The sequence below is a fragment of the Aurantiacibacter sp. MUD61 genome (assembly GCF_027912455.1).
Lineage (GTDB): Bacteria > Pseudomonadota > Alphaproteobacteria > Sphingomonadales > Sphingomonadaceae > Alteraurantiacibacter.
The window spans coordinates 2608210-2665246 of the sequence record NZ_CP115446.1; the positions used below are offsets into that span (position 1 = coordinate 2608210).

Consider the following 57037-nt stretch of genomic DNA (forward strand, 5'->3'; position numbering starts at 1 on the left):
CGCAGCTCCTCGTTAAGCGCGCCCTGCTGGATGCCGAACAGGGCGGAGCGAGCTGCGTGCTCCTGTCCGCTGTCGAACCCGTCGCGGCTGCGCTTTGCCCAGCGCATGGAAAGCTCCATGCTCTCGGCAATTTCTTTCATCGGTCGGTCAGCGCGCGGGCATTCGTCGAACGCCATCACGATATCCGACCCCAGCAGTCGCTGGATTTCCATGCTGCGCTCAGGCGTCAGCATATGTTTCGAGCCATCTATGTGGCTGCGGAATTCGACGCCCTTTTCGGTCAGCTTGCGCAGGTCGGAAAGGCTCATCACCTGATAGCCTCCGCTGTCAGTCAGGATCGGGCGGTGCCAGCGCATGAACTCGTGGAGGCCGCCAAGCCGCGCGATGCGCTCCGCACCGGGGCGCAGCATCAGGTGATAGGTATTGCCAAGGATGATATCCGCGCCGCTCGCGCGCACATCCTCGACTTTCATCGCCTTCACCGTGGCAGCGGTGCCCACAGGCATGAAAGCAGGCGTGCGGATCGTGCCGCGCCGCATTTCGATCTGCCCCGTGCGCGCCTTGCCGTCGGTCGCAGAAACAGTGAAGCGGAAGCGAGGCTTGTCAGAAGCCATAGATCAGCGTGAATCTGGTCAGAGTATCCGTGCTCACCGCGCCTGCGGGCGGATTGCTGTCATATTCGATAGTCCAGGAAAGCCGTGCCGTCAGGCTGTCGCTAATGCCTGCCTCAATGCCCGTGACTGCCGACAGGCTGGTGTTCGAGCTATCGACAATCAGCAGCGCTTCGCCGCCCGTTTCGACAGTCGAATTTGCATCCTGCGTGAATTTAATCGTGTCACTCACCTGCCAGTCGAAATCGAGGCCGAGGAGGCCAGCAAGGCGGCTTGTCGACGTGCCATCGACAAATTCCGTCACGCGGTATGCGGGGCCGGCTTTGACCGAGAATTCGACCGCATCATTATCGATCACCCGGTAGCCGAGACCGCCGGAGGCCGAATAGCGCGCGGAGAAGCCTTGCCGGCTGTCGCGTTCGAACTGCGCCAGACCGAAGGCAAATAGCCGCTCGTTGATCTGGTAACGCGGTTCATACTGGACCTGAAATTGCTCGCGCGACGTCACACCTTCAGAGCGGCGATAATCGGCGGAAGCGCGCAGGCGATGCTCCCAGTCGATCCCCTCGCGCTCCAGCTGGAGAGCGGCGGTCACGCCGAACTCATCGCTATTGCCGGTCGATTGAAAACCGCCGATCTGCCCTTGGCCGCTCCAATTTTCGAACAGCCCTGCCTGCCGGATTTCAGCCTCTTCAGCCGCTGCGGTCTCAGCGGCGAGAGCGGCCTGTTGCGCCTGATAATCTGTCCAGATCGCGTCGATCTGCGCCCTGTCGTCGGGAAAGGCAGCGCGCGCGGCATTGATGACCGCTTCCACATCATCGGCATCGCCATTCGCGATCGCAGCGTCAATCATCGCGCGCGCTGCGTCTGGCAAAGGATCGTCCTGCGCCGCAGCGGGAGTCGCCAGCGCAAGCCAAGCAAGAGCAATAATGGGCTGTTTTATCATGTGCGGCTCGCTAGCGGCTCGTCTCGCGCTTCGCCAGCCCCAAAAGCGAAAGGCCGGCCCCGTCCAAGACGAGACCGGCCTTCCGAATGCCGGGATCGAGCGATTAGAAGCGGAAGCCGAAACCGGCAGTCGCGCGCGCTGAATCGAAACCGATGGTGTCGACGTTCACGCGGAGGAACGTGGTTTCACCCAGCGGGAATTCGGCGCCTGCACCGACGAGGTAATCGCCAGCGGTGTCGTCGATGCCGACAAAATCGTCATCGGTCAGTTCGACACCGGGGATCTCGATGATGTTTGCGAAATCCAGGTTCACTTCCTGATAGCCGCCGCGAATATAATACTTCGCGCCGCCTGCATCACGGATACCGATGCGGGCCGAAGCGCCATATTCGGAATCCACGGCTTCGGTGCCGAAATGGAAGTTGGCTTCCGCACCGATGAAGAAATTGTCGCCGGCAGGGAAATCGACACCGGCGAAACCGCCGATGATCGGGCTACCGTCGTTGATTTCGACGCCGGGGAATTCGTCTTCAACTTCGCCATCAACGCTCAGGTCGTGATAACCACCGGAAACACCGGCGAAAACTTCCGCTTCCTGTGCCTGCGCAGCGGCGGGAATGGCGAGCGCCGCAGCTGAGGCGGCGAGAGCAAAAACGATCTTTTTCATGTTATATATTCCTGCAATTTTTGCAGTCCGGAAATGTCGGACTGATCGCGCTCTGCTCCCGTGATGCTTGCTTGATTCTGAACGAATTTTGCAGGTCGATGAAACGGTGTTTCGGCTCGACAAACGTCATTCGCGAAGGCGCCAACCGGTTCTGAATATCCATGCGATGATACCGACGCAGATCAGCAGGAACGCCACGGTCGCGCCGAGCGATACGGCGATGGGGAAGTCCGACTGGCCGAGGAAAGTCCAGCGCAGGCCGTTCACCAGATAGACCACCGGATTGATCAGCGACACGGAGCGCCACGGCTCCGGCAGGATGTCGATCGAATAGAATGTCCCACCAAGGAATGTGAGCGGCATCAGGATCAGCAGCGGCACGATCTGCAGCTTCTCAAAGCTGTTTGCCCACAGACCGATAATGAAGCCGAGCAGCGAGAAGGTCGCCGCAACCAGCAGGATGTAGAAGAAGGCCAGCACCGGATGGGCGATCTGGTAATCGATGATCAGCGCTGCCGTGCCGAGGATAACCGCAGCGAGGATAAGCGATTTGGCTGCTGCGGCTCCGACAAAGCCGATCAGCGTTTCGACCACGCCGACGGGCGCGGATAGCAGCTCGTAAATCGCGCCGGTGAATTTGGGCATGTATATGCCGAAGCTCGCATTGCTGGTGCTTTCGGTCAGCAGCGTCAGCATCAGAAGGCCAGGAACGATGAAGCTGCCGTACTCAACCCCGCCCGGCAGTTCCATGCGGCTACCTATCGCTGCACCGAAGACGACAAGATAGAGCGAAGTGGTGATGACAGGCGAGAGGATCGAACCGAAGGCCGTGCGGAACATCCGCATCACCTCGTTCTTCCAAATGGCGTAGGCTCCGCGCAGATTGAGTGTCATTGCACGGTCTCCTTCGCCTGCTTGTCTTCGACGAGGTCGACGAAAATGTCCTCCAGCGTGCTGTCGCGGGTTTCGAGGCCCGTATAGGTCAGCCCTTCGCGCACGAGTTGTTGTGCCAGATCGGCGATCTCGCGCTTGCCCTTCCCCGTTCCGTCACCGCCGCGATAGACCAGGCAGGTGCCCTCACCTTCCAGATGCAGCGGGTATTGCGCGAGTGTTGCGGGCACTTCGCCAAGTGGCTCTTCAAGAGTGAAATGCGCCTCGGTCCGGCCAAGCCGCGCCATGATCGAATCCTTGTCGTCGACCAGCAGGATCTGGCCTTTGTTGATCACACCGACGCGGTCGGCCATTTCCTCGGCCTCTTCGATGTAATGCGTGGTGAGGATGATGGTGACGCCGCGTTCGCGCAGCGCGTCGATCTGCCGCCACATATCGCGGCGAAGCTCCACATCCACACCGGCGGTCGGTTCATCGAGGAACAGCAGCTCAGGCTCATGCGCCAGCGCCTTGGCGATCATCACGCGGCGCTTCATCCCTCCTGAAAGCTCGCGGATCGACACATCACGTTTGTCCCACAAGCTGAGGCTCTTCAGCACTTCCTCGACGCGTGACTCATCGGGCGGGAAGCCGAACATGCCGCGCGAGTAGCGGACTTGACGGATCACCTTGTCGAACATGTCGAAGCTGAGTTCCTGCGGCACAAGCCCCACGCGCTGGCGAATGGCTTTCCAGCTCTTGGAGAGATCCTGTCCGAAGACCTCGATCGAGCCACCCGTCGGCCGCACCATGCCGCAGACAGAGCCGATCAGCGTCGTCTTGCCCGCACCATTGGGGCCGAGCAGCGCGAAAATCTCGCCTTTGCGAATTTGGAGATTGACGTTGGAGAGCGCCTTGACGCCGCCAGTATAGGTCTTGTCGAGACCGCGAATATCGAGAATGACATCGGACATCGCCAAGAGGTGGCGTTCTGCAACTCAAATGGCAAGTGCCCACCCCCAACCCCTCCCGCAAGCGGGAGGGGAGTGAGACTTGCCGAGCCGCAGGCGAGGCTTAGTCGCAGCGGGGTGGGCAATCTAAGGGATGAGAAGGCTCGAATCGCCGTAGCTGTAGAAGCGGTATTTCTCGGCGATGGCATGGGCATAGGCGGCCATCATCCGGTCACGCCCCATCAGCGCGCTCACCAGCATCATCAGGGTCGATTTGGGCAGGTGGAAATTGGTCATCAGGCCGTCGACCGCGCGAAATTCGTAACCCGGAGTGATGAAAATATCGGTGTCCGCCGCAAAGGGCTGGATCGTGGCGTCTTCCGAGGCGGCGCTTTCTAGCGTCCGCAGGCTGGTCGTGCCGACCGCGATGATCCGCCCGCCCGCCTCGCGCGCTGCATTAAGCCGCTCAGCGACATCGGCCGTGATACGTCCCCATTCGCTGTGCATCTGATGATCTTCCGTATCGTCCGCTTTCACAGGCAGGAAAGTGCCCGCTCCAACATGCAGCGTAATCGTCTCGCGCTGGACGCCCCGCTCATCGAGCGCAGCAATCAATTCCGGTGTGAAGTGCAGAGCGGCCGTTGGCGCGGCGACGGCCCCGTCCTCTGCGGCGAACATGGTCTGGTAATCGGAATAATCGCGCTCATCCGTCGGGCGTTTTCCGGCGATATATGGCGGAAGCGGCATAGTGCCCGCCCGGTCGAGCAAAACTTCGACCGGCTCCTCGCCCTCGAATGCGAGCATTACGGAGCCATCGGAGTGACGCTCTTCGGCAATGGCCGTGACACCGCCACCGAAAACAAGCTGATCTCCTTCGCGCACACGTTTCGCGTTGCGGATGAAGGCCTGCCACCGCCGCAGATCGATCCGCTTGTGCAGCGTCGCGCCGATCTTCGCTTCACCCCTGCGCCCCTCGAGCTGAGCTGGGATAACGCGCGTATCGTTGAAAACCAGCACATCGCCGGGTTCGAGCAGCTGCGGCAGATCCCGCACGGTGCGATCGTCAAAAGGCGCGTCACCCTTGGCCACCAGCATCCGCGCAGAATCGCGCGGCTGCACGGGGCGCAGAGCGATCAGCTCCTGCGGCAGCTCAAAATCGAAGAGATCAACGCGCATTTGCGCTGTAGCTCAGCCGGTCAGAATTCGCCGTTGAGCATGTCGAGCGTGATTTCGCCCTCATCCTCTTCCGCAGCATCCTCACCCGGCATCATCTGGGGGATGTCGTCCGCCGCGATGGAGGCTTGGAGAATTCGCGTCGGGTTCGCAGGCGGCTCGCCGCGCTGGATGGCGTCGACTGCGGGCATGTTGTGAATGACGCGGCCGAAATTGGTGTACTGCCGATCCCACGCGAAATGCGGGTAGAACACGATAAAGAACTGGCTGTTCGCACTGTCATTATCGTTCGGCAGGCGCGCCATGGAAACGGTGCCGCGAATGTGAGGGAGGAAATTGAATTCCTCCTCCAGATTGGGAAGCGAAGTCTCGCCGCGACCGGTTTGCGCCATCAGCCCATCAATCACGCGGTGGAACGGCACGCCATTGTAAAAGCCCTGCCGCGCCAGCGTCTTGATCCGCTCGACATGGTTGGGCGCCCATTGGGGGACGAGGCGAATGCCGACGCGCTCTCCGGTCGACAGGTCGAGAAACAGGATGTTCTCGCGATCTTCATTCAGGTCGAAATTGACACGCAGCGGGAACTCGCTTGCTCGCTCATTCGCAGCTTCTGCGGCCTGGACTGCGGGTTGCAGCTCTTCCTGCGCCATTGCCGGCGACGATGTGAAAACAAGTGCGGCAGCAGCCGTCAGCGCGAGTGTGCGAAACATAAATCCCGTCCGGATAGCAAAATTGGATATGGCAGCGGTTTAGAGGTGCCAGACTGACAGTTCAATGAACATGTTCGGCGCGGCGGTGGAGAGAGGCCCGGCTAGAGATCGCCCTTGCGACCGATTTTCGCGACCCGCGCGTCCACCTGTTCTTTCACCTGCGGCGCAACGAACGGCGCGATATCACCGCCGTAGAGCGCAATTTCCTTCACCAACCGGCTAGCGATCGGCTGCAGTGAGATGTCGGCCATGAGGAAAACCGTCTCGATAGAATCATCGAGCTGCTGGTTCATCCCTGCCATTTGATATTCGTATTCGAAATCCGCCACAGCGCGCAGCCCGCGCACGATCACGCTCGCGCCAACATGCTCGGCGAATTTCATCAGCAGAGCGTCAAAACCCTGGATCTCGACATTGTCGAGCCCGAGCCGGTCTATCTCTGCGCGCATCATGTCGAGCCGCTCGTCAGTCGTGAACATGGCGGTCTTGCTGGGATTGGTGGTGACCCCGACGACAAGCTTGTCGACCAGTTTAGCGCCACGCCGAATGATGTCGGCATGTCCAAGGGTTACTGGGTCGAAGGTGCCAGGGTAGATGCCGATGCGTTCGCTCACCGATCCCGCTCCACGATGAAGGTTGCAAGCGCCCGCAACAGGTCCGCCTCACTGCCGTGCTGGCCCAGATGACCGATCGCCTGCTCGGCCAAGGCATGCGCCTGTGCGCGGGCATCGTCGACGCCCATCAGGCTAACGAAAGTCGCCTTGCCCATGTCGGCATCCTTGCGCAGTGCCTTGCCTGCCAGTTCCTCGTCGCCTTCCTCGTCGAGCAGATCGTCGGCGATCTGGAAAGCGAGACCGATATCGCGGGCATAGGCGCGCAAATGACCGCGGCCTTCTTCTGGCACCTTGCCGATAATCGCGCCCATTTCGACAGCTGCACCCAGCAGGGCGCCGGTCTTGAGCTGTTGCAGGCGGGTAATGGTGTGGAGGTCGAAATCCTTGCCTTCGGTCTCGGCAACGATGTCCATCATCTGGCCGCCCGCCATCCCTTTGTGGCCGCTGGCCGATGCGAGGGCATGGACGAGCTCAGCGCGCACGAACGGATCTTCGCTTACCTTGCGCCCGCCAAGAATCTCGAAAGCGAGATCATGTAGCGAATCGCCCGCCAAAACGGCGGTCGCTTCATCAAATTCCTTATGCAGCGTAGGTTTGCCGTGCCGCATGTCGTCATCGTCCATGCATGGCAGGTCGTCATGGATCAGCGAATAGACATGGATCGCTTCCAGCGCGCACCCGGCATAGATCGCTGCCGCCCGGCTTGCGCCGTACATTTCCGCGACTGTCGCCACGAGCATGGGGCGTACACGCTTTCCACCGCCTATTGCCGCATATCGCATCGCCTCGACCAGCCGCGCCGAATTGTCGTCCGGCACCGGCAGCATGCCATCAAAGGCATCGTCAATTTCGCGCTGGATCCGCTGGAGGCCCTGCGCAAGGATTGAGTCGCTGGCGAGTTTCAGGCTCATGCCGCCTCAGCCCGCATCGAAGGGCTGTGTGCCCTTGGCGGCACCGTCTGGCCCGGCGACAATCTTCTCTATCCGCGCCTGCGCTGCATCCAGCCGCGCCTGGCAATGCTGGCGCAATTTCTCGCCGCGTTCATAGAGGTCTATGCTTTCGTCCAGCTTGGCCTCTCCGCTTTCCAGCTTACGGACAACATCTTCCAGCGCGCGCAACGCGTCTTCGAAGCTCATATTTGCGATATCGGGGGCGTTTTCTGCCATGCGCGCGACCATTGACGCTGACAGGCCCAAGGGTCAAGCTGGCGCATAAGGAGAGTGCCCATGTTGAAGTGGATTATTGCCTATGTTGCCGCTGCCGTGGCTTTCGGAATCCTCGATTCCTTCTGGCTGCGCTGGGCGGGACCGAATCTCTACCGCCCCGTTATCGGAGAAATCCTGGCGGACAGTTTCCGTATGGGGCCCGCGCTCGCCTTCTACGGCATCTATATCGCAGGCATGGTCTACTTCGGCGTGCGCCCCGGACTTGAAAGCGGCAATGTCTGGCTCGCTCTTTTGAATGGCGCGCTGGTGGGCGGGCTTTGCTATGCGACTTTTGATCTTACCAGCCAGGCGGTGATGAAAGTCTGGGCGACGCATATCTCCATCGCCGATATCGCCTGGGGCACTTTCGCCACCGGCGTCGCGAGCGCTGTGGCCTGTTGGGTGACGCTCAAAATCGCATCTTAAGGGGAAATAGCGCGGCTTGGGGCTAGCGGTTCGCGAAGCGCGCCGCTAAACGCGCGAGCCATGTCAGAAATCACTCCCGAAGTCGTCGCCCAGCACGGGCTTTCCGAAGAAGAATACGACCGAGTGCTCAATGCGCTTGGCCGCGAGCCCAACCTAGTCGAGTTGGGCATCTTTTCGGTGATGTGGTCGGAGCATTGCTCCTACAAGTCTAGCCGCCTGCACCTGAAGAAGCTTCCTACCGAAGCGCCGTGGGTCATCTGCGGCCCGGGCGAGAATGCTGGCGTGATCGATATCGGTGACGGACAGGCTGCCATTTTCAAAATGGAGAGCCACAACCACCCCTCCTACATCGAGCCCTACCAAGGTGCAGCGACCGGCGTTGGTGGCATCCTGCGCGATGTCTTCACTATGGGTGCGCGCCCGGTGGCAAATGCTAATGCTCTGCGTTTCGGGCGGCCCGACCACCCGAAAATGCAGCACCTTGTCAAAGGCGTGGTCGCAGGCATCGGTGGCTACGGCAATTGCGTGGGCGTACCGACCGTGTGCGGGGAGACCAACTTCCATCCGGCCTACGATGGCAACATCCTCGTCAATGCGATGACCGTTGGCGTCGCGGACGCTGACAAGATCTTTTACAGCGCGGCAACGGGTGTGGGTAACCCCATCGTCTATGTCGGCTCTAAGACCGGGCGTGACGGTATCCACGGCGCGACCATGGCCTCCGCCGATTTCGAGGAAGATGCCGATGCGAAACGTCCCACGGTGCAGGTGGGCGACCCCTTCACCGAAAAACTGCTGATCGAAGCTTGCCTAGAACTGATGGCGACCGATGCCATCGTTGCGATCCAGGATATGGGCGCAGCAGGCCTCACCTCCTCCAGCGTTGAAATGGCCACCAATGGCAAGGCGGGCATCCGTCTCGACATGGACAAGGTCCCGTGCCGCGAGGAAGGCATGACGCCGTACGAAATGATGCTGAGCGAAAGCCAGGAGCGCATGCTCATGGTGCTGAAGCCCGGCAAGGAAGCCATGGCGCAGGCCATTTTCGAGAAATGGGAACTGGATTTCGCAGTTATCGGCGAAGTCACCGATACGCGGCACATGGTGCTCGAGTTTGGCGGCGAAGTCGTGTGCGACATTCCCCTTGGCCCTCTCGCGGCAGATGCGCCCGAGTACGACCGTCCGTACCTTTCGATGGACGATTACATCGCATGGGCAGGCATCACCCCGATGACCGAGCGTCCCAATACCGACGATATAGGCGGCGACCTGCTGAAATTGCTCGCCAGCCCCAACCTCGCCTCGCGCAATTGGATCAGCCAGCAATATGACAGCCAAGTCGGCGCGGACACGCTCCAAACCGGCGGCGACGCTGGCGTTGTGCGCGTGCACGGTACGAAGAAGGCGCTCGCGATCAGCACCGATTGCACGCCGCGCTATGTCCATGCGAACCCCTACGAAGGCGGCAAGCAGGCGATTGCCGAGGCCTATCGCAATCTCTGCGCCGTGGGTGCTCGCCCGCTCGCAGTCACTAACTGCCTCAATTTCGCGAACCCGCAGCGGCCCGAGATCATGGCGCAATTCGTCCATGCGCTGGAAGGCATGGGCAAGGCCTGCAAATATCTCGATTTCCCGATCGTGTCGGGCAATGTCTCGCTTTACAACGAGAGCAAGGCGACCGGCGGCGGGAGTGCGATCCTTCCAACCCCCGCCATCGGTGGTGTCGGTTTGATCGATGACTATGACACGATGATGACCATGCCGTTCAAGGCAGCGGGCGAAGCGATCTACCTGATCCATCCCGAAGCCTGGGCAACCGCCGATCCCGAACGCTCGCATCTTGGCAAGTCGCTGTGGCTGGACGTAGTCCATGGCCGCGACGAAGGCCGCGCTCCTCCCGTGGATCTGACATACGAAAAGGCCGCTGGCCGCATCGTTCTCGAGCTCATTGCGGACGGGCTTGTCAGCGCCGTGCATGACATTTCCGATGGCGGCCTCGCCGTGGCTCTTGCCGAAATGGCGATGTCCGGTGGAATCGGCGCGGAGATGCAGGAAGGTCATTCCGAGTACACCGACGCACAGTGGTGGTTCGGCGAAGACCAGGGCCGCTACGTCATTACCGTCCCTGACACGCAGGCGCTCAACGAAGCACTCGCGAAAGGCACGGAGAATGACGAGACGGCAGCGGTCGGCTTTACCCGTATAGGCACGACCGGCGGCGACACGCTGTTCGGCCAGTCAGTCGAAGATATGCGCACCGCCCACCGCAGCTTCTTCAAGGACTGGATGGAGAGCTGATCCCGGCGGCGCGGTAGAGTGCGACGCCGAGCCACGTCAGCCAGCTGAGCTGTGTGACGTAAGTCCACAGCGCGCCGTAGAAGTGCATGTCGATCACGCCGGCGATGAGCAGCGCAGCAGGTATGGCGCCTGCCAGCAGGCCAAGCACAGCTGTGATCCGCCAACCTGACTGCCATAGGGCAGCGCCGAACAGCGCAATGCCGAGCCCCGCGGCTATGGCTCCCAGCGTTGCGAAGGCCTGGTTGAGTTCCCACGCAAGCTGCGTAACGCCGGGACCAATCTGGCCTTCGGGATAGCCCCACACGGCGGGCACCACAAAGCCGTTGATCGCTCCCGCAAGCACCGCACCCATTGTGCCGAACAGGAAGAATGCGAAAGCCAGAGCTGTGAAAAGGCTCCAGCCCAATCCTCTCGCGACAAGAAAGAGCACCGCTGGCTGCACCACGATCAGCGCAAGCAACCCGCCATGCACGCCGCGGATCATTCCTGACGTGTCATCCCCATGCGGATGGTAGTGCATCAGCACTGCGGCCAGCACCGCCGATCCCGCGAGCAATGCGCCAGCACAACGAAGCGATTGCAGTTTATCCTGATCCACGTCATTCCTCCCTGATTGGTCCGCCGAATTTCGCGGATCTGGGAGCGAACACAATGGACGATTGCGGCGAAAAGTCCGGTAGCCGTGCGGAAACCCGCGCGCAGATCGTTGCGACGTTCAACCGCCTGGTGCTCGAAAGCGGCAGCGGACGTCCCAAAGTCGCGCAGATCGTGACAGAGGCGGGCGTCGCGCGCTCGACATTCTACGATCACTTTGCAGGGGTAGAGGCTCTTTTCGACGAAAGCCTGTCCATGTTGTTCGGCCAGCTTGCGACCTGCCTGATCTCCGGCGCGCTTGTCGAAGAACGGAATTGGCTGATGGCGCATATTTATGAAAATCGGGAGCTTGGTCGCCCACTCCTTACGGGTCCGAAAGCCGAGCGGACCGAGGCGCTGTTTGCCCGGCTGCTGGCGGAAAGGCTGGAAGGGCGCGACAATGCTCGGCTCCATGCGATCCTGATTTCCGGCACCGTGGTCGCTGCACTGGGAGCGTGGGTGTCTGGAAAGCTCTCTTCCTCGCCGGAGAAACTTGGCCAGCAATTGACGGCTACCACGCGCGCGATCCTCGATGCCTAGCCTTGGATGACGCGAGGCGTTAGGGCTTGCCTATGACGGAAAAACATCACGCCTTCCCACCTCTGCCAGAGCTGTCCGATGCAGAGCGCATCGCGCGGGCCGAGCAGACTTACGAGCATCTCAAAACACGCCATTCCTGCCGTGATTTCGCCGATACGCCGGTGCCGCGCGCAGTGATCGAGAACGCCATTCTGGCCGCCGGGACGGCTCCCAATGGCGCCAATCACCAGCCCTGGCATTTCGCGGTCATTTCCTCGCCTGAGAAAAAGCGCGCCATTCGCGAGGCGGCAGAGGCTGAGGAGCGCAAATTCTACGGCGAGGATGGTGACAAGCCGAAGGCATCGGATGAATGGCTGGATGCCCTCGCGCCAATCGGCACCGATGCTAGCAAGCCCTATCTAGAAACAGCGCCCTGGCTGATCGCCTGCTTCGCCCAACGCACTGGTGGGATCGAAGAAGATGGTGAGACGCAGAATTACTATGTGAATGAAAGCGTCGGCATCGCCTGCGGGATGCTCATCACGGCGTTACATTCAGCGGGTCTCGCGACACTCACGCACACGCCTTCACCCATGGGTTTCCTGCGCGATCTGTGTGGCCGACCGAAGAATGAAAAGCCGCTGATGATTATCGTTGCCGGCCTTCCGGGTGAGAATGCGACTGTGCCCGATCATGCGATCCGCAAGAAGCCGCTCAGCCAGATCGCGAGCTGGCTCTAGGCCACCCAATCCTCCTCACGAATTTCCAGCAGCTTCAGCAGGCTCGTCAGATCGCCGCGATCGACCCAGCCGTTGGCTGCCGAGCGTGCTTTCGGCTTCGCACGATAGGCGATGCCGTAAGTGGAGGCTTCCAGCATCGGAATATCGTTCGCACCGTCGCCCGCTGCCATGCTCACCGCATTGTCGCCGAGGATGCCGAGTTCTTCTTCCAGCACCGATTTCTTGGTCGAGCTGTCAGTGATGCCTCCAACCAGGCCGCCGGTCAGCTTGCGATCAGCAACTTCAAGGCGATTGCCAACGACGCGCTCGAAACCGAGCTGCTCGGCAACCACATCGGCGAAATGGTGGAAGCCGCCGGTCACCAGAACCGTGCGGCATCCGCGTGTCTTGAGGGTTTCGACAAGTACCCGTGCGCCTTCATTGGGTGAAATGCGCTCCTGAAGGCAGCGGGTAATCGCGCTTTCATCAAGCCCTTCGAGCAGACCAACCCGCTCACGCAGCGCGCTTTCAAAGTCGAGCTCGCCCTGCATCGCACGCTCGGTAATCTCGGCGATCTTCCCTTTGAGCCCGGCGTAGTCCGCCAGATCGTCGATGCATTCCTGCCCGATCATGGTCGAATCCATGTCGGACACGAAGAGATGTGGCACGCGGATCGCTTCGCGGGCGATGATCGCATCGCTTTGCGGGAAATGCGCATCTACCGCCTCGCGCAAGGCCGCGATGTCATCGCCCGGGGATTCGATCTGCAACACGTCACCGCAGAAATCGAGCATCGCTGCATGGGCGACCGGCACCGAAGTGGTCGCCAGTTGCGCGGTCATAGCGTCGAGCCGGGTTTCCAGTGTGGCGGGGTCTGCTATCAGCCGGGTGATGAGCAAGTGGAATTCTCCTGATGCACGGTAAGCTGGCGCTCATTGCAGGGCCGACCGCCAGCGGCAAGAGCGATCTTGCGGTCGAACTGGCTCTGACGGTGGAAGAGCGCGGCCAAAGCGCCGTCATCATCAATGCCGATAGCGCGCAGGTTTATGCCGATTTGCGTGTCCTCTCCGCCCGCCCGAGCGATGAGGAGATGCGCGGCGTCCCACATCGCCTGTTCGGCACCTGGGACGGATCGCAGGCCTGTTCGGCAGCCGATTGGGCGAATGCTGCCAAGCACGAGATAGCGGAGGCGCATGAGCGGTCCGCGGTTCCGATCCTCGTCGGTGGCACGGGCCTTTATATCCGGACATTGCTGGACGGGATTGCTCCGATCCCGCCGATCCGGGAGGAGGTGCGCGACGAGGTGCGGCAGATGGAAACCGCCAGCGCCTATGCCGCCTTGAAGTCCGAAGACCCCGAACGGGCCGAGAGGCTGGCGCCAGCCGACAGCCAGCGGATCACACGTGCGCTGGAAGTGGTGCGTTCGACAGGCAAGCCTCTGGCATACTGGCAGCAGAACAAGACCGGCGGGATTGCGGGCACAGTCACCCTCGCGCCGCTGATCCTGCTCCCCGATCGCGAGGAACTCTACGCCCGCTGTGATGCGCGGTTTGAGCGCATGATGGATGATGGCGCGGTCGAAGAGGTGGAGGCGCTGCTTGAGCGAGACCTGTCACCAGACCTTCCCGTCATGCGCGCCATCGGCGTTCCCGAGATCGCGGGCTGGCTGCGCGGCGAATATCCGCGCGATGAAGCCATTTCTCTCGGAGCGCAATCCACCCGCAATTACGCCAAGCGGCAATTCACCTGGTTGCGCCACCAGCCTCCGGAAAGCTGGGCACGAGTGAAACCTAAAAATGTCTCTCTTGAGAGCAATTTTGAAATATTATTCTAGAAACGACGGTTGACAGGATAATTTTGCATCCATATTGCGGTGCACACAACGGAGAAACGAATAGTGGCCCGGCAAGAGCGATCTTGTCGGGCCACTGTCTCTCAACCGATGGGACCAAGGTCCGCGAAACGACAGGAGCGTAACGTGTCACAGGAACGCAGCGGCGCTGCGATATTGGTGGAATGCCTGGTGCGGCAGGGGGTCGAATTCGTGTTCGGCTATCCCGGCGGTGCCGTGCTGCCGATCTATGACGAACTTTTCTCCGACACGCGCATCCGCCACATCCTTGTCCGGCATGAAGCGGGCGCTGCGCATGCGGCAGAAGGTTATGCGCGTTCTACCGGCAAACCGGGTGTAGTCCTTGTCACATCCGGCCCCGGCGCGACCAATGCGATTACGGGCATTGCCGATGCCTTTCTCGATTCTATCCCCATGGTGGTCATCACCGGGCAGGTGCCGACCAATCTGATTGGCACGGACGCTTTTCAGGAAGCCGACACAGTTGGCCTGACGCGCCACTGCTCAAAGCACAATTACCTTGTGAAAGACCCTGAAGACCTCGCCGCAACTATCGAAGAAGCCTTCGAAATTGCGACGACCGGCAGGCCCGGTCCGGTGGTTGTGGACATTCCGAAGAACGTGCAGATCGCCACAGCCATGCAGGCTGAAGGACCGGCAGAGCGCAAGAAGCGCTACCAGCCGCGCACGGTGGCTGCAGCGGACGAGATCGCCGAAGCGGTCGAGATGATCGCCAATGCCGAACGTCCGGTGCTTTACACTGGCGGCGGGGTGATCAACTCCGGCCCCAAGGCGAGCGATTTCCTGCGCCAGCTCCAGCAATTGACGGGCGCTCCCCTCACCTCGACGCTTATGGGGCTTGGCGCCTTCCCTGCCGACCATCCCGACTGGCTCGGCATGCTCGGCATGCACGGCACGTTCGAGGCAAACATGGCCATGAACCAGTGCGACGTTATGGTCTGTGTCGGCGCGCGCTTCGATGATCGGGTGACCGGCCGGCTCGATGCGTTTTCGCCCGGCAGCAAGAAGATCCACATCGATATCGATCGCTCCAGCATCAACAAGATCGTGCCGGTGGAGCTGGGCATCGTTGGTGACTGCGCGACCGTGCTCGAACAGATGATTTCTTGCTGGGGAGACCGCAAGCCGCGCGACCTCGGCGAATGGAAAGCGCGGATTACCGGCTGGAAAGCGCGCGATAGCCTCGCCTATCCGGAGCGCAAGGATGCCATCATGCCGCAGCTGGCGGTGGAACGCCTGTTTGCGCTGACGAAAGACCGCGACCCGTTCATCACCACCGAAGTCGGCCAGCACCAGATGTGGGCGGCGCAGTATTTCGGTTTCATGGGCCCGAACAAATGGCTCACCAGCGGCGGTCTCGGCACCATGGGTTATGGCCTGCCTGCAGCGATCGGTGCGCAGCTCGGCAATCCCGACAGCCTGGTGATCGATATTGCCGGTGAAGCCAGCATCCAGATGAACATCCAGGAGCTGGGCACCGCCAGCCAATTCCGCCTGCCGGTAAAAGTCTTCATCCTCAACAATGAATATATGGGCATGGTCCGCCAGTGGCAGGAACTGACCTATGAAAGCCGCTATTCGAACAGCTATTCGGACAGCCTGCCCGATTTCGTGAAGCTCGCCGAAAGCTATGGCTGGAAAGGTATTCGCATAACCGAGGAAGCGGGGCTGGATGACGGCATTCAGGCGATGCTCGATCATGACGGGCCGGTGATGGTCGATTGCCACGTGGCGAAGGAAGCGAATTGCTATCCGATGATCCCCTCAGGCGCGGCGCATACCGAAATGCTGATGTATGGCGACGAGGTCTACGGCATCATGGCGGATGAAGCCAAGGCACTGGTTTAGGGGCGCAGCACATGAAAATCGAACATCGCGCTTCAGAGCGGCACGTGCTGACCGTAGTCGTAGACAATGAGCCGGGCATTCTCGCCAAGATCACCGGCCTCTTCACCGCGCGCGGATACAATATCGACAGCCTGACCGTGGCGGATATTTCCGAAGATCACGCCATCAGCCGCATCACCATCGTGACCGGCGGCCCGCCTTCCGTGATCGACCAGATCCAGGCTCAGCTCGAACGGCTGGTCCCCGTCCACCGCGTGACCGACCTCACCGAGGAAGGCCCGCATGTCGAACGCGAGCTGGCGCTGATCAAGGTGCGCGGCAAAGGCGATGACCGGGTCGAGGCCCTGCGCCTTGCCGATGTGTTCCGCGCCCGCCCCGTCGACACCACGACCGAAAGTTTCATCTTCGAGCTCACGGGGCCTCCGGACAAGATCGACAGCTTCATTGCATTGATGCGCGAAATCGGGCTTGTCGAAGTCGGACGCACGGGCATCGTCGGTATGATGCGCGGCGCCGAAGGAGCCTGAACCCGATGGAAAACGCGCTTGCATTCGTAAATCCCACTTTCGTGCTGCTGATGGCAGCTGCCCTGTGCGCGATCACCGCGCTCATCCACTCCGTGCTGGGCGAACAGCGCCTGATCGGGCCGATCCTGTCAAGCAATGCGCCGATCATGGAGAGCCCGCTCGCACGCAATGTCACGCGCTTCGCATGGCACTGGACCACGCTGCTGTGGCTCTGCATCGGCGCGGTCCTCGCGCTGGCTGCCTATGGCGATATCGACGCGCCGTGGCTTATCTTTGCCATAGGCACCGTGCATTTCGTCGCTGGGGTGGCCGATGCCGTCATGACCCGCGGACAGCATATCGGCTGGCCGCTCATCACTCTTATCGGGGCGCTCGCCCTGCTCGCCTTTTACACGCTTCAGACTCAATAGGATTACCCATGAAAGCCTTTTACGACGCCGATTGCGATCTCAACCTGATCACCGACAAGACGATCGTCGTGCTCGGCTATGGTTCGCAGGGCCATGCCCACGCCCAGAACCTGCGCGATAGCGGCGTGAAGGATGTCCGCATCGCATTGCGCGAAGGCTCTGCGACGGCGAAGAAGGCAGAGGCTGCGGGCTTTGAAGTGCTCTCCAACAAACAGGCCGCCGAAGTCGCCGACATCCTGATGATCCTCGCGCCCGATGAAACGCAGGCAAAAATCTGGGCGGAAGACCTGAAGGGCAATATGAAGCCCGGCGCAGCGCTCGCCTTCGCTCACGGCCTTAACGTCCATTTCGGCCTCATCGAGCCGACAGACGATATCGACGTCATCATGATTGCGCCCAAGGGCCCCGGCCACACCGTGCGCAGCGAATACGAGCGCGGCGGCGGTGTGCCCTGCCTGATCGCCATCCATCAGGACAACAGCGGCAATGCGCACGACATCGCCCTCGCCTATGCTTCGGGCGTCGGCGGCGGGCGCAGCGGCATCATCGAAACCAATTTCAAGGAAGAATGCGAAACCGATTTGTTCGGCGAACAGGCCGTCCTGTGCGGCGGGATCAGCCACCTGATCATGGCCGGTTTCGAAACGCTGGTGGAAGCCGGCTACGCGCCCGAAATGGCCTATTTCGAATGCCTCCATGAAACCAAGCTGATCGTCGACCTGCTGTATGAAGGCGGCATCGCCAACATGCGCTATTCGATCAGCAACACTGCCGAATATGGCGATTACCACACCGGTCCGCGCATCATTACCGATGAGACCAAAGCCGAAATGAAGCGCGTGCTGGACGATATCCAGCGCGGCAAATTCGTGCAGCGCTTCATGCTCGATAACGCCATCGGCAATCCGGAAATGAAAGCCGCGCGCAACCGGCAGGCCGAACATCCGATCGAAAAGACCGGCGAGCAGCTGCGCGCCATGATGCCTTGGATCACCGCCAACAAGCTGGTGGACAAGGAGAAAAATTGAGGCGAAGTTCCTCGCTGTGATCCAGCGATTGGAATTTCGATGCAAGTGCGGGGCCGTTGGAGGGACGATCGATATCCCTCCCCCCGTCGATGGCGAGGTTATCGTCTGTCACTGCACCGATTGCCGCGATTTTGTCAGGCTTTGCGGAAAGTCTGAAATCATGCTCGATGATCTGGGCGGCGTTTCGCTTTTCAACTTTCGCGGGTCTCGCCTGCACTTTTCGTCGGGACTCGAGCAGATGCGTTGCCTGCATATGACGGAAAAGCCTGTCTTGCGCTGGGTTTGCTCTTGTTGCGACACGCCCATGTTCAACAGCTTTGCCACCACGCGGATTCCGTTCCTCGATATCTTTACCGCTACGATAAAAGATATCTCACCTCTGCGTGGCCTTACTTCCAAAGCGCGTCATCTCTTTCCCGATAGCGCGACAGGGGATGCCAGCGACTTGCCAGCATCAACGCCGGCCGGGCTCATTCTGCGCACGACGCCGCGCATCGTGAGAGAGTATGTGAGTGGTGGACGGAAAGCGAACCCGCTGTTCGATGCCAAAACAGGGGAACCAATTGCGGTGCCTCGACGCGTCTCGCAAGCGGAACGGGCGGCCATAGAGTGAGCGAAGGCCGCACCACCATCGTCATTCTTGCCGTCTGCGCCGCGCTGTGGGCGGGCGTGGTGCTCAATCGCTCGGGCGAGAACCTCGCGAATGAGGTGTATGAGGCTACCGTCCCGACCGCGGAGGTCACCGAATTCGCCCGGCAGCAACTCGGCGAATTGCAGCAGAGATCATTCAACGATCGCATCGAATTATGCGGGCTGATTGCGGAGAACGCGGCAGGGGAATTGGTGTCCCGCACCGTTCGCGTCGGTGATACGGACAGCTGCTCTGCGGCCTATTTCGATGCCCGCTCCCTTTTTCCGCGCGCCATCTACCATACGCATGGCTCCTTCAATCCGCGCTATGACAGCGAAGTGCCGTCCGAAGTCGATGTGGCCGGCGCGGTGGAATTCGGTCTCGACGGCTACGTCGCGACGCCGGGCGGTCGCTTCTGGCGGGTCAACGCAGGCAATGGGATAGCAGAGATGGTTTGCGGCGAGAGCTGTCTGCCGCAGGATCCCGCCTACGATCCGTGCAGTGCGCCCGCTCCGGAGCAGCGATACACGGTGTCCAGCCTGCAAGCGCGAGACTTGATCGTAAATTACGATTGCTGAGACCGGTTTAAAGCCACGTATGACACGGAACAAGATTTGCTCCTTGGACATTTCCTGAGGTGAACCCATGTGAACATGGCAACAACACCAAGGATACCAATCATGCGTAAATCCCTGCTCGCCCTCACCGCCGCCGGTACGGTCGCCGCCTTTTCGGCGACTGCCGCGCTGGCCGATGCCCATAACCACCAAGAAGAAGCGATGGACACCAGTGCCATCACTTCGGGAAGCTATTCCACCGATCCGGCGCATACGCTGGTTGAATGGCGCGTCAGCCATTTCGGCTTCAACGATTATTTCGGCCTTTTCGGCGATGCCGAAGGCACGCTTGAGCTGGACACGGAGAACCTCGCAAATTCATCCGTAGATGTGCGCATTCCGATCAACTCGCTCGCTGTGGTGAGCGAAGGCCTGCGCGATCACATGCTGCGCCCTGGTGAAGATGGCGCGGAGCCGGATTTCTTCGGCCCCGATGCCGATGACGCGCGCTTCGTATCCACTGCCGTGCACCAGACCGGCGCCACCACCGCGCATATCGTCGGCAATCTGACGCTGAACGGCCAGACCAACCAGGTCATGATCAATGCCGAGCTTTCCGGCATGGGATCGAACCCGATGAGCGGAGCGGAAACCGTCGGCTTTCACGGCACGACCACCATCAATCGCTCCGACTTCGGCATCGACTATGCGCTGCCCGCCGTGGGCGATGAAGTCGAACTCGATATCACAGTCGCTTTCGAGAAGGACTGACCGCTTTCTGATCGGGGCTGCCGCCATCAGGTTGCAGCCCCGATCATCGTTCCAAATGCAACTACATTCGTGGTTTACGGACCCCGCGATTGGCGATAGCAATGCGCCCATGCGGAAGAACCTGCTTCTATCCCTGCTTCGACTTACACGCCCTTAGGCGTGTCCCCTGCCCCGCGCGCTGCCGCCGGGCCCTCGCCTAAGGGCTTCCACACCCCTCCCCAAGTCGAAGAAAGCCAGTTCCATGTCCATGCTGCGTGATCCCAGCACGAAATACCGCCCTTTCCCGCAGGTCGAATTGCCCGACCGGCAATGGCCAAGCCGCACCATCACTGCACCGCCGCGCTGGCTGAGCACCGATCTGCGCGATGGCAACCAGTCGATCATCGATCCGATGGACCGGGCGAAGAAGACCCGTTTCTTCGACCTGCTGGTGGAAGTGGGCGTGAAGGAAATCGAAGTCGGCTTTCCCGCTGCCGGGCAGACCGAATTCGACTTCATCAGCTGGCTCGTCCAGTCGGGCAAGGTGCCGGACGATGTCGTGGTGCAGGTCCTCACCCAGTCGCGCGAGGACCTGATAAAGCGCAGCTTTGAAAGCCTCGAAGGCGCGCATTCGGCCATCGTCCATCTCTACAATGCCGTCAGCCCTGCGTGGCGCGATATCGTGTTCAGGATGAGCAAGGACGAGGTGAAAGCCATCGCCGTCAAAGGCGCGCAATTGCTGGTGGAGGAAGCCGCCAAGCGCCCCGGCACCAAATGGCAATTCGAATATTCGCCGGAAACCTTCTCCACTGCCGAATTGGATTTCAGCCTCGAGGTTTGCGAGGCGGTGATGGATGTCGTCGGGCCAAGCAAGGACTGGCCGATCATCCTCAACTTGCCAGCTACCGTCGAGGCGGCCACCCCCAATATCTACGCCGACCAGATCGAATATTTCTGCCGCAATTTGCCAAATCGAGACGCTGCGGTGATCAGCCTGCACACCCACAACGATCGGGGGACCGGCGTTGCCGCGGCAGAACTGGGCATGATGGCGGGCGCGGACCGCGTGGAAGGCTGCCTGTTCGGTAATGGAGAGCGGACGGGCAATTGCTGCCTCGTTACCGTGGCACTCAATATGTACACGCAAGGGATCGATCCCGGCCTCGATTTTTCCGATATCGACACGGTCATCGAGACGGTTGAGTATTGCAACGAGCTGCCAGTGCATCAGCGCCATCCCTATGGCGGAGACCTGGTTTTCACGGCATTCTCCGGCAGCCATCAGGATGCGATCAAGAAAGGCTTCGAAGCCCACGAAACGCAAAACGACACGCAATGGCGCGTTCCCTATCTGCCGATCGATCCTGCCGATCTCGGCCGTAATTACGAAGCAGTGATCCGCGTCAATTCGCAAAGTGGCAAAGGTGGCTTCGCATGGGTGCTGCAACAGGATCAGGGCCTAAAACTGCCCAAACGCTTGCAGGCCGATTTCAGCCGCCATGTGCAATTCATGGCCGATGATCAGGGGCGCGAGCTGAATGCCTCGGACATCTGGGAATGCTTCCGCCAGACCTATTACCTGCAAGTCGACAAGCGCCGCTTCGCCCTTGTCGATTATGAGGAAAGCCGCGCCAGCGATGGCACGCGCATCTTTACCGGTACGGTGGAGGTGGATGGTGTCGCCGAACGGGTATCAGGCCGGGGCAAGGGCCTGATCTCGTCCGTCCTCGCCACATTACGCGACGGGTTCGGAATCGACATTGAGGTCACCGATTATTCCGAGCACGCGCTTGGATCGGGCGTCGATGCGAACGCGGCTGCCTATATCGAGTGGGCAGCGCCCGATGGTCGGAGCGGCTGGGGCGTCGGCGTGGATGAGGATGTCGCCACCGCCAGCGTGCGAGCGCTTCTCAGCGCAGCCAATGCCGCATCGCATGGACCCGGAACGCAGCGTCTTTAACGCGCGTCACCCTGCGACTACGCAATTTATCCCGGTATGAGGCTTCGGGCAATTTAGGCGTTCGGCGTTAGCGATGCTGCCATGTTGGAAGACATGGACGGTATTATGTCGCAAATCGCTATTCCACTTGCACTTGGGCTAATCGCGCTGGTCTTCGCAGGCCTTTATGTCCGCTTGCGCCTCCGTCTCACTGGGCGAGCGATCGAGGGCGCCGACAGCGATTTCGCCGGCCTGATTGAAAACGCGCCCGCCGGTATCTGGCGCGCCAACGCGACCGGCGAATGCGTTTATGTAAACGACGCCTGGAAACGCATGGCCGGAGTGGAAAACGATTCCTGGAAAGGCCACGGTTGGGGCGATTTCATCCATCCCGACGACCGCGATCGCATTCTCTCGATCTGGATCACAGCCGTCGCCAATCACGAGGAAGTACGTGAGGAACTGCGCTGGCAGCGCGACGATGGCTCCGACGCCTGGACGCTCTGCCACGGTTCGCCGGAATTCGGCGCGGATGGCGAATTGATCGGCTATACCGGGATCAATTTCGACATTCAGCGCTCGAAGGACCTTGAGCAGGACCTTCAGGCCGCACGCCGCCGCGCCGAAAACGAGGCGCGATCGAAATCGACTTTCCTCGCAAATATGAGCCATGAAATCCGCACGCCGATGAATGGCGTGATCGGCTTCACCGAGCTGCTTCTCGATAGCGAGCTCACCGAAAGCCAGTTCACACAGGTCAATATGATTGCCGAATCCGGCCATGCGATGATGCAATTGCTCAATGACATCCTCGATCATTCGCGCATCGAGGCGGGCCAGTTGGAGATCTCGACCGAACCCGTCGATCTGCGCCACAAATTGCAGCATTGCGCCAAGCTGATCGAGCCGATGGCCCGCGCGAAAGGCCTTTCGGTCGGCATCTGGATTGATGATGCAGTGCCCCAGCTGCTCGAGCTTGATCCGCTCCGCGTGCGCCAGGTGGTGCTGAATCTCGTCGGCAATGCGGTCAAATTCACCCATACCGGCGGCATTGACATCGAAGCGCGAGTGGAAAATTCCAGCGAAGGACAGTCGCTCCTGATTGCAGTGATCGATACGGGGATAGGGATCGAGGACGACCGGCTGGAGGACATCTTCACGCCTTTCACACAGGAAGATGGTTCTGTTGCGCGTCGGTATGGAGGAACGGGCCTTGGCCTTGCGATCTGCAGCCAGCTCGTCGAAATGATGGGCGGTCACATCACCGTGCATTCCAAGCGCAATGTCGGCACCCAGTTCACCGTTCGCCTGCCGATGAAGGCGGCGGCTGAGCGACGCGCGCGGACCCGCAGTGAAAGCGATGAATTGCCAGACGGCAGCTCGCGCCTCGCCGGAACGCGGATCCTCATTGCCGAGGATCATGCGATCAACCAGCAATTGGTCATAGCCATGGCCAATTCGCTCGAACTGGATGTGCAATTGGTCGAAAATGGCGAGGAAGCCATCGATGCCGTGATTGCGGCGGATGAAAAGGGTCGCCCCTTCGCTGCTATCCTGATGGACATGCAAATGCCCGATGTGGATGGGCTGGAAGCGACACGTCGCCTGCGCGCTTTGGGCTTCAACGCGGAGAAGCTGCCGATCATTGCGCTCACCGCCAACTGCTACCCCGATGATGTCGCCGCGTGCCAGAAGGCAGGTATGCAGTCCCATCTGGGCAAGCCGGTCACGACCGTTGCCCTCGCGCGCGAATTGTCGCGCTGGCTTGCTCCCAATGGAGGGATCGCGGATCGCAATGCGCCGCCGGCCATGCTGGAACGCAACTCCGCCACTCTGGTATCGTCGCCTCCGCCCAGTCTTGCCGGGCTGGAAGACCGCTATCGCGACAGGCGCGACACGATCCTCCATAAATTGCGCGAGTCCATGGCGCAGGCGCCCAGCGACACCGATTGGAAGCGGCTCGCCGATGAGCTCCACAAACTTGCTGGCGTCGCTGCCAATTTCGGTGAGCCGGAGCTTGGTGAAGCATCGCGTAGGCTGGAGCGCTGGCTCAAAACGTCAGACCAGCCAGACCAGATGATCGAAGCTTTGAAACGCGAATGGCCCAATTTCGAGAAAGCGGCCTAGAGGTCATTTTTGAGCTTTGGGCGCGCTCGCAGACCATAATTGCTCAACCATCGCATCCAGCTCGCCAAAATCGACGCCGGCGCGGAATGGATCTTTGCGGTTGAGCCGCATCGCCGGGTGCTCGCGCTGCATCAGTCCGCGCCGCAGCGCGCGTTGCAGCAAGCGCAGCCGCATCAGGGCTTCGCTGTGTGCCCTCGCTTCGCATTGCTTGGCAAAGCGCGACCAACCAGCTTCTATCTGCCCGACCCGGGTCGCGACCATTTCATTATACCGCCGGTGCGGCCCGCGATGCAGCGGCAGGCCAGTGCGCAAAGCGACGCCTGCAGTGGATGGCAGGAGCAATCCGTTGATGCGGAAATCGCCATAACCCACTTCAGCGCGGCCAAGCGTATCGAGCATTCTGTCGAAACTTCGCGCCGTGATCACCTGGCGCGGCAGCAAATGATGACGCTGCATATCCGGCTGGTAGCCGGGAGTGCCCGGGCTATTCACCTTGCGGAAGGATAGAGCTCCTCGATCCGGATGGTCGAGGCGCGCACTTATGCGTACTGCCTTCGCATTTACCGAGTTCCCCGCCACACCCGCAACATGCCGGAGTTTTCCACAGGTTCAACCCCCATCGGCTCCCCTGAGGGGCCGGTAAAGGTCACATTCTGTTCGATTTTCCCATGCTCGACGAGCCAATTGAGGATTCGCAGCGCAAGCTTGGCGCCTTCGGCACCGTCACCTGTAACATCAGCCGGAAGATGCAATTCCTGCCCGGTGAAAAGCGCAAGGCCGTCGCTCTGCATGCTGCCATCGGAATTGGTAATCAGCGCGGTCAAGCCAAGTCCCGGGAACGGCCCGCCTTCGATCCAACTTGTTACGCCCCTCTGGAAATAGGCGGGCTCGCTCACGGCGTGGGCGGGATGCCATACGACGCCCTGCACCCTTGGCAAATCGGTGAGGTCGGCAGCCAGGGCCGCAAGCCCGCGCACGACGGGGAACATGATGCCTCCGGCCGTCAGATGCGGCCCCGGAACAAGGGTTATCGCCTCAAGGGAAAGCTGGGGGAAACCCTCCGACAGGCCATAATAATGATTGGCGCACGGCATTTCTGCCGCCGGAAATGGTGCGAGGCCTGTCAGGTCGAACGTCAGCCCGTTGACGAGCAGTTCCACCCATCCCTCATCGGCTGTGCCATCCACCGATGGATCGATGCTTATGGAGAAAGGGACATCGCCTTTCGCCAGCGCCCGGATATCGGCCGCGCACGGGCGAGCGCCCGCCTCAAACAGGAGAGACACTGTTGCAACGAACCTGTTGGTATCAAGGCGTTGCGCGCTCGCGATCAATCTACCCTTTCTTCACAACGCCACGAATACTGTCGGCAATAGAGTTCCACGTCGAGTCCTTGCCGCGCCCATATCGCAGAAACTTTACCAAAATGGACCCAATTCTGGGGCAAACCGAACTGGTGACGGAAGTAAAACGCAACTTTCTTCGCCCGCCGCTCGGCGGTATGGTTTCGCCATGGATACAAGAGCTTTCGTATTGGGGGTCGAGCAATCGCTGTCGGGCAAAGCCTGGCGCTGGCGTGGCGGCAATATGGAATTGGCCTCCGGCATCCATGGGCTGGAGCAGGATATCGCCACCCAGCTTCTGCTGTCTCGCGGAGTGGAGCGAGAGGAGCTGGAGAAGCATCGCCAGCCCAATTTGCGCTCCTTCCTGCCGGACCCTTCCATCTTTGCCGATATGGATCGCGCCGCAGAACGCATCGCCGAAGCGGTGATTGCGCGCGAAAGCGTGACCGTTTACGGCGATTACGACGTGGATGGAGCGACCAGCTCCGCCCTACTTATTCGCCTCATCCGCATGCTGGGCCACGATGCGCAGCATTATATCCCCGATCGCCTGCTTGAAGGCTACGGACCAAGCGGCGAGGCGCTGCTCAAAATCGGTGAAGACGGCTCCAGCCTTATCGTTACCGTCGATTGCGGAGCCATGGCGCATGAGGCGCTGGGCATGGCGCATGACGCCGGTATCGATGTCATCGTGGTCGATCACCATAAGTGCTCGGCGGAGCTTCCGCGCACCTATGCGCTGGTCAACCCGAACCGGCTCGATGAAAAGGACGATGCAGCCCAGCACGGCCATCTCGCCGCAGTTGGCGTTGCCTTTCTATTGGCGGTGGCAGTGGTGCGCACCTTGCGCGAGCGGAACTATTTCAAGAACCGTACAGAACCCAATCTGATGTCGCTGCTCGATCTGGTGGCGCTCGGTACAGTGGCCGATGTCGCGGCGATCAGGGGCCTCAACCGGGCGTTTGTCGCACAGGGCCTCAAAGTCATGGCACGGCGAGAGAACACCGGCATGGCGGCGCTCATCGATGCCAGCCGGTTGAAAGCCGCGCCTGCCGCGAGCGATTGCGGTTTCGCGCTCGGGCCGCGCATCAACGCCGGTGGACGTGTGGGTGAAGCGACACTGGGCGTGAGGCTCCTCACCACACCCGATCCGGACGAAGCGCGCGCAATCGCCGAACAGCTTTCGCGCCTGAATGAAGAGCGCCGCGCGATCGAGGCGGCGGTGCAGGAAGCCGCTGAAGAACAGCTCGCCGCGCAGCACAATCGCGCGGTCGTTATCTGTGCGGGCAAAGGCTGGCATCCCGGCGTGATCGGCATCGTCGCCGGACGCATCAAGGAAAAGGCCGGTCGCCCCGCCATCGTCATCGCGCTGGATGACGAGGCGGGCGAAGGCAAAGGTTCGGGCCGCTCGATCCCCGGCGTTGATCTGGGCGCTGCCATCATCGGTGCGACCGATTCGGGCTTGCTGATAAAAGGCGGCGGCCACGCCATGGCAGCGGGCCTCACTATCGCGTCAGACAGGCTGGATGCTTTCATCGAATGGATGGACGATCGCCTTGCTGCCCCGGTCGCAGCAGCTTCGGCAGAGCAGCACATCACGCTCGATCTCGCTCTCGCACCGCGCGGCCTGACGCCCGAACTGGTCGAAACGCTCGATAGCGCGGGACCTTACGGCGTGGGTTGGCCCGGTCCGCGTGTCGCTGTGGGGCCGGTGCAATTGGTGAAAGCCGATATCGTCGGCACAGACCATTTGCGCGTCATCGCGGCAGGTCAGGATGGCGGTCGGTTCAAGGCGATCGCTTTCCGCGCCGCCGAAACCGACATGGGTCAGGCGATTCTCAGCGGTGCCCGCGGTCGCCGTCTGTGGCTCGCGGGTCGGGTAAAGATCGATGATTGGGGCAGCAAACCGGCCGCGGAATTGCATCTGGAAGACGCTGCCTGGGCCGATTAGGCACTTTCTTTTGAACTTGGTGCAGAACAAGGCTTGACGCGCGCGGCGGACCCACCTAATTGCGCCGCTCCATCGCACGTGGCCCCTTCGTCTAGCGGTTAGGACGCGGCCCTTTCACGGCTGAAACACGGGTTCGATTCCCGTAGGGGTCACCAGCGATGGCGCGGTTTTCTACCGCTTCTCCCTACATTACAATGTATAACGGCAGCGCGCCCGCCCCGGCGCCCTGGGCGCTTACGCATAGGCAGGGAAAAATCTCTGCGCCCGTGCTGGAAAATGTCACAAATCTGTGTCTATGCCGTGCCGCAATGGATGTGCAGTACACCCCCGTGGCAGGTATCGTTCTTGCAGCGATATGCGGACTGGTCCTGCTGGTGGCGGGCGTCGATCTGCTGCTGGTGGCAGGCACAATGGTCGTCTGGGTCGCATCCTTCTGGATTGCCGCCCCGCCCCCGCCCTCTGTGCGCCCGCCAGAAACAGACGGTCTAACCATTTCCCAATCCGGCATGCGTGAGCTGATCGAGAATTCGGGCCTGCCCATGCTGCTGCTCGATTCCAACCGCATCATCGTTGCCAATGCGCAGGCGCGCGAGGAAATCGGCGCGCACGTTCTTGGACAGGACGCCCGCATCGCTCTGCGCCATCCTGCCGCAATCGACTTGCTCGCGCGCGAGGAAGGCGGCAGCGCCACGGTGCAGGGCCTTACCGGACCGCGCAGCAATTGGCAGCTGACGCTCCAGCGCATCGATTCGCGCTATAGCCTGGTCGAGCTCATCAACCGGACGGCAGAGGCGGATGTCAGCCGCGCGCATACCGATTTTGTCGCCAATGCCAGTCACGAATTGCGCACGCCGCTATCTTCGATCATCGGCTATATGGAGACCCTCCAGGACGCAGGTGACGATCTGCCACCCGAGAAAGCGGACAAGTTCCGCGGCACCGTCCTGCGCGAAGCCCGTCGCCTACAGGATCTCATCAACGATCTGATGAGCCTCAGCCGGGTCGAGGCGGAAAAGCACGATCAGCCGCGCGAGAGCGTCGATTTCGGACTGCTCGTCCGTCAAGCGGCGCGCGATGGTGCCGGCACCGATCGTATCGATCGTGTGTCGATCAAGGTGCCAGACGAAAAGCTGCAGGTTCGCGGCGACCCCAAGCAGCTTGAGCAGCTGGTGCGCAATTTGGTCGACAATGCGCTGAAGTACGGCGCCGAAGACAAGCCGGTGAAGGTCAAGCTTGCGACGGGCCAATATGACATGTGCGTGCTGACGATTGCCGATAAGGGCGAAGGCATCGCTTCTGAGCACCTACCTTACCTCACCCGCCGCTTTTATCGCACCGACCCCGGTCGCAGCCGCGCCGCTGGTGGCACTGGCCTGGGCCTCGCCATCGTCAAGCACATCGTAGAGCGCCATCGCGGCCGCCTCGATATCAAGAGCAAGCTTGGCGAAGGGACGACAGTGACTGTGCGGCTTCCTTATGTCTCACAACGTTGAGGGCAAAACACGCGGGCCTCTCAGCTCAGCTATCCACAGCTGAAATGAAACTGTCACATAACTGTCATCTGCCACGCCTAGGGGCGCGGTCACATTTTGGACATGTGACAGGAATGAGACAAACAGCCATGCGCATCTTCCCGACTCTCCCGCTGCTGGCGATCGCCATGGTGGCAACGCCCGCATATGCGCAGGATGCGCATGCCAATCATGAAGAGCACCAGGCCGAAGTCGAACAGCTTCGCGCCCAGGTTGCCGCTCTTACTGCGCAGCTTGTGGCTGTGACTGAGCGCCTCGACGAGATCGAAAGCGAGCAGGCGGAAACTGCCGTGGAGATTGCTGGTCTCGAGACCGAAACGGCAGCCCTCGCCGAATCGACCGCACCTGTCGTTACCGCCAGCACCGGCACGGAAATCAGCATGGGCGCGGCCCCCGAAGTGGAGAGCGACGACGGCTTTTCCTTCAAGCCATTCGGCCGCCTGATGCTGGATGCCGGTTTCACCGCTATTCCCGATGGTCTCGGCCTTGAAGACGGGTTTGATGTCCGCGCCCGTCGCGTGCGCCTTGGCGTGCAGGGCGATATCCCCGGCGGCTTTGGCTACAAAATGGAATTCGAGTTTGGCGGAAATGATCTCGAGATCACAGATGCGCTGCTCGAATACGAAACCGGCGACGTCACTCTGACCGTCGGCCAGTTCAACAATTTCCAATCGATGGAAGAGCTGACCAGCAGCCGCTTCACGTCCTTCATCGAACGTGCCGCGTTCACCGATGCCTTCGGTTTCAGTCGCCGCACCGGCATTTCCGTCGAATATGGCGCGGGCAATGTCCTCCTGCAGGGCGGCCTGTTCTCTGACAATATCGATGATCTGCCGGGCAGCGACCGGATGAGCGTCGATGCGCGCGCCGCATTCTTCCCCGAGATTGGCGATACCCAGCTGCACTTCGGCGGTTCGGTTCACTATGCCGACCTCGGTGATGACGGCGAGGTGCGTTATCGCCAGCGGCCGCTTGTCTCCTTCACGTCGGAACGGCTGATCAACACCGATCGCTTCGCTGCCGGAAGCGAATTTGACATCGGAGCGGAATTCGCCGCCGTTCACGGCCCGCTGCATTTCCACGCCGAAGCCTACCGCCGCGAAGTTGGCGGCCTGGTGAGCATGGACAACGCTGTTTTCCATGGTGCGTTTGCAGAGGCTGGCCTGTTCCTGACACAGGGTGACAGCCGCACCTATCGCGGTGGCCGTTTCAACCGCACTCGTCCTGCCCGCACTATCGATGAAGGTGGTATCGGCGCGATCCAGCTCAATCTGCGTTACGATTTCCTCGAATTGAATGATCGCGACGCGGGTATCATCGGCGGCACCCAGAACGGTATTTACAGTTCGCTGATCTGGACGATGACCGACTACACCCGCCTGCAGGTCAATTACGGCCGCCTCGAATATGACGATGCTCCCAATGCGCTGCCCTCTGGCGAGCAGGACTACAGCGTCGATGTCGTCGGCGTGCGTGCGGAATTCGATTTTTAAGCAAGCGAAACCATCCCGCCTCCGATTGCGAATAAGTCCGCAATGCGACACAAATCTGTCGCATGACCGCAATAAGGGGCCTCTAGATCAACACCAGAAGATGAGGTCACAGACCATGAAAAAGCTTTCCATTGCCATCGCAGCGCTCGCTGCAACCGGCCTTACAGCCTGCGGTTCGCAGGATGGCGCCAGCGGTGACAGCCGCAACGCAATCCACGCTGTCGGCTCTTCCACCGTATATCCGTTCGCCACGCGCATCTCGGAAATTTTCAGCCGTGAGCACCCCGATTTCCCTGCCGCGAACATCGAATCGATCGGCACCGGTGGCGGCATGGCTGCATTCTGCTCGGGCGTCGGTTACGACACGCCCGATTTCGCGCAGGCGTCGCGTCGCATGAAGCTGAGCGAGTTTGAAACCTGCCAGGAAAATGGCGTGACCGAGATCGTCGAAATCCAGGTCGGCATGGACGGTATCGCTTTTGCCTCGGCCCAGGGCGGCATCACCATGAACCTGACGCCAGAAATCGTGTACCGCGCGATCGCTGCAAACCCCTATGGCGAAGAGCAGACCAATGAGACCTGGTCGGATGTCGATCCCTCGCTGCCCGATCTGCCGATCCTCGTCTACGGCCCGCCGAGCACCTCCGGCACGCGCGATGCGCTGGCTGAGCTGATCCTTGAAGTTGGCTGCGAAGACGGCCCGCTTCCCGAAGGTCTGGAAGAAGAAGAGCAGGATCGCATCTGCACTGAAGTGCGTTCGGACGGCAAATATGTCGATCAGGGCGAGCAGGACAATCTGATCGTCTCCAAAATCGAGACCAACCCGAATGCCGTTGGCGTTTTCGGCTATTCCTACCTTGAAGCAAACTCCGATCGTGTGCAGGGCCTGCCCATGAATGGTGTCGATCCGACCTATGACAATATCTCCAGCTTCGCCTACCCCGGCGCACGCCCGCTGTTCATCTACCTGAAGAAAGAACACGTCGGAGTGATCCCCGGTATTGAGGAATTCCTCGCAACCTGGGTTGCAAACTGGGGTGAAGACGGTCCACTGGCAGAAATCGGCCTGGTCACGAATCGTGGAGAAGTCCGCGACGCCATGACCGCTGCGACGACCGAATTCCCGGTCCTGACCGCAGAAGACCTTCAGTAAGGGTATAATCGCACACTATGTCACCAGCCATACCGCTTCTCCTCGCCATCGGGCTTGGGCTTGCCGGATGGCTGGTGGCCCGTGCCCGCGCGTGGACGTTCAAACGCAGCGCGCCTGAGGGGCGGATCGCCGCCCTACCCAGCTATCACGCGTGGTACGCCGCGCTGTGGATCGTTGTTCCGCTGATCCTGTGGTTCCTGATCTGGAACGGGATTTCGGGCCAACTTGTCCTAAGTTCCGTCCTCGCCAGCCCGGAAGCGCAATCGCTGCCGGAGTTTGGCCTGCGCCGCGATTCCATCCTGATCGAAGCCCGCAACATTGCCGAGGGCAATGCCGGGCTCAGCATGAATGACGAAGCTGTCGCGCTTGCCGAACCATTCCGGCAGGCGATGCAGCGTTACGATCTCATCGGCCTCATAGTCGGCCTGCTGATCGGCGGTGCTGGAGCCGCATGGGCTTTCCTCCGGCTGAAGCCCGATTTCGCTGCGCGCACGAAGGTGGAACGCCTAGTTCTCGCTGCGCTGCTCATCGCCTCACTCGTCGCCATCCTGACGACTTTCGGCATTCTGGTGACGCTGGTTTACGAGACCATTTTGTTCTTCGGCAAAGTCTCACCGATAGATTTCCTGTTCGGCACCCAATGGAACCCCGATCCGATGAGCACCGGGTCGGTCGATGGTGATCGTTATGGTGCCATTCCGCTGTTCTGGGGAACGCTCTTCATCGGTGCGATTATCGCCATGATCGTCGCCATTCCGCTGGGTATGATGAGCGCGATTTACCTCACCCAATATGCGCCTGCAAAGATGCGTGCCTGGGTGAAACCCGCGCTCGAAATTCTCGCCGGTGTGCCGACAGTGGTTTACGGCTATTTCGCCGCGCTCACGATTGCTCCCGCCATCCGCGATATCGCCGTCACTCTTGGCGCGTCCAATCCCTCCAGCGAAAGCGCGCTGGCTGCTGGCCTGGTGATGGGCGTGATGATCATCCCGTTCGTCTCCTCCATGGCTGACGATTCCATTGCTGCCGTGCCGCAGGCCATGCGCGACGGCTCGCTCGCCATGGGCGCAACGACCAATGAAACCATTCGCCGCGTGCTCGTGCCAGCCGCGCTGCCCGGTATTGTCGGCGGGGTGATGCTCGCCATCAGCCGCGCCATCGGTGAAACCATGATCGTGGTGATGGCCGCCTCTACTGCGGCCAATCTCTCCGCCAACCCGCTCGAATCCATGACGACCGTAACGGTGCAGATCGTCGCGCTGCTGACGGGTGAAGGCAGTTTCGACCATCCAGCAACCCTCGCCGCGTTCGCGCTGGGCTTTGTGCTGTTCATGGTCACGCTGGCGCTCAACTTTATCGCCCTGCGCGTCGTGAAGAGGTTCCGTGAAGCCTATGAGTAACGCACAAGCCCCCACGCGCACGGCCGCTTTCGAAGCCCGGCTGAAGAAGCGCTATGCAGCAGAACGCCGATTCAAGGCGATCGGCCTGTCGGCCATCATCTTTTCCATGATCGTGCTGCTCTTCCTGCTCGCCACCATGACGATCAACGGCATCGGCGGCTTCCAGCGGGCAGAACTGCGCGTGGACATTGATTTCCCCGACATGGGCCTCTCGCTCCCGCCGGGTGAATTGGATCATAATGATGCGATCCAGCGGCTCGGCAATCAGGGCCTGCGCGATGTCGTGCAATTCAGCGCCGAACAGACGCTGGGTGCCGAGGGCGCAGAGCATGTGAATGGTGAGGCCTGGCGCCTCGTCGCCGAAGAAATCTACGCCGATCCCCGCATCCTGCAGAGCGAAGCAAGCTTCTGGCTGCCCACCAGCGAGGATCTCGCGAGCGCCTACGCCGGGGACGGACAGTTGCCGCTGCAGCCACTTGCAGAGGATCTGGCTGAGCGCGATCTGCTGGCAGACAATTTCGACGTCGGCTTCCTCGCCCGCGCCGATGCCACCGATCCGCAGCTGGTCGGCATCTGGGGCGCGCTGAAGGGCTCGATCCTGACGATGATCGTTACCTTGCTGCTCGCCTTCCCGGTGGGCGTGCTGGCCGCTCTCTACCTTGAAGAATATGCGCCGAAGAACCGCTGGACGGACATTATCGAGGTCTCGATCAACAACCTTGCCGCCGTGCCTTCCATCATTTTTGGCCTGCTTGGCATGGCCGTATTCCTAGCGATCTTCCCCAGCATGCGCTCGGCTCCGCTGATCGGCGGTATGACGCTGGCGCTGATGACGATGCCCGTCATCGTGATTTCGGGACGCAACGCGATCAAGGCGGTTCCGCCGTCGATCCGCGATGGTGCGCTGGCCGTGGGCGCGAGCCCTGTGCAGGTGGTGTTCCACCATGTCCTGCCGCTCGCCCTGCCCGGTATCCTTACCGGCACCATTATCGGCATGGCTCGTGCGCTGGGAGAGACCGCGCCGCTGCTGCTGATCGGCATGCGCGCTTTCGTCGCCACGCCGCCTTCGGGCTTTACCGATAATGCCACCGTGCTGCCTATGCAGATCTTCCTGTGGTCCGATGAAATCGACCGCGGTTTCGTCGAACGCACCAGCGCGGCGATTATTGTGCTATTGATATTCCTCCTGCTGATGAATGGCCTCGCCATCTATCTGCGCAACCGCTTCGAGAAGAAATGGTGATGCAAGACACAGCCGATTCCCCGATTGCCGAAATGGCGCAGTCCAACGCCGCCGCGGAGGCCGTTGAGCCGACCGAGGTGAAGATGAGCGCGCGCGGCGTCTCCGTCTATTACGGTGACAAGCAGGCGATCAACGAAGTAGATATCGATGTTTACCAGGAATTCGTGACCGCCTTCATCGGCCCGTCGGGCTGCGGCAAATCGACTTTCCTGCGCGCACTCAACCGCATGAATGACACCATCCCGTCTGCCCGTGTCACCGGCACGATCGAACTGGATGGCGAGGATATCTACGCCAGCGGCATGGATGTCGTGCAGCTGCGCGCCCGCGTGGGCATGGTGTTCCAGAAGCCCAATCCCTTCCCCAAGTCGATCTATGACAACATCGCCTATGGCCCGAAGATCCACGGTCTGGCCGAAGGCAAGGCAGAGCTCGACGCGATTGTCGAGAAGAGCCTTCGCCGCGCCGGCCTGTGGGAAGAAGTGAAAGATCGCCTGCAAGATTCGGGCACCGCGCTTTCGGGCGGCCAGCAGCAGCGCCTGTGCATCGCGCGCGCCATCGCTGTCGACCCCGAAGTCATCCTAATGGACGAGCCGTGTTCGGCGCTCGATCCCATCGCGACCGCCAAAATCGAGGAACTGATCGACGATTTGCGCGGTAATTATGCGATAGTGATCGTTACTCACTCCATGCAGCAGGCCGCCCGCGTTTCGCAACGAACGGCCTTTTTCCATCTGGGCAATCTGGTAGAATACGGTCACACATCGGACATATTCACCAATCCGACGCAGCAGCGCACCCAGGATTACATCACCGGTAGGTACGGCTAACTTATGGACCATACAGTCAAAGCCTTTGACGAAGACATCACCCATATCCGCGGATTGATCGCGGAAATGGGCGGGCTTGCCGAACTCGCCATCAGCGAGGCGCTGAGCGCGCTTGTGTCCGGGGACGAAGAGCTCGCCAAACAGGTGATCGAACGCGATGAGAAGCTCGACGCGCTTGAAGCAGAGGTCGATGCCATGGCCGTGCGCGTGCTCGCTTTGCGTGCGCCGATGGCCGATGACCTTCGCGAAATCGTCGCCGCGCTGAAAATCAGCGGCGTTGTCGAACGCATCGGTGATTACGCCAAGAACATTGCCAAGCGGATCGGCCGGATCGAGGGTCGCGCGACGTTTGAACCGCTCACCCTGCTGCCCGCCATGGGCGAGCTCGCCGCCGAAATGGTGCATGACGTGCTGACGGCTTTTGCCGCGCGTGACCCGATCCTGGCCCGCGAAGTGATCGAGCGCGATGACAAGGTCGATGCGTTTTACGACAGCATTTTCCGCAATGTTGTCAGCCACATGGTAGAAAATCCGAAAACCATCAGCAGCGCAGCGCAGCTGCTGTTCGTCGCCCGCAATATTGAGCGGATCGGTGACCACGCGACCAATGTGGCCGAAATGGTCCACTATTCCGCCACCGGTAGCTATCCTGACGATATCGAGCGCTGATCGGTTATCCGGCGATATGGCGGGCCCGGTTGCAACAAAACTGCCATGAAAGTGTCATATGCCCTCACCGAAGGCGCCCGGATGGCGGGCGGCTGAACGGAGACAAGCATGTCCAGTCCCAAGCTTCTGCTGGTGGAAGACGATAGCGCGCTGTCCGAATTGCTCGAATATCGGTTCGAGAATGAAGGCTACAGCGTGCGCGCTACGCCGGATGGCGATGAGGCGCTCGTTCTTGCCTCGGAAGATCCGCCCGATCTGGTCATCCTCGACTGGATGATCGAAGGGGTCAGCGGCATCGAAGTCTGCCGCCGCCTGCGCCGCGAGAAAGCCACTGCGCATGTCCCTATCATCATGCTGACCGCGCGCGAGGCGGAAGACGACCGGGTGCGCGGCCTTGAAACCGGTGCCGATGATTATCTCACCAAGCCCTTCAGTCCGCGCGAGTTGTTGGCGCGAGTCGCGGCCGTCCTGCGCCGCGTGCGTCCTGCTCTGGCAGGCGAAACGATCGAAGTTGGGGACCTGCGGCTCGATCCGGTGGCGCATCGGCTTGAACGGCGCGGCAAGGAATTGCAGCTTGGCCCTACCGAGTATCGCTTGATCAAATTCTTCATGGAGCACCCGCGCCGGGTCTTTTCGCGCGGGCAATTGCTCGACGCTGTCTGGGGCACCGGCAGCGAGATCGAAGAACGTACAGTCGACGTACATATTCGCCGCCTAAGGAAGGCGATCTCGCACGAAAAAGCGCCTGATCCCATCCGTACGGTGCGATCTGCCGGATACGCGCTGGAACCAGTTTAGCAGTTGAGCATTTGATAACGCAGGTGCAGCATAAACCGAGTGAGGAATTTTTTACCCGTTTTTCAAAGTCATTGTTGTTGTAGGAATGTCACTTCAACGCACATATGGCTCGCTTCGAGACAAAATTTGCCGCTGCGGGTTCACATCATACCGCAATTGCGATATACGACCGTCAACTATAGAGAAACCTCCCCAGAAACGAGGACACGTAATGAAGAAGATTATTTCCAGTGCAGTCGCCGCCGGGCTTATGCTCGGCTCCACCGCCGCCGTTGCGGCGCCAGCTATTGACCGTGAAGGTGCTCCGGTACTGAACGCTGAAGAAGCTGGCATGGATGCTGGCGTCATTGCCGCTATCCTCGCAGCTCTGGCTGCTATCGGTCTCGTCATTCTTCTTGAAGACAATGAAGACGACGATCCGTTGCCGATGAGCCCGTAGTCCACGGCGCTAAATCGAATTTTGAAAACCCCCGCTTCGGCGGGGGTTTTTGTTTGTCTGGTATCATTTTGCTGCCTTCTGACGCACCCGACTAACGACACAGGCCAGCAGGTGGGCCACGGCTCTGGTCGAGGTGGAAATGGTCCGCGTGGGCGGCATTGTATTCGGGCGAGAGGACAATCCCGAAATTGAGACAAGCGCTGTCACGCACCGCGCGCAGAAAGCGGCCACGATCCTCGCCATCGCCCCAATCATTCAGCACCGAAACGCGCGTTCCATCCCCGAGCACAAAGGCAGAAATGTCGATCGCATTGCTCGTCGCATGCTGGCTCCAGCGGCCGTCATCGCCTCCGCCAACGCGCCGACAATTATACGTCCCGAGCTGCTCGACGCGTGACACAGCCGATCCAAGCATTTCTTCTGCAAGCGGTCCGACATCCTTCGCCAGCCATTGGCTAAGGCTGACCGCAACTGTGCAGGTCATCTCTGGATTGGCCGGCGTGAGCGGCGATTCAGGCAGCACCAGCCTGTTTTCCCGGCGACACGCGCCATCTCCTGCAGGTTCCAGCATCGTATAAGTGATATCGCTGCGCTCGAGCACTGCATTACAGGCGGCAGGATCCGAACGCAGGGCGCCAATTTTCATAGCTGTCGCCCATCCGCGCGGATTGTCGAGATCGAGCGGTGCCCATGGATTGTGCTGCGGATGGTCTTCCAGCCAGGCGCGTCCGTAGACGAATGCTGCAGCGCCCGCGGCCAGCAGGACAAGCAATTTCACGATTCGCCGCATCCCGCTCGGTTTTGCTTTGCCCCCGGCCATCAGTGAAAGTCCCGCGATTTGGGAATGATCCGCACGTTGCGCGGATGTCCGCCCTTGCTGCCGCTCAGCTGGTCAATCAGGTCGCGCGGTTTGATTGCGCCCTCGGCTGCTTCCACCGCCCTGCCCTTACCCGGAGGCAGCGGGCTGGTGACATGATCTGCCCGCGCGAGCGGCGCGTTGAGCATGTCATCGGAAAGGCGGTGAAGTTCGGGTGTCGCGTCGGTCATATGCTGGGCGATGACATGGATCACTTCGTCATCATATTCCACCCGTCCGCGCACTTCCATCAATCGCGACCCCATAACGACGCGGCGCTGCTTCTCCTTGAGATCGGGCCACACGACGAGGTTGATGACGCCCGTTTCATCCTCCAGCGTGATGAAGCACACACCCTTCGCGCTGCCCGGCCGCTGGCGAATCAGCACCACGCCCGCGACATGCACCATGCTGCGGAACTTGCGGTCCCTCAGGTCGCAGGCGCGCACGAAGCCACGCTGGGCAAGGCTGGCACGCAGGAAGGCCATCGGATGCGCCTTCAGGCTGAGCCGCGTGGTCTGGTAATCGGCCACGACTTCCTCCGACAAGGGCATTTTCGGCAGGATCGCGCGGCCCCGCTCCGCGCCCTCATCCCGCTCGTCTGCATGCAGGAAGAGCGGCAGATCCTCCCCGCCAACCAGGCTGCGCGCATCCCACAGGGCCTGACGCCGCGACAAATCCATCGAAGTGAAGCAATCCGCACTCGCAAGGCGCTCGATATGCGCAGGGGAAAGCCGCGCCCGGTCGCGCAGTTCCGCCACATCGGCAAAGGCCCCTTCCTGCGCCCGCGCCGCCAGCAGGTTTGCCGCGACATGTTCGGGCAAACCATCCACCTGCCGCAGGCCGAGGCGCAGGGCGATGTGTTTGTCGGCACGGCCTTGCACTTCGCCATCACCCTCTGAGGCCCACCCCGCTTCGCTAAGGCTCACCTGCGGTTCGCCAAGCTCCACTGCCCCTCCCGCATGCGGGAGGGGATTACGAGACTTGGCAGCTTGCTGCCTAGTCGCAGTGGGGTGGGCATCCGCCAGCCGCAATTCCTCCAAAGTACAATCCCACTCGCTGTGGTTCACATCCGCCGGCAGCACCGTCACTCCATGCTCGCGCGCATCGCGCACGATCTGCGCCGGGGCATAAAATCCCATCGGCTGCGAATTGAGCAACCCGCAGGCAAACGCAGCCGGGAAATGGCATTTGAGCCAGCTCGACACATAGACCAGATGCGCGAAGCTGGCGGCGTGGCTTTCGGGAAAGCCGTATTCGCCAAAGCCGCGGATCTGGTTGAAGCAGCGCTCGGCAAATTCGCGGTCGTAGCCGCGCGTCACCATCCGCTCGACCATCATGTCCTGCAATTCGTCTACCATGCCGCGGCTGCGGAACGTCGCCATCGCCTTGCGCAGGCGGTTCGCCTCCTTGGACGAGAATTTCGCCGCATCGAGCGCGATTTTCATCGCCTGTTCCTGGAAAATCGGTACCCCCAGCGTCCGTTCGAGGATGCTGGACAACTCGTCTGGCGGGCCGTGCTGCGGACTGGGCGCAGGGATCACCACTTTCTCCGCGCCGCGCCGTCGCTTGAGGTAGGGATGCACCATATCGCCCTGGATCGGACCGGGGCGCACGATGGCGACTTGGATCACCAGATCGTAGAATTCGCGCGGGCGCAGGCGCGGCAGCATGTTCATCTGCGCGCGGCTTTCCACCTGGAACACGCCCAGCGAATCGCCCTTGCGCAGCATGGCATAGGTTTCAGGGTCCTCACGCGGCACGCTGGCGAGCGTCAGCGGGCGATCATGGTGATCTTCCAGCAGGTCGAGGCATTTCTTGATGCAGGTGAGCATGCCCAGCGCCAGCACATCGACTTTCAGGATGCCGAGCGCCTCGATATCGTCCTTGTCCCACTCGATGAAGCTGCGATTAGGCATGGCGCCATTGCCGATGGGCACGGTCTCCGTCAGCGCGCCTTCGGTGAGGATAAAGCCGCCGACATGCTGCGAGAGATGTCGCGGCATTCCAACCATTTGCTTCGTCAAAGTGAGAACGCGCCTGAGGTGCGGATCGCTCAAATCCATGCCCGTTTCAGCGGCGTGATCCTCACCGATTTCCTTACCCCATCCGCCCCATACGGTGCGCGCGAGAGCGCTGGTGACATCTTCCGACAATCCCATCGCCTTGCCGACTTCGCGGATGGCCATGCGCGGGCGGTAATGGATCACCGTCGCAGTCAGCCCGGCACGGTGGCGGCCATATTTGCGATAAAGATACTGGATCACCTCCTCGCGCCGCTCATGCTCGAAATCGACATCGATATCGGGCGGCTCCTTGCGGTCTTCCGAGATAAATCGATCGAACAAAAGCTGGTGATGCGCCGGATCAACATTGGTAATGCCGAGGCAGAAACACACTGCCGAATTGGCCGCGCTTCCCCGCCCCTGGCAAAGGATCGGCGGATCGACCTGCGTGCGGGCGAAATCGACGATATCCTGAATAGTGAGGAAATATCGCGCGAGATCCATCTTCGCGATCAGCGCCAGTTCTTTCTCCAGCGTGGCGAAGACGCTGTCCGGGATACCGTGCGGATAGCGCTCCTGCGCGCCCCAGAAGGTGGAGCATTCGAGATATTCCTGCGGTCCCATGTCGCCCGGATATATCTCGTCCGGATATTCGTAGCGCAGCTCATCCAGGCTGAAATTGCAGGCATCGGCCACATCCCGCGTCGCCTGGATCGCCTGCGGCCACGCGGCGAACAGGCTCAGCATTTCCTCGGGGCTTTTCAGGTGCCGTTCGGCATTGGCATGGAGAAGGTGCCCGGCGGCAGCCACAGTGGTCTTGTGCCGGATCGCCGTCATCACGTCCTGCAACGGGCGCCGTTCGGCAGCGTGATAATGCACATCATTGGTCGCCAGCAGCCGCAATCCGTTGGCGCGCGCGAGCATGTCGAGCCTGTCGAGCCGGGCGATGTCATTGCCGCGATAGAGGAAGCTCGCCGCGATATGGCGCATGGTGGGGAGCGTGCGCACAAGGTGGGGGAGAATGTCGGGGAATGGGGCTGTTATGTTCTGCGGTGCGAATAGACGGCCATCATTACTCCCCTCCCGTTCGGGGACAGCCTCTTTCTCACGCTCACTTCGTTCGCGCCCACCCCTAACCCCTCCCGCAAGCGGGAGGGGGATGACGTTGCTCTTCACTTCTATTGTAAACTCCGCACCCAAATCATCGGGCGGGATAAGGATCAGCTGCACATCCTCGCTATGCTCGGCCAGCATCATGAGGCTGATTTCGCACGCGCCTTTCTCCTGCCACTCGCCATCCAGCGTGGACATCCGCCCTGCACTGATCAGGCGGCAAAGGCGGCCATAGGCGGTGCGGTCTTTGGGATAGGCGAGGAACGCTAGGCCCTCTGTCGTTTCGATCCGCGTGCCGATCACCGGGCGCAGTTTGAGCGTTTTCGCTTCCGTATGCACGCGCACCACGCCGGCCATGCTGTTGGCATCGGCAATCCCGATGGCGTCATAGCCAAGCTGCCGCGCGGCCAGTACGAGGTCCACCGCATCGGAGGCTCCGCGCAGGAAGCTGAAGCAGGACACGATCCCCAGCTCGACGAAAGGCGCGCGCGGCGGTGCGTCGATCGTGTCGGGATCGAGATCGATTGTGCGCTTGGGCTGGACGAGGTCGTTTTCAGGCATGTGAAACACCTCGCTCGTCCTGAGCCTGTCGAAGGACCGCTTTTCTTCAGGCGTCACGCGAGAAGTGAAGAACGCCCCTTCGACAGGCTCAGGGTGAGCGGATCAGGGGGCCTCCGCCATCTGGTCCAGCCGTTCCCGCACCGCCGTAAGGTCTGCCGCAAACAGGCGTTCCTGTTCGTCCGCCGCATCGCCATCGAGGCGCAGGAGGTAAGAGGGATGCACCGTCACCCACAGCTCGCTGCCATCCTCAAGAGCGATCGGCGTGCCGCGCACCTTGTTCACACTCACCGTCTTGCCGAGCAGGCTGCGCGCGGCAGAGGCACCCAGCGCCAGCACCAGTTTAGGCTTCACGATGGCGCGCTCGGCCTCCTGCCACCAGCGGCAGGTGTCGATTTCCTTCGCGGCGGGGGACTGGTGGATGCGGCGTTTGCCGCGCTGGACGAATTTGAAATGCTTCACCGCATTGGTGAGATAGGCTTTCTCGCGCACAATCCCGGCGGCGGAGAGATGCTCGCTCAGCACCTGCCCTGCAGGGCCGACGAAGGGACGCCCGGCCATATCCTCCTTGTCGCCCGGCTGCTCGCCAACGATCATCAGAGGCGCATCGCGTGGCCCCTCGCCCATAACCGCATGGTTTTCGAGACTGCCGATGGGGCAATTGCGGCATCCGGCAATCGCTTTGCCAATCGCCTCCAGCGTATCGGGCCGCGCGGCAAATTCCGATTTGCCTTCCGCCACCATGGATCCCTCGCGCCCCTGCGCCCCGGCAATCAGCTCAGGGATGAGCTCCGCCTCGGGCATGTTCTTCCAATATTTCTTCGGCATTTCTTTCAGCATCGCGCCGATCTTGAGCCGCGCGGGGTTGAAGATGGAAGCATAATATTTGCGCCAGAGATCCTCCGCCGGATCGCCGCTGGGCGCGTCCGATTTCTGCGCTGGAGGGCCTTCGCACAAAGTCTCCGTGTCCCAGTACAGGCTGCCGCGCGGGGTGAGGATCGACCAGCGCATATTGGCGAAGCGGCGCACGAAAAAGCCCGCCTCGCGCCGCAATATGTGGTGCTCGGGCTCGAACCAGGCGACGTAATGCTCGCCCGCCTCAGGCTCATCGCCCTCCTCCACCAGCCTGAAGCGGACGAAAGCGTGCATCTTGTGCGCATCGCGCCGCACTGCCTTATCGAGTTCCTCCACCCGGCGGATATCGGGATCGGCCTTGTCCTCCATCATCCGCGGGTTGGACTGGAGCCGCCACAGCAGGCGATAGAGCAGCGCGAAACGCTCCGGGTCCGAGTGGTGGATCGCGGTTTTGGCGAGGCTCACGAAGCGCTTGCTCGCGCGCACCATGCGGTTCGGGTCTTCGGGCACAGGCATCCGCCGGTCACCGTGAGAAAACAACGATCCGGTACCGCCCGGCTCCACCCATGCCACCCGGTCGGGCGGCACATCGCACTGGACAAGCGACCGCGCCCGCTCCCGCCAGAAAGCAAAATCGTCATGGCTTGGCATGTTGACCACGTAATAGGTGCCGAGTTTCACGTGCTGGAGCGCGGTCATCCGAACAGCTCCAGCTGCTCCTGCTTCGGAGCCAGCAGCGCGCGCAAATCGGCGCGGTCGGTCAGGGTGAGCGGCCGCCAGTCCACCGTGCAGATGAAGGGCCGTACCTTGGTGATCGAGACGGTGAGCTTCGCCACATCGTCCAGCCGCAGCGTGCGGTGACGTCGTGACGCCAGAATTTGCCCGACGGCGCGTGTTCCCAGGCCCGGCACGCGCAGCAGCTGCTCTTTCGAGGCGCGGTTGACGTCGACCGGGAAGCTGTCGCGGAATTTGAGCGCCCAGGCGAGTTTCGGATCGATATCGAGCGGCAAATTCCCATCCGCCTCGGTCGCCTGCATCACTTCCTTGGGCGCGAAACCGTAGAATCGCATCAGCCAGTCCGACTGGTACAGCCGGTGCTCGCGCATCAGCGGCGGGCGCTTCAGCGGCAGCACGGCGCTGGCATCGGGAATGGGCGAGAAGGCACTGTAATAGACGCGTCGCAGCTTGAAACTGTCATACAGGCGGCTCGCCTTGCCCACGATATCGCTGTCGGTCGCGGCATCGGCACCGACGATCATCTGCGTCGACTGGCCACCCGGCGCAAAGCGCGGTGCGTGTTTGAAGCGCTTTTTCTCATCCTTCGCCTGCCGAATCGCCATCTTGACCCCGCCCATCGCGCCTTCGATCTGGCGGCTGTCCTTGTCGGGCGCGAGGCGAGTGAGCCCGGCATCGGTCGGCAGCTCGACATTGATCGAGACGCGGTCGGCATAGAGCCCCGCCTGATGCACCAGCTGCGGATCGGCCTCTGGAATCGTCTTCAAATGGATATAGCCGCGAAAGTCGTATTCATCGCGCAGGATACGCGCGCATTCGACCATCTCCTCCATCGTGTGGTTGGAGCTCTTGATGATGCCGGAGGAGAGAAACAGCCCCTCGATATAATTGCGGCGGTAGAAAGTGATCGTCAGGTCCGCGACCTCACGCGGGGTGAAGCGCGCGCGGCGCACGTTCGAGCTCTTGCGGTTCACGCAGTAGTGGCAATCGAAAATGCAGTGATTGGTCAGCAGGATCTTCAAAAGCGAGATACAACGGCCATCGGGCGCATAGGCGTGGCAGATGCCCATCCCCTCGGTCGATCCGATCCCCTTGCCATTCTTGCTGTTGCGCTCCGCCGTTCCCGAAGACGCGCAGGAAGCATCATACTTCGCCGCATCGGCGAGGATTTCGAGCTTCTGAATAGTGTCGAGTGCGGGCATTTGTTCCTTATATGTTCTTACGCCGGATTCGCCAAGACCTTTCCCGCATCCCCAGCGTCGGAACCATTGCCCGCCGTCCGAATTGTATGGGCAAGCGTGTCGCCCAAGCGATGCGCGCGTACCGGGCCCCTCTGGCGAGCCATGCTCGTGATGTCGGACGCAGCTGAACGGGGCACCGCCCCCAGTGAGAGGGGCAGAGAAAAAATTCCTCCCCTCGCAACAGAGTTGGAGAGAATGATGAAACTTCTTGCTTACACCGCCGTAGCCGCACTGATGGCTATCCCTGCAATGGCGCAGGAGAAGGACTGGAATTTCGGCGATGGTGTCGATGACGAACGCTGGTCGCTGATCAATAGCGATTACGGCATGTGCGATGCCGGCCTCAACCAGTCGCCGATCGATCTTGGCGCTCCCAATGCGCGCGGCGATATCGCATTGACGACCAATTTCGGCAGCACCACTGGCACAATGGCTCTGGGCGAAGAGAAGGTGCAGGTAAATTTCCCCGAAGGCATGGGCATGACTTCGGGCGGCATCGAGTTCAACCTGATCCAGGTCCACTTTCACACCCCGGCCGAGCACTCCATCGATGGTGAGCGTCAGCCGCTGGTTGCACACTTCGTACACGCCACTGACGATGGTCGCCTCGGCGTTCTGGGCGTGATGTTCGAAGAAGGCGAAGCCAACCCCGCACTCGCCGCCATCATGCCGCATCTGGGCGACAACGATGTGCACAATGGCATGGATGTCAGTTTCGATGTGAATGACATGGTGCCCGATGATCTGAACGTGTTCCGCTACATGGGCTCACTCACCACCCCGCCGTGCAGCGAGGGTGTGAACTGGCACGTGGCCGATGAAACCATGACCGCCAGCGTCGAGCAAATCCGCGCTATGTATGCCTCGCTCGGCCCGACCGCACGTTCGCTGCAACCGCAGGGCAATCGACTGGTCATTGCGCCGGAAGACTAAATTTTAGAGTGATCTAACGAAACGGGCGCGTCTCTGCGGAGGCGTGCCCTTTTTGTTTTTGCTCACGATTCTGCGGCCACGCATTCGTGCTTAACTTCATCCTAACCCTGTTTCTTAGGTCCGGTTTAACCAGCGCAGAGCATCGCATGATGCAACCACGAGAACGGGGCATGCCATGAAGCTGTTTGCGCGCGAGACACAAAAGCCAGTTACAGAACGCCGCGCCAGCCCCCGAACCCGTGTCGATTGCATGGTCCTTATCCTCAACCCCAGCGGCAATGTGCCCGGGCGCCTGTTCGATATCTCGGAGCACGGCGCGCGGATCACGGCGGAGAAACCTCCGGGAAAGGGCTGCGCGGTGATCCTCGACTGGCCCTATGGCGAGGCATACGGGTTCATCACCTGGTCGAAGCCCGGCATGTGCGGCGTGCAGTTCGAAGCGCCCATCCCTCTCAAAATGCTCGAAAAGACTATCGAGGAGGCGCCCTCCGGCCCCAGGCTGGTGCATAACGCTGACAGCGGCGCTGGTCCCTCCGTGCCTGACGGCTCCAAGCCGAATAACGGCGGAAAACCCATGCTATTTTGTTGATCGCGAGTCGGTGAAGCTGGAACCAAGCTTCGCCCTGTGACATTGCGGTGGCATGGATATCATGGCGCTGCTTTCCGATCCCGCCGCATGGCTGGCATTGCTCACCCTGATCGCGCTGGAGGTCATCCTCGGCGTCGACAACCTCATCTTCATCGCCATCCTGTCCAACAAGCTGCCCGAGCACCAGCAAAGCAAGGCGCGGCGCATCGGCCTGGCGCTGGCTCTGATCATGCGCATCGGGCTGCTGATGCTGATCGGCTGGATCGTGACATTGCAGGAGCCCTTGTTCGACCTTGGCATTACAGGCGCGCCGAATGACTATGGCGAACCGAGTTTCGAAACCGCATTCAGCGGGCGCGACCTGATCCTGCTGGCGGGTGGCCTGTTCCTGCTGTGGAAGGCGACCAAGGAAATCCACCACTCGATGGAGCCGGAGGACAATTCGGGCGACATTCTCGACAAGACGCCGGACATGGCCAAGGCCGCGACTGCCACTTTCGGAGCGGTCATCGCGCAGATCGTGGCGATCGACCTTGTGTTCTCGGTCGATTCGATCCTCACCGCGGTGGGCATGACGGACGAAATCCCCATCATGGTCGCTGCCGTGGTTTTCACCGTTGGTGTGATGATGGTCGCCGCCGATCCCCTCGCCCGTTTTATCGAAAAAAACCCGACGCTGGTGATGCTCGCCCTCGCCTTCCTCGTGATGATCGGCGTCGTCCTGATCGCCGACGGTTTCGGCTTCCACGTCCCCAAGGGCTACATCTACGTCGCGATGGGCTTTTCCGTCGGAGTGGAAATTCTCAACATGGTTCAGCGGAACAAGCGTGAGAAGCTGGCGGCGGAGACTTGAAACGCAAGCTGGCCCGTTCGATAGCCCTTTTGGCTTTCGCGCCACTTGTGTTGGCGCAAGCAACGCCGCCGCCGACTTTGAATGATGTCCTTCGATTAACGCTTCAAGACGACCTTATGCCTGCCTTGGTATTGCTTGAAGAAGTGATGGAGGCTGACCCGCAAGCGAGCCGTACGGGGGCGCAGTACTGGTCGTTTAGCGGTGATCTGGCGACAGCAAATGAACTTTGGGTGCGAGGAGTGGACCCACCAAGCGGATCGTTACCTGACCTCTCGGGCCTGCAAGCATTGCCAGCCATAGAGGAAATCGTTCGTAGTGCTGAGAGTGCACGCGTGGTGATCATCAACGAGGCACATCATTCGCCTCGCCAGCGGGCGTTTACTCACGATTTGATGCTCGCGCTGCGTGATGTGGGTTTCACGCATTTTGCGGCGGAGACGTTTTGCTCAGGATTACATTGTGGGCCGCTGCTCGTCGACGGTGCCCCGGTCGGAAATGCGGTCACTGGATTCTACACAATGGAACCGGTTTTCGGCGATCTCGCGCGACAAGCCGAAGTGGCTGGCTACACCTTGATCGGCTACGAGATTACTCCGGAACAGCGCGCAGCCTTTGGTGCAGATCCGAACATCGATATCCGCAACTACCGCGAGCTTTCGCAAGCAGAGAATATCAAGGCAGTGCTCGACTCCGATCCGGAGCTTCGCATCCTGATCCATGTCGGCTTTGGCCATGTTGCGGAAAGTCTGCCGGATGCACCATTGCACGTTTTCGCAGGTCGGCTCAAAGAGCTGACGGGTGAAGATCCGCTGACGATCGATCAAACCCAAGGCACTGAGCAGCATGGTGATCATAACTCGTTGCTTTACAGGGCCTATGTCTCGCACTTCGGCGCACCCGCTATTCCCGTTGCCATTCCATACGGATCAGAGCGACCGTCTGGTACTTACCGGGTCGATTACGGCGTGATCCATCCCGAACAACAGCTAATCAATGGCCGACCCGACTGGCTCGGCATGGGCGGGTACCGCAAACCCCGGGTGGTTCCCTTGCAAGCCTTGGGTGTACGAAGTCTGGTGCGCGCGTTTGTTGTAGGTGAGCCGGAAGGCGCGATTGCAATGGACCAGATGTTGGTTGGACCTGACGCCGAGGCGGTGACGCTTATGTTGCCTTCGGGCGAGTATCGGTTGGTTCGGCAGACTGTGATGGGTGAGAACTTGCCTCTGGGAGTGATCGAAATCGAATAGTCCCTGCAATGGGCTTTCCTACATCGGCGGATCTGTGCTGGTCATTTTGAATGACGACAATTGCCCGCGCCCCTGACACTTTTGATCGGTATTTCCGCAATTTGCGCCACGCTGTTTGCAGGCATTCTTTTCTTCGCCTGGACACTGTCACACCTGTCACACCCCTTTCAACTAACTCACGCAAACAGGCCCTGCACGAACCATTCGGGCGCGCCGCCTCGCCCGTCTCCGATCAGGCCGAGGCGGTAGAGCCAGTAGCGGCGGCCCTTCGCATCTTCGATCCGGTAGTAGTCGCGCAGGCGGGCTGTGCCTTTCTCGCGCCACCATTCGGGCGCGATGCGTTCCGGCCCTTCCACCCGCGCCACTTCGAAGACCTCGCCGCGCCAGCGAAAGCGCTGGGGATAACCATCGGGGCTGGCATAGAGCACGGCGATCCCCTCTGCCGGTTCGAGCAGCTTGATGGGGCGGGTGTGGAAAGCGAGCTGGCCCTGCGTGGCGGGCTCTGCCTCAAGCGGCGGCTGCCAGCCCTGCGCGCGTTCGGGAACATGGCTCGCCTTCAGCACCGGGCGCTGCACCGCGCCTTTGCCAAGCCGCACGGTCAGCCGGTCCATGCAGGCGGCAAGCGAAGTGCCATGCGCCTCTGCCGCAGCTTCCAGATCGGTCTGGTCGAGGCCCAGCGGCTCTGCCCAGCTGGCGCGCAGGCGCACCATCTCGATCCCGAAGCCCGCATCCACATCGTCAAGGCGCGCGGTGAACAGCCGCAGGATATGCGCCGGATCGCGGGTGGCCGCCGCCATCTCCAGTTCGCGCACCACCACTTCGCCATCGACGCGCCACATGCCCAGTTGCAGCCGGCGTGCACCCTCGCCTCTCCCTTCCAGTTCGCGCGCCATGTCTTCGGCAAGGTCGCGCACCACCGTATCGAGCAGGTCGCGGTGACGGATCGGTTCGAGCAGGCGGCGCTGCACCAGCGCGGCGGTGAGCGGGACGACGGGCAGCAATGGTTCGGGCACGCGGCCGGCCAGCTGGTCCATGCGGATAAGCGGGTTGGCGGCAGGCGACTTGCGATTGCGGAAGCGGCGGTGGAGCGCATCGCGCCCGCGCTGCTCGTCCCCCCGGCCCTCGCCCACGCTGGTAAGGTCGCCAAGCCGCTTCAGCCCCAACCGCCGCAGCACCAGCAGCACGTCATTGTCGAGGCGGAGCGCGGCCACCGGCAGGTCCGCAAGGCGCGCGGCGATGTCTTCATCCGGTCCAAGGATCGCTCCCGATGCGGCGAAATGCGCCAGCGCCCAGGCCGCGCCTGCCGTGGGCGCGATGGCCGCGCTGACCGAGAGGCCGCGCGCGGTGCAACGCGCCTCCACATCGGCGAGCAGGCGGCGCTCTCCGCCGAACAGGTGCGCCACCGCGCTCACATCCACCAGCAGGCCATCGGGCGCGTCCATCGCGCTCCACGGGCCCCAGCGCTGCGCCCAGATGGCGAGCCGTTCAAGGAAAGCGAGATCGCCCGCCGGATCGCTCGGCCGCACGGCGATGGCGGGGCACAGCGTGCGCGCGTCGGCCAGCATCATGCCTTTTGCAGCGCCAGCAGCAAGGCCAGCGGCATTGGCCGCATCGATGCGCGGGCCATGCGCGGTCTCGGTGATCAGCGCGAGCGGCTCGCTATCGGCGCCTTCGCCCGCCTTGCAGTTCTCAGAGTGCCGCCAGCGATCGAGTGCCAGCTCGCTCGCCCAGATCGCCATGATCCGGCGCGGCGGGGCTGCTGGCAGGTTCGATACGCTCTGCGGCGAGGAAGCTGTGTTCATCGCGCAGGATCCACTCTCCGGGAATGTGGGTACGGCTGCGGAACAGCTCTGCCTGCCAGGCCGGGCGGCCGGGGGCCTGAGGGTTCCACAGCGGCGGGGCGGATTGGGCCGAGCCGATACGCCAGCGCATGCGCGCAGAGCTCAAATCCGCTTTGGCGTCGAGCCGGATGAGCAGCAGCGGCACGCCATGCTTCTCCGTCGCCAGGGTGAGGCGGCGCGAGGCGGTGAAGTCCATCGCCCGCGGATTGCCGGCCACTTCGCCGATCACGCAAGCCAGGTCACGGCAGCGCATCCCCTCCTCCATGGCGAAAAGCGCATCCTCCGGCGTCCTGGCGGCGACATGGATCAGGCGGTGGCGCAGGGCTTCGGGAAGGCCCGGGCGATACGGCCTGCCGCCTGCGCGCATTGCCGCATGGTCCTGCACCCACAGCACCGCGCGCTCCTCCGCTGCAGGAAGGCTGTCGTCCTGCCGTGCGGCGCTGCGCCAGCCATCCATCGCCAGGGCAAAGGCCGCCCCTGCCCCGCTCGCCTCATTGGCGGGGGCAAAGATCTCGCTATGCAGGGCTGGCGCGCTGCCGGGATGCCAACGCGGATTGCGGGCACCGGCACGAGACATCTCCGCTGCGCGTGGCAGGGTAGCCATGTCCATTCCGAATCGACTCCTTTGTTCCTCTTATGTTCCCATTCACGCAGCCATGCAACTGCTTGGCCCACCAATCGTGTTGATGAGCCAAGAGAAGTGGAACCGCGGGCGGGGGCAAGCCGTTGGAACAGCAAAGGAGATTGAAATGACCGATACCAAGGAACTGAAGCACGACTTCTGGAAATCGCTGGACAGCAGCCCGTTCGTCTTCCTGCAGCTCGACGCAGCGCCGGAAACCGCCGTGCCGATGACCGCGCAGCTCGACAAGGATGCAAACAGCGCGATCTGGTTCTTCACCACCAAGGATCACGTGCTCGCCAATGGCGGCCCCGCCACCGCGACTTTCGCAGGCAAGGGGCACGAGATGTTCGCGCGCTTCTCAGGTGTGCTGACAGAGGAAACCAGCAAGGAACGCCTCGACAAGCAGTGGAGTACCATTGTCGAAGCATGGTTCCCCGGCGGCAAGGACGATCCGAACCTGCTGATGCTGCGCATGGACCTTGGTCAGGCCGAGATCTGGAACAGCGATCTGGGCTTTGTCGACAATGCCAAGATGCTCTTCGGATTTGACGTGCGCGAAGACGCCAAGGAAGAGCATACCGAAACGACGCTCTAAGCTACACAGAGCACCGCAAAGAGAAAGGGCCGCCGCTCCAATCCGGAGCGGCGGCCCTTTTCGCTTTCCTACACGCTAGGCGCTGTGCCTTAGCCCGCCGCTGCCGGAGTGATCAGGCCCGGGAACAAGCCGAACAGCAGGACGAGGCCAACCGCGATGGGGCAGACAAACGCGACGAGGAAACGCCACAGCATGAACATGCCGCCAGAAAGACCGGTCTGCTGCTGCACAAGGCGACGATCCGCAAACCAGCCGACGAAGATCGATACGAGGAACGCGCCAAGGGGCAGCATGATCTTGCCGGTAAAGCCGTCAAGCGCATCGAGGATGTCGTTCTCTGCGAAGATGTCCCAGAACCACAGCGGCCGGACTTCAGACCACACATTGTAGCCGAGCGCGCACACTACGCCGATCAGGAAGGCAACACCGCCCACCAGGATCGCCGCCACAGGGCGACGGAAACGGAAGCGGTCGATCACCCAGGCCGTCGGGCCTTCGAGCAGCGAGATCGAACTCGTCAACGCCGCAAAGAAGATCAGCGTAAAGAACACGAACCCGACCAGCGAACCTGCCGGCATCTGGTTGAAAGCGATCGGCAGCGACTGGAAGATCAGCGCCGGGCCAGCAGCCGGATCGAGACCGACCGAGAAGACGATCGGGAAGATCATCAGGCCGGCGAGGATCGCAACCGCCGTATCGGCAAAAGCGATCATGGTTGCCGTGGGAGCGAGGTTCACATCGCGCGACACATAGGCACCGTAGGTCAGCAAGCCACCCGCTGCGAGGCTGAGCGAGAACAGGGCCTGCCCCAATGCCTCGTTCAATGCGGTCGGGTTCAGCTTCTCGAAGTCCGGTGTGAACATGAAGGCAACCGCATCGCCAAACTCATCGGTCACGATCGCGCCGTACAGCGTCACAACGACAAGCAAGACGAAGAACGCCGGCATCAGCCACTTCGCGGCCTTCTCGATCCCGTCGCCAACACCGCTCGCCACGATCCATACCGTTGCCGCCATGAAGGCAGCATGCAAACCGATCAACAGGCCCGGGCTCGCAAAGAGATCTCCCATGCGGCCCGTGATCTCGTCCTGGCTCTCGCCAGCAAACGCCCCGGCAAACGGCTCGCCGCTAAACAGTGCGCCGAAGAAGTCCCCTCCCGACGCGAAAACGTAATTGATGACCCAGCCAGCCACCACGGAGTAGAAGGAGAGGATCAGAAAACCCGCCGTAATCTGCAGCGCGCCGATGCCTTTCCAGTTCTTGGATCGCTTCGAATGCTCCGCCACATTGCGGACGGAGCCAATTGCATCCTCTCCGCCAGCGCGGCCGAGCAGGATCTCGGAAAGGACCAGCGGCAGGCCCAGAAGGATCACGAAACCGATGTAGACAAGAATGAAAGCACCGCCCCCGTTCTCACCCGCAAGCGTCGGAAAACGCCAGATATTGCCAAGGCCAACGGCTGCGCCAACGGCAGCCAGAATGAATGCTGTACGTGAAGACCAACCGTCCCCCGAAGTGGTCCCCGACTGGGTAAGTGCCATAGTAAAGATTATCCTCTCGCCCGAAGGTTTGCGCCCTTTTGCATACAAACAAGTCTCGCGTCGAGAGGGCAGTCTGTTAAAGAGGTCGTATGTCCACGACCTACACACTCGATACATCGACCAGCCGCGCCAATCCCACTCCTGCGCCGATGAAGCGGCTCACCGTGCCGAAGATTCGCGCGCGGAAGGTAGACGGCACAACGGAAGAACCGATTGTGATGCTGACGGCGTACACCGCGCGGCAGGCGCAACTGCTCGATCCGCATTGCGACCTGCTGCTGGTGGGAGATTCGCTTGGTCAGGTGATCTATGGCCTGCCCTCCACGATCCCTGTCACCATGGAAATGATGGCGAACCATGCCGCTGCTGTGGTGCGGGGTAGTTACCATTCGGTAGTGGTCGTCGACATGCCGTTCGGCTCTTACGAGGCCTCACCGCAAGACGCTTTCGATGCGGCCGCTCGGCTGCTGAAAGAAAGCGGCGCTGCGGCAGTGAAGCTGGAAGGCGGCGAAGCGATGGCGGAAACCGTGGCTTTCCTTAGCCAGCGCGGCATTCCGGTGATGGGCCATGTCGGCCTGACCCCGCAGGCCGTCAATGTGCTCGGCGGCTATATGGCCCGCGGCCGCAGCGATGCAGAAGCCGAAAAGATTGTCAGCGATGCCAAGGCCTTGGACGAGGCCGGAGCATTCGCCATCGTCGTTGAAGGCGTGGTCGAGCCTATTGCTATCGCGGTGACCGAAGCAGTGTCCTGCCCCACCATCGGCATTGGCGCCTCGGCCAAATGCGATGGGCAGGTGCTGGTGACAGACGACATGCTCGGCATGTTCGAACGCGTCCCGCGCTTCGTGAAGAAGTATAACGACATTGCAACGACCATTGGCGACACGGCTGCGCAATATGCCGACGAGGTTCGCAATCGTAGCTTCCCCGGGCCGGAACAGCTTTACCAACCCAAGAGCTGACGGCGCAAAGCCACCCTAATTCTCCGTTTCATCAGGATTGACCGCATGGCGACCTTGCTGCGCTATTACACATTCTCGCTGTTCTTCACCGCAGGCTGCCTGGGGCTTGGCCTGTGGTATGCGATTGCCAGCACCGACACTCTCGGCGCGGTGCTGCAGATCATGTGGATCATCACGATCCTTTCCATCCTCGAAGTCTCATTGAGCTTCGACAATGCGGTGGTGAATGCGACTGTCCTGCGGGAGATGGATCCTGTCTGGCAGCAGCGCTTTCTGGTCTGGGGTATTGCGATTGCGGTGTTCGGGACGCGTATTGTTTTTCCGCTCGCAATTGTCGCGATTGCGGCGAATATCGGGCCTATCGAGGCGGTGAACCTATCGCTGAACGATCCCGAGCAATATGAGCAGATCGTGTCAGGCGCGCACATCGGCATTGCCGGTTTCGGCGGCGCGTTCCTTGCAATGGTGGGCCTCAAATTCTTCTTTGACGCGGACAAGGACGTGCACTGGATCGGCGTGCTGGAAAGGCAGCTCACAAAAGTGGCTGCCCTGCCCGCAATTGAAATTGCGCTGCTGCTGGTCGTGATCTGGGTAATCTCGATGCAGCTTTCCGATGCGGATGCGCTGACTTTCATCACCGCAGGCGTGCTCGGCCTGGTGACATACATCGCCGTCGATGCGCTCGGCGAATATCTGAACATGCGCGAGGAAGCGAAAAAGGCCAGTGGCGCCGTCGTGCGATCCGGCCTTGGCGGTTTCCTTTACCTCGAAGTCCTCGATGCGAGCTTCAGCTTCGACGGGGTGATCGGCGCCTTTGCACTGTCGAACAATATGATCGTTATCGCGCTGGGTCTCTCCATCGGGGCAATGTTCGTGCGCTCCATGACGATCCACCTCGTACGCAAGGGAACGCTGGCGGAATATCGCTACCTCGAGCACGGCGCGTTCTGGGCAATCATCGTGCTCGGCGCGATCATGCTGACATCGGCCATCGTGCATGTGCCCGAAGCGATTACCGGTCTTATTGGCGTGGTATTGATCGGGCTGAGTTTCTGGTGGTCGGTGCGACACAACCGCGCGGAAAAAGCAGCCGGGGCTAGCCCTGCCGAGTAAACCTGCTCGCCAGCGGTGCTGAGATAATCAACTGCACCAGATGGTAAATCAGCACGGGCAGCAGGATCAGCCCTGCGACTTCTGGCGCGAACAGCACGGCGGCGAGCGGCGCGCCCATGGCGATGCTCTTTTGCGCTCCTGCGAAAAGGAAGGAAATCCGGTCGGCGCGCAAAAGCCCGAGCGCGCCGCCTAGTGCCCATGCGCCGATGAAGCCCACGGCCAGCATCAACCCGACAAGGCCCAGCAGAACCAACCACTCGCCCAGCGAAATGAACGTCCATAATCCCTGCACCACCGCACCCGAGAAGGCGACATAGACCGCAATCGCAATCGCGAACCGGTCCATTAGGCTGAAAAGTCGCTTGCGATCCGCCACCAGCGGGCCAAGCCAGCCCTGCAACATTTGCCCCAGCAGGAAAGGCAGCAGCAGGATCATGCCGATCCGCTCCAGGGTGCCGAGGTCAAGCCCAGCCACACCGCCGCTCACAACCAAAGCGATGATCGGCGCGCTGATGAAGACGCCAAGGATGTTAAGCACCGCCGCGGCGACGACCGAATTGGCGACATTACCCCCTGCCAGTGACGTGTAGGCCGTCGCCGATTGCACCGTCGATGGTAGCACCCCGAGGAACAGGAAGCCGAGCGCGACGCTCGCTGGCAACAGGCCGTCCGCGCGCGCAGAGACAAACCATCCGACCAGACCCATCACGCCGAACACGAATACGATCAGCGGCAGGAGGAAGCGCAAATGCCTCAGCCCCGTAAACACCTTGCTGCGCGGCAGGCGCAGGCCGTTAAGCAGGAACAGCAGGAAGATCGCGACGTCAGATACGATGCGTGCGATGACCGCGCCCTGCCCGCTCACCGGCAGCAAGCTCGCGGCCACAATCGCAACCAGTAACAACCGCACCAGCGGATCGAAGAATGTCAGCACGCGCCCCATCATCGGCGCGCGGTGTGCCGCGTGCGCGCTAGTGCTGCAAGTCGTATTGCTTCAGCAGGTCATAAAGCGTCGGACGGCTGATCCCCAGAATCTTGGCAGTGTTGGAGATGTTCCCTTCGCTCCGCGCCAAGGCGTGACGGATAACTGTCCGGTCCGATTTCTCGCGCGCGCTCTTCAGATTGAGCACATTTGCCGCTTCCTCATCCTCTTCCGTGAGATCGAGATCTTCGGCAGCGACGAGCTTGCCCTCGGCCATGATCACAGCGCGCTTCACGCGGTTTTCCAGCTCGCGCACATTGCCCGGCCAGTTCCAGCCATCGATGGCGGCTAGCGCGTCGGGCGCGAAGCCTGTCACCGCCGGGTTCATTTCATTGGCAAACCGCTTGAGGAAAGCCTTGGCGAGCAGCGTCGCATCACCGGGCCGCTCTGCGAGTGCGGGGATTTTCACGACGATTTCTGCAAGGCGATAGAACAGGTCTTCGCGGAAGCGACCGTCGCCCACCATCGCCTCGAGGTCCTGATGCGTGGCGCAGACGATGCGCGTATCGACGGCGATGGAACTGCGGCCACCAATCCGCTCAATAGTGCGTTCCTGCAGGAAGCGCAGCAGTTTGACCTGCAGCGGGAGCGGAATATCGCCCACTTCATCGAGGAACAGCGTGCCGCCGTTTGCCATTTCGATCTTGCCTTCGGTCGTCTTCACAGCGCCGGTGAACGCGCCCTTCTCGTGACCGAACAGCTCACTTTCGAGCAGGTTTTCAGGGATCGCCGCGCAATTGATGGCAACGAAATTGCCGCTCTTGCGATCGCTCGCATCATGCAGGCCGCGCGCCAGCAGTTCCTTGCCGGTCCCGCTTGCGCCCAGCAGCATGACAGAGACATTGGTATTCGCCACACGCTCGATCGTGCGCGCGACTTTGACCATTTCCGGGGCGGAGGTGATCATGCCGCCCAGCACCGTGTTACCCTCGCCCGCCTTGGCGGCGAGCGCACGGTTTTCCTGCTCGATCGTATGCAGATTGAGCGCGCGGCGCACGATCAGCCCCAGCTGTTCGATATCGACAGGCTTCTGGTAGAAATCATAGGCGCCATGCTCGATTGCCTGCAGCGCACTTTCCCGCGCGCCATGGCCAGAGGCGACAATGACCTTCGTATCAGGCTTCAGCGCCATGATCTCGTCGAGCACTTTGAACCCCTCGGTTGTGCCATCGGGGTCAGGCGGGAGGCCAAGGTCGAGCGTCACGACAGGCGGCTCCTCCGCTCGCAGCGCGGCAATCGCATCCTCCCGATTGCCGACGATCGTTACGTCGAAATCCTCATAGGCCCATTTGAGCTGCGCCTGCAGGCCCTCGTCATCTTCAACGATCAGCAGTTTGGGTTTGTGCTCGGCCATTACGCGACCTCTTTCTTGTGTGATTGCATTGCCTGGATGATGTCAGCCGTACCGCTCAGCGGCAGACGGATGACGAAGCGGGTGCCGAGCCCTTCGCGCGATTCGACGTCGAGACGACCGCCCATCGCGCGGATCAGCTCGCGCGCTTCGAAAGCG

General features: G+C 61.1%; 55 protein-coding genes and 1 tRNA gene (2 of these 56 running past the window's edge). 32 read left to right on the top strand and 24 right to left on the bottom strand.

The annotated features are described in order from the left end of the window. From tgt to O2N64_RS12655, 10 genes are all read right to left on the bottom strand, one after another. On the bottom strand, window positions 1-614 hold the 5' portion of the coding sequence (gene tgt, locus O2N64_RS12610) for a tRNA guanosine(34) transglycosylase Tgt (RefSeq protein ID WP_271077938.1). It extends 529 nt beyond the left edge of the window; 614 of the gene's 1143 nt are visible here — the first part of the coding sequence; the start codon lies at window positions 612-614; the stop codon falls past the left edge of the window. Beyond that, the gene (locus O2N64_RS12615) at window positions 604-1557 is read right to left on the bottom strand and encodes a DUF481 domain-containing protein (protein ID WP_271077939.1); all 954 of its coding nucleotides are present in this window, start codon (window positions 1555-1557) and stop codon (window positions 604-606) included. Before O2N64_RS12615 ends, tgt begins: the two co-directional genes overlap by 11 nt. A 103-nt stretch (window positions 1558-1660) precedes the next feature. Next, the gene (locus O2N64_RS12620; RefSeq protein ID WP_271077940.1) at window positions 1661-2224 is read right to left on the bottom strand and encodes an outer membrane beta-barrel protein; all 564 of its coding nucleotides are present in this window, start codon (window positions 2222-2224) and stop codon (window positions 1661-1663) included. A gap of 126 nt (window positions 2225-2350) precedes the next feature. After that, a complete protein-coding gene (locus O2N64_RS12625) occupies window positions 2351-3118 on the bottom strand; it encodes an ABC transporter permease (protein ID WP_271077941.1) in 768 nt (255 codons plus the stop codon). After that, complete coding sequence (locus tag O2N64_RS12630; RefSeq protein WP_271077942.1) at window positions 3115-4068, bottom strand: ABC transporter ATP-binding protein; 954 nt, start codon at window positions 4066-4068, stop codon at window positions 3115-3117. Before O2N64_RS12630 ends, O2N64_RS12625 begins: the two co-directional genes overlap by 4 nt. A 123-nt stretch (window positions 4069-4191) precedes the next feature. Further along, the gene (queA, locus tag O2N64_RS12635; protein ID WP_271077943.1) at window positions 4192-5220 is read right to left on the bottom strand and encodes a tRNA preQ1(34) S-adenosylmethionine ribosyltransferase-isomerase QueA; all 1029 of its coding nucleotides are present in this window, start codon (window positions 5218-5220) and stop codon (window positions 4192-4194) included. Between the two features lie 20 nt (window positions 5221-5240). Further along, on the bottom strand, window positions 5241-5927 hold the full coding sequence (locus tag O2N64_RS12640; RefSeq protein ID WP_271077944.1) for a peptidylprolyl isomerase: 687 nt from the start codon (window positions 5925-5927) through the stop codon (window positions 5241-5243). Window positions 5928-6028: 101 nt separating this feature from the next. Further along, complete coding sequence (coaD, locus tag O2N64_RS12645) at window positions 6029-6541, bottom strand: pantetheine-phosphate adenylyltransferase (RefSeq protein WP_271077945.1); 513 nt, start codon at window positions 6539-6541, stop codon at window positions 6029-6031. After that, the gene (locus O2N64_RS12650; protein WP_271077946.1) at window positions 6538-7452 is read right to left on the bottom strand and encodes a polyprenyl synthetase family protein; all 915 of its coding nucleotides are present in this window, start codon (window positions 7450-7452) and stop codon (window positions 6538-6540) included. The genes coaD and O2N64_RS12650 overlap by 4 nt, the downstream gene beginning before the upstream one ends. A 6-nt stretch (window positions 7453-7458) precedes the next feature. Next, the gene (locus tag O2N64_RS12655; RefSeq protein ID WP_271077947.1) at window positions 7459-7707 is read right to left on the bottom strand and encodes an exodeoxyribonuclease VII small subunit; all 249 of its coding nucleotides are present in this window, start codon (window positions 7705-7707) and stop codon (window positions 7459-7461) included. A 60-nt stretch (window positions 7708-7767) separates the two neighbouring features. Here O2N64_RS12655 and O2N64_RS12660 point away from each other — a divergent pair, with 60 nt between their 5' ends. Further along, window positions 7768-8172 (top strand): DUF2177 family protein, encoded by a 405-nt coding sequence (locus O2N64_RS12660; protein WP_271077948.1) that lies wholly within the window; start codon window positions 7768-7770, stop codon window positions 8170-8172. Between the two features lie 60 nt (window positions 8173-8232). Further along, window positions 8233-10470 carry a phosphoribosylformylglycinamidine synthase subunit PurL gene (gene purL, locus O2N64_RS12665; protein ID WP_271077949.1) on the top strand — a complete coding sequence of 746 codons (2238 nt, stop codon included), beginning with the start codon at window positions 8233-8235 and terminating at the stop codon, window positions 10468-10470. Here the strand turns inward: purL and O2N64_RS12670 are convergent. Next, entirely contained in the window at window positions 10448-11068 is a 621-nt protein-coding gene (locus O2N64_RS12670; protein WP_271077950.1) for a hypothetical protein, read from the bottom strand. The two genes, purL and O2N64_RS12670, sit on opposite strands and share 23 nt — an antisense overlap. A 53-nt stretch (window positions 11069-11121) precedes the next feature. Between O2N64_RS12670 and O2N64_RS12675 the strand changes: the two genes are divergently transcribed. Both O2N64_RS12675 and O2N64_RS12680 read left to right on the top strand, forming a co-directional pair. Further along, window positions 11122-11643 (top strand): TetR/AcrR family transcriptional regulator, encoded by a 522-nt coding sequence (locus O2N64_RS12675; RefSeq protein WP_271077951.1) that lies wholly within the window; start codon window positions 11122-11124, stop codon window positions 11641-11643. A gap of 32 nt (window positions 11644-11675) precedes the next feature. Beyond that, window positions 11676-12362 carry a nitroreductase family protein gene (locus O2N64_RS12680; RefSeq protein ID WP_271077952.1) on the top strand — a complete coding sequence of 229 codons (687 nt, stop codon included), beginning with the start codon at window positions 11676-11678 and terminating at the stop codon, window positions 12360-12362. On the opposite strand, the gene serB is transcribed toward O2N64_RS12680, so the two are convergent. After that, on the bottom strand, window positions 12359-13240 hold the full coding sequence (serB, locus tag O2N64_RS12685) for a phosphoserine phosphatase SerB (RefSeq protein WP_271077953.1): 882 nt from the start codon (window positions 13238-13240) through the stop codon (window positions 12359-12361). The genes O2N64_RS12680 and serB overlap by 4 nt on opposite strands. A 14-nt stretch (window positions 13241-13254) precedes the next feature. Between serB and miaA the strand changes: the two genes are divergently transcribed. The 10 genes from miaA (at window position 13255) to O2N64_RS12735 (ending at window position 24031) form a co-directional block, all read left to right on the top strand. Next, window positions 13255-14175 carry a tRNA (adenosine(37)-N6)-dimethylallyltransferase MiaA gene (gene miaA, locus O2N64_RS12690; RefSeq protein ID WP_271077954.1) on the top strand — a complete coding sequence of 307 codons (921 nt, stop codon included), beginning with the start codon at window positions 13255-13257 and terminating at the stop codon, window positions 14173-14175. 144 nt (window positions 14176-14319) lie between these two features. Continuing rightward, window positions 14320-16062, top strand: coding sequence for a biosynthetic-type acetolactate synthase large subunit (ilvB, locus tag O2N64_RS12695; RefSeq protein ID WP_271077955.1), 1743 nt, complete (start codon window positions 14320-14322; stop codon window positions 16060-16062). A gap of 11 nt (window positions 16063-16073) precedes the next feature. After that, the gene (ilvN, locus tag O2N64_RS12700) at window positions 16074-16589 is read left to right on the top strand and encodes an acetolactate synthase small subunit (protein ID WP_197921213.1); all 516 of its coding nucleotides are present in this window, start codon (window positions 16074-16076) and stop codon (window positions 16587-16589) included. A 5-nt stretch (window positions 16590-16594) separates the two neighbouring features. After that, entirely contained in the window at window positions 16595-16999 is a 405-nt protein-coding gene (locus O2N64_RS12705; RefSeq protein WP_271077956.1) for a hypothetical protein, read from the top strand. 8 nt (window positions 17000-17007) lie between these two features. After that, the gene (ilvC, locus tag O2N64_RS12710; RefSeq protein ID WP_271077957.1) at window positions 17008-18027 is read left to right on the top strand and encodes a ketol-acid reductoisomerase; all 1020 of its coding nucleotides are present in this window, start codon (window positions 17008-17010) and stop codon (window positions 18025-18027) included. A 16-nt stretch (window positions 18028-18043) separates the two neighbouring features. After that, entirely contained in the window at window positions 18044-18640 is a 597-nt protein-coding gene (locus O2N64_RS12715; protein ID WP_271077958.1) for a DUF6151 family protein, read from the top strand. Continuing rightward, on the top strand, window positions 18637-19236 hold the full coding sequence (locus O2N64_RS12720; RefSeq protein WP_271077959.1) for a DUF4329 domain-containing protein: 600 nt from the start codon (window positions 18637-18639) through the stop codon (window positions 19234-19236). The genes O2N64_RS12715 and O2N64_RS12720 overlap by 4 nt, the downstream gene beginning before the upstream one ends. 102 nt (window positions 19237-19338) lie before the next feature. Then, window positions 19339-19986, top strand: coding sequence for a YceI family protein (locus O2N64_RS12725; RefSeq protein WP_271077960.1), 648 nt, complete (start codon window positions 19339-19341; stop codon window positions 19984-19986). Between the two features lie 241 nt (window positions 19987-20227). Beyond that, window positions 20228-21925, top strand: coding sequence for a 2-isopropylmalate synthase (gene leuA, locus O2N64_RS12730; RefSeq protein WP_271077961.1), 1698 nt, complete (start codon window positions 20228-20230; stop codon window positions 21923-21925). A 105-nt stretch (window positions 21926-22030) separates the two neighbouring features. After that, window positions 22031-24031 (top strand): PAS domain-containing hybrid sensor histidine kinase/response regulator, encoded by a 2001-nt coding sequence (locus O2N64_RS12735; RefSeq protein ID WP_271077962.1) that lies wholly within the window; start codon window positions 22031-22033, stop codon window positions 24029-24031. Between the two features lie 3 nt (window positions 24032-24034). On the opposite strand, the gene O2N64_RS12740 is transcribed toward O2N64_RS12735, so the two are convergent. After that, on the bottom strand, window positions 24035-24523 hold the full coding sequence (locus O2N64_RS12740) for an AHH domain-containing protein (protein WP_271077963.1): 489 nt from the start codon (window positions 24521-24523) through the stop codon (window positions 24035-24037). 68 nt (window positions 24524-24591) lie between these two features. Further along, on the bottom strand, window positions 24592-25317 hold the full coding sequence (locus O2N64_RS12745) for a hypothetical protein (RefSeq protein WP_271077964.1): 726 nt from the start codon (window positions 25315-25317) through the stop codon (window positions 24592-24594). 226 nt (window positions 25318-25543) lie between these two features. On the opposite strand from O2N64_RS12745, the gene recJ reads away from it, so the two are divergent. From recJ to O2N64_RS12800, 11 genes are all read left to right on the top strand, one after another. After that, window positions 25544-27325 carry a single-stranded-DNA-specific exonuclease RecJ gene (gene recJ, locus O2N64_RS12750; RefSeq protein WP_271077965.1) on the top strand — a complete coding sequence of 594 codons (1782 nt, stop codon included), beginning with the start codon at window positions 25544-25546 and terminating at the stop codon, window positions 27323-27325. A gap of 80 nt (window positions 27326-27405) precedes the next feature. Continuing rightward, a tRNA-Glu gene (locus O2N64_RS12755) sits at window positions 27406-27480 on the top strand. A gap of 159 nt (window positions 27481-27639) precedes the next feature. Continuing rightward, a complete protein-coding gene (locus O2N64_RS12760) occupies window positions 27640-28818 on the top strand; it encodes a sensor histidine kinase (protein ID WP_271077966.1) in 1179 nt (392 codons plus the stop codon). Between the two features lie 113 nt (window positions 28819-28931). Continuing rightward, complete coding sequence (locus tag O2N64_RS12765) at window positions 28932-30350, top strand: porin (protein WP_271077967.1); 1419 nt, start codon at window positions 28932-28934, stop codon at window positions 30348-30350. A gap of 115 nt (window positions 30351-30465) precedes the next feature. Next, window positions 30466-31503, top strand: a complete 1038-nt coding sequence (locus O2N64_RS12770; RefSeq protein ID WP_271077968.1) for a substrate-binding domain-containing protein — start codon at window positions 30466-30468, stop codon at window positions 31501-31503. A gap of 17 nt (window positions 31504-31520) precedes the next feature. Continuing rightward, complete coding sequence (gene pstC, locus O2N64_RS12775; protein WP_271077969.1) at window positions 31521-32903, top strand: phosphate ABC transporter permease subunit PstC; 1383 nt, start codon at window positions 31521-31523, stop codon at window positions 32901-32903. Then, window positions 32896-34146: a phosphate ABC transporter permease PstA gene (gene pstA / locus O2N64_RS12780; protein WP_271077970.1), complete on the top strand. Its 1251-nt coding sequence runs from the start codon at window positions 32896-32898 to the stop codon at window positions 34144-34146. The genes pstC and pstA overlap by 8 nt, the downstream gene beginning before the upstream one ends. Before the next feature lie 32 nt (window positions 34147-34178). Further along, a complete protein-coding gene (pstB, locus tag O2N64_RS12785) occupies window positions 34179-34976 on the top strand; it encodes a phosphate ABC transporter ATP-binding protein PstB (protein WP_271079661.1) in 798 nt (265 codons plus the stop codon). 3 nt (window positions 34977-34979) lie between these two features. Next, window positions 34980-35645: a phosphate signaling complex protein PhoU gene (phoU, locus tag O2N64_RS12790; protein ID WP_271077971.1), complete on the top strand. Its 666-nt coding sequence runs from the start codon at window positions 34980-34982 to the stop codon at window positions 35643-35645. Window positions 35646-35753: 108 nt separating this feature from the next. Next, window positions 35754-36443, top strand: a complete 690-nt coding sequence (phoB, locus tag O2N64_RS12795) for a phosphate regulon transcriptional regulator PhoB (protein WP_271077972.1) — start codon at window positions 35754-35756, stop codon at window positions 36441-36443. A gap of 211 nt (window positions 36444-36654) precedes the next feature. Continuing rightward, the gene (locus O2N64_RS12800; RefSeq protein WP_271077973.1) at window positions 36655-36882 is read left to right on the top strand and encodes a hypothetical protein; all 228 of its coding nucleotides are present in this window, start codon (window positions 36655-36657) and stop codon (window positions 36880-36882) included. A 91-nt stretch (window positions 36883-36973) separates the two neighbouring features. Here O2N64_RS12800 and O2N64_RS12805 read toward each other — a convergent pair whose 3' ends face one another. The 4 genes from O2N64_RS12805 to O2N64_RS12820 form a co-directional block, all read right to left on the bottom strand. Beyond that, window positions 36974-37660 carry an extensin-like domain-containing protein gene (locus tag O2N64_RS12805; protein ID WP_271077974.1) on the bottom strand — a complete coding sequence of 229 codons (687 nt, stop codon included), beginning with the start codon at window positions 37658-37660 and terminating at the stop codon, window positions 36974-36976. A 41-nt stretch (window positions 37661-37701) separates the two neighbouring features. Continuing rightward, the gene (locus O2N64_RS12810) at window positions 37702-41418 is read right to left on the bottom strand and encodes an error-prone DNA polymerase (RefSeq protein ID WP_271077975.1); all 3717 of its coding nucleotides are present in this window, start codon (window positions 41416-41418) and stop codon (window positions 37702-37704) included. A gap of 102 nt (window positions 41419-41520) precedes the next feature. After that, window positions 41521-42969, bottom strand: coding sequence for a UdgX family uracil-DNA binding protein (locus tag O2N64_RS12815; RefSeq protein WP_271077976.1), 1449 nt, complete (start codon window positions 42967-42969; stop codon window positions 41521-41523). Then, window positions 42966-44207 (bottom strand): putative DNA modification/repair radical SAM protein, encoded by a 1242-nt coding sequence (locus tag O2N64_RS12820; protein WP_271077977.1) that lies wholly within the window; start codon window positions 44205-44207, stop codon window positions 42966-42968. Before O2N64_RS12820 ends, O2N64_RS12815 begins: the two co-directional genes overlap by 4 nt. Before the next feature lie 234 nt (window positions 44208-44441). Between O2N64_RS12820 and O2N64_RS12825 the strand changes: the two genes are divergently transcribed. The 4 genes from O2N64_RS12825 to O2N64_RS12840 all read left to right on the top strand — a co-directional run bounded on the left by O2N64_RS12825 (window position 44442) and on the right by O2N64_RS12840 (window position 47868). Beyond that, window positions 44442-45179, top strand: a complete 738-nt coding sequence (locus O2N64_RS12825; RefSeq protein ID WP_271077978.1) for a carbonic anhydrase — start codon at window positions 44442-44444, stop codon at window positions 45177-45179. Between the two features lie 175 nt (window positions 45180-45354). Then, window positions 45355-45768 (top strand): PilZ domain-containing protein, encoded by a 414-nt coding sequence (locus tag O2N64_RS12830; protein WP_271077979.1) that lies wholly within the window; start codon window positions 45355-45357, stop codon window positions 45766-45768. 52 nt (window positions 45769-45820) lie between these two features. After that, window positions 45821-46621 (top strand): TerC family protein, encoded by an 801-nt coding sequence (locus tag O2N64_RS12835; RefSeq protein WP_271077980.1) that lies wholly within the window; start codon window positions 45821-45823, stop codon window positions 46619-46621. After that, window positions 46618-47868: a hypothetical protein gene (locus tag O2N64_RS12840; protein ID WP_271077981.1), complete on the top strand. Its 1251-nt coding sequence runs from the start codon at window positions 46618-46620 to the stop codon at window positions 47866-47868. The genes O2N64_RS12835 and O2N64_RS12840 overlap by 4 nt, the downstream gene beginning before the upstream one ends. Before the next feature lie 176 nt (window positions 47869-48044). Here O2N64_RS12840 and O2N64_RS12845 read toward each other — a convergent pair whose 3' ends face one another. Beyond that, a complete protein-coding gene (locus O2N64_RS12845) occupies window positions 48045-49670 on the bottom strand; it encodes a DUF6504 family protein (RefSeq protein WP_271077982.1) in 1626 nt (541 codons plus the stop codon). Continuing rightward, window positions 49558-50319, bottom strand: a complete 762-nt coding sequence (locus O2N64_RS12850) for a hypothetical protein (RefSeq protein ID WP_271077983.1) — start codon at window positions 50317-50319, stop codon at window positions 49558-49560. Before O2N64_RS12850 ends, O2N64_RS12845 begins: the two co-directional genes overlap by 113 nt. Before the next feature lie 139 nt (window positions 50320-50458). On the opposite strand from O2N64_RS12850, the gene O2N64_RS12855 reads away from it, so the two are divergent. Next, window positions 50459-50929 (top strand): pyridoxamine 5'-phosphate oxidase family protein, encoded by a 471-nt coding sequence (locus O2N64_RS12855; protein WP_271077984.1) that lies wholly within the window; start codon window positions 50459-50461, stop codon window positions 50927-50929. Between the two features lie 89 nt (window positions 50930-51018). Here O2N64_RS12855 and O2N64_RS12860 read toward each other — a convergent pair whose 3' ends face one another. Then, the gene (locus O2N64_RS12860; RefSeq protein WP_271077985.1) at window positions 51019-52470 is read right to left on the bottom strand and encodes a sodium-dependent transporter; all 1452 of its coding nucleotides are present in this window, start codon (window positions 52468-52470) and stop codon (window positions 51019-51021) included. Between the two features lie 89 nt (window positions 52471-52559). On the opposite strand from O2N64_RS12860, the gene panB reads away from it, so the two are divergent. Both panB and O2N64_RS12870 read left to right on the top strand, forming a co-directional pair. After that, the gene (gene panB, locus O2N64_RS12865; protein WP_271077986.1) at window positions 52560-53432 is read left to right on the top strand and encodes a 3-methyl-2-oxobutanoate hydroxymethyltransferase; all 873 of its coding nucleotides are present in this window, start codon (window positions 52560-52562) and stop codon (window positions 53430-53432) included. A 45-nt stretch (window positions 53433-53477) separates the two neighbouring features. After that, complete coding sequence (locus tag O2N64_RS12870; RefSeq protein ID WP_271077987.1) at window positions 53478-54545, top strand: DUF475 domain-containing protein; 1068 nt, start codon at window positions 53478-53480, stop codon at window positions 54543-54545. Here O2N64_RS12870 and O2N64_RS12875 read toward each other — a convergent pair. The 3 genes in view from O2N64_RS12875 to prsK are tightly spaced (at most 25 nt apart) and all read right to left on the bottom strand, a layout consistent with a single transcriptional unit that may run on beyond the window. Continuing rightward, on the bottom strand, window positions 54529-55491 hold the full coding sequence (locus O2N64_RS12875; RefSeq protein WP_271077988.1) for a bile acid:sodium symporter: 963 nt from the start codon (window positions 55489-55491) through the stop codon (window positions 54529-54531). The two genes, O2N64_RS12870 and O2N64_RS12875, sit on opposite strands and share 17 nt — an antisense overlap. A 25-nt stretch (window positions 55492-55516) precedes the next feature. Beyond that, a complete protein-coding gene (gene prsR / locus O2N64_RS12880; protein ID WP_271077989.1) occupies window positions 55517-56881 on the bottom strand; it encodes a PEP-CTERM-box response regulator transcription factor in 1365 nt (454 codons plus the stop codon). Further along, window positions 56881-57037, bottom strand: the 3' portion of a protein-coding gene (gene prsK / locus O2N64_RS12885; protein ID WP_271077990.1) for an XrtA/PEP-CTERM system histidine kinase PrsK. It continues 1952 nt past the right edge of the window; the window shows 157 of its 2109 coding nt (coding positions 1953-2109); the start codon falls outside the window, past its right edge; the stop codon is at window positions 56881-56883. Before prsK ends, prsR begins: the two co-directional genes overlap by 1 nt.

Excerpts from the sequence above, each read along its gene's own strand:
- O2N64_RS12675 (WP_271077951.1), top strand. The coding sequence starts at position 11,122 with ATGGACGATTGCGGCGAAAAGTCCGGTAGCCGTGCGGAAACCCGCGCG.
- O2N64_RS12860 (WP_271077985.1), bottom strand. The coding sequence starts at position 52,470 with ATGGCACTTACCCAGTCGGGGACCACTTCGGGGGACGGTTGGTCTTCA.
- O2N64_RS12660 (WP_271077948.1), top strand. The coding sequence starts at position 7,768 with ATGTTGAAGTGGATTATTGCCTATGTTGCCGCTGCCGTGGCTTTCGGA.
- pstB (WP_271079661.1), top strand. The coding sequence starts at position 34,179 with ATGGCGCAGTCCAACGCCGCCGCGGAGGCCGTTGAGCCGACCGAGGTG.
- phoB (WP_271077972.1), top strand. The coding sequence starts at position 35,754 with ATGTCCAGTCCCAAGCTTCTGCTGGTGGAAGACGATAGCGCGCTGTCC.
- ilvN (WP_197921213.1), top strand. The coding sequence starts at position 16,074 with ATGAAAATCGAACATCGCGCTTCAGAGCGGCACGTGCTGACCGTAGTC.
- phoU (WP_271077971.1), top strand. The coding sequence starts at position 34,980 with ATGGACCATACAGTCAAAGCCTTTGACGAAGACATCACCCATATCCGC.
- O2N64_RS12640 (WP_271077944.1), bottom strand. The coding sequence starts at position 5,927 with ATGTTTCGCACACTCGCGCTGACGGCTGCTGCCGCACTTGTTTTCACA.
- O2N64_RS12845 (WP_271077982.1), bottom strand. The coding sequence starts at position 49,670 with ATGAACACAGCTTCCTCGCCGCAGAGCGTATCGAACCTGCCAGCAGCC.
- O2N64_RS12615 (WP_271077939.1), bottom strand. The coding sequence starts at position 1,557 with ATGATAAAACAGCCCATTATTGCTCTTGCTTGGCTTGCGCTGGCGACT.
- O2N64_RS12825 (WP_271077978.1), top strand. The coding sequence starts at position 44,442 with ATGATGAAACTTCTTGCTTACACCGCCGTAGCCGCACTGATGGCTATC.
- O2N64_RS12770 (WP_271077968.1), top strand. The coding sequence starts at position 30,466 with ATGAAAAAGCTTTCCATTGCCATCGCAGCGCTCGCTGCAACCGGCCTT.
- O2N64_RS12680 (WP_271077952.1), top strand. The coding sequence starts at position 11,676 with ATGACGGAAAAACATCACGCCTTCCCACCTCTGCCAGAGCTGTCCGAT.
- O2N64_RS12830 (WP_271077979.1), top strand. The coding sequence starts at position 45,355 with ATGAAGCTGTTTGCGCGCGAGACACAAAAGCCAGTTACAGAACGCCGC.
- O2N64_RS12650 (WP_271077946.1), bottom strand. The coding sequence starts at position 7,452 with ATGAGCCTGAAACTCGCCAGCGACTCAATCCTTGCGCAGGGCCTCCAG.
- O2N64_RS12810 (WP_271077975.1), bottom strand. The coding sequence starts at position 41,418 with ATGCCTGAAAACGACCTCGTCCAGCCCAAGCGCACAATCGATCTCGAT.
- leuA (WP_271077961.1), top strand. The coding sequence starts at position 20,228 with ATGTCCATGCTGCGTGATCCCAGCACGAAATACCGCCCTTTCCCGCAG.
- O2N64_RS12855 (WP_271077984.1), top strand. The coding sequence starts at position 50,459 with ATGACCGATACCAAGGAACTGAAGCACGACTTCTGGAAATCGCTGGAC.
- O2N64_RS12630 (WP_271077942.1), bottom strand. The coding sequence starts at position 4,068 with ATGTCCGATGTCATTCTCGATATTCGCGGTCTCGACAAGACCTATACT.
- O2N64_RS12875 (WP_271077988.1), bottom strand. The coding sequence starts at position 55,491 with ATGATGGGGCGCGTGCTGACATTCTTCGATCCGCTGGTGCGGTTGTTA.
- O2N64_RS12735 (WP_271077962.1), top strand. The coding sequence starts at position 22,031 with ATGTCGCAAATCGCTATTCCACTTGCACTTGGGCTAATCGCGCTGGTC.
- queA (WP_271077943.1), bottom strand. The coding sequence starts at position 5,220 with ATGCGCGTTGATCTCTTCGATTTTGAGCTGCCGCAGGAGCTGATCGCT.
- O2N64_RS12820 (WP_271077977.1), bottom strand. The coding sequence starts at position 44,207 with ATGCCCGCACTCGACACTATTCAGAAGCTCGAAATCCTCGCCGATGCG.
- panB (WP_271077986.1), top strand. The coding sequence starts at position 52,560 with ATGTCCACGACCTACACACTCGATACATCGACCAGCCGCGCCAATCCC.
- O2N64_RS12870 (WP_271077987.1), top strand. The coding sequence starts at position 53,478 with ATGGCGACCTTGCTGCGCTATTACACATTCTCGCTGTTCTTCACCGCA.
- pstC (WP_271077969.1), top strand. The coding sequence starts at position 31,521 with ATGTCACCAGCCATACCGCTTCTCCTCGCCATCGGGCTTGGGCTTGCC.
- ilvC (WP_271077957.1), top strand. The coding sequence starts at position 17,008 with ATGAAAGCCTTTTACGACGCCGATTGCGATCTCAACCTGATCACCGAC.
- prsR (WP_271077989.1), bottom strand. The coding sequence starts at position 56,881 with ATGGCCGAGCACAAACCCAAACTGCTGATCGTTGAAGATGACGAGGGC.
- O2N64_RS12800 (WP_271077973.1), top strand. The coding sequence starts at position 36,655 with ATGAAGAAGATTATTTCCAGTGCAGTCGCCGCCGGGCTTATGCTCGGC.
- O2N64_RS12705 (WP_271077956.1), top strand. The coding sequence starts at position 16,595 with ATGGAAAACGCGCTTGCATTCGTAAATCCCACTTTCGTGCTGCTGATG.
- miaA (WP_271077954.1), top strand. The coding sequence starts at position 13,255 with ATGCACGGTAAGCTGGCGCTCATTGCAGGGCCGACCGCCAGCGGCAAG.
- recJ (WP_271077965.1), top strand. The coding sequence starts at position 25,544 with ATGGATACAAGAGCTTTCGTATTGGGGGTCGAGCAATCGCTGTCGGGC.
- purL (WP_271077949.1), top strand. The coding sequence starts at position 8,233 with ATGTCAGAAATCACTCCCGAAGTCGTCGCCCAGCACGGGCTTTCCGAA.
- O2N64_RS12850 (WP_271077983.1), bottom strand. The coding sequence starts at position 50,319 with ATGGACATGGCTACCCTGCCACGCGCAGCGGAGATGTCTCGTGCCGGT.
- O2N64_RS12835 (WP_271077980.1), top strand. The coding sequence starts at position 45,821 with ATGGATATCATGGCGCTGCTTTCCGATCCCGCCGCATGGCTGGCATTG.
- O2N64_RS12620 (WP_271077940.1), bottom strand. The coding sequence starts at position 2,224 with ATGAAAAAGATCGTTTTTGCTCTCGCCGCCTCAGCTGCGGCGCTCGCC.
- O2N64_RS12815 (WP_271077976.1), bottom strand. The coding sequence starts at position 42,969 with ATGACCGCGCTCCAGCACGTGAAACTCGGCACCTATTACGTGGTCAAC.
- O2N64_RS12725 (WP_271077960.1), top strand. The coding sequence starts at position 19,339 with ATGCGTAAATCCCTGCTCGCCCTCACCGCCGCCGGTACGGTCGCCGCC.
- O2N64_RS12625 (WP_271077941.1), bottom strand. The coding sequence starts at position 3,118 with ATGACACTCAATCTGCGCGGAGCCTACGCCATTTGGAAGAACGAGGTG.
- O2N64_RS12765 (WP_271077967.1), top strand. The coding sequence starts at position 28,932 with ATGAGACAAACAGCCATGCGCATCTTCCCGACTCTCCCGCTGCTGGCG.
- pstA (WP_271077970.1), top strand. The coding sequence starts at position 32,896 with ATGAGTAACGCACAAGCCCCCACGCGCACGGCCGCTTTCGAAGCCCGG.
- O2N64_RS12655 (WP_271077947.1), bottom strand. The coding sequence starts at position 7,707 with ATGGCAGAAAACGCCCCCGATATCGCAAATATGAGCTTCGAAGACGCG.